Origin of the sequence: Pelosinus sp. sgz500959, assembly GCF_042610375.1 — a bacterium.
Taxonomy (GTDB): domain Bacteria; phylum Bacillota; class Negativicutes; order DSM-13327; family DSM-13327; genus CTSoil-075.
In genome coordinates, this window is sequence record NZ_JBGJZL010000013.1 from 57,672 (window position 1) to 103,394 (window position 45,723).

51 protein-coding genes and 1 riboswitch (1 of these 52 cut by a window edge) are annotated in these 45,723 nt (G+C 37.6%); of the genes, 4 read left to right on the forward strand and 47 right to left on the reverse strand.

The window, feature by feature from the left end; genetic code table 11:
* The 7 genes from ACAN52_RS17800 to ACAN52_RS17830 all read right to left on the reverse strand — a co-directional run.
* On the reverse strand, positions 1–1,232 hold the 5' portion of the coding sequence (locus ACAN52_RS17800; protein ID WP_378956306.1) for an efflux RND transporter periplasmic adaptor subunit. The gene continues 58 nt to the left of window position 1, outside the view; 1,232 of the gene's 1,290 nt are visible here — the first part of the coding sequence; its start codon is at positions 1,230–1,232; its stop codon lies beyond the left edge, outside the window.
* Between the two features lie 33 nt (positions 1,233–1,265).
* Positions 1,266–2,570 carry a TolC family protein gene (locus tag ACAN52_RS17805; RefSeq protein WP_378956307.1) on the reverse strand — a complete coding sequence of 435 codons (1,305 nt, stop codon included), beginning with the start codon at positions 2,568–2,570 and terminating at the stop codon, positions 1,266–1,268.
* A gap of 392 nt (positions 2,571–2,962) precedes the next feature.
* Positions 2,963–3,712, reverse strand: coding sequence for a nickel pincer cofactor biosynthesis protein LarB (larB, locus tag ACAN52_RS17810; RefSeq protein ID WP_378956308.1), 750 nt, complete (start codon positions 3,710–3,712; stop codon positions 2,963–2,965).
* A gap of 31 nt (positions 3,713–3,743) precedes the next feature.
* Positions 3,744–4,550 carry an ATP-dependent sacrificial sulfur transferase LarE gene (larE, locus tag ACAN52_RS17815; RefSeq protein WP_378956309.1) on the reverse strand — a complete coding sequence of 269 codons (807 nt, stop codon included), beginning with the start codon at positions 4,548–4,550 and terminating at the stop codon, positions 3,744–3,746.
* Between the two features lie 243 nt (positions 4,551–4,793).
* Positions 4,794–5,945 (reverse strand): aldo/keto reductase, encoded by a 1,152-nt coding sequence (locus ACAN52_RS17820; RefSeq protein WP_378956360.1) that lies wholly within the window; start codon positions 5,943–5,945, stop codon positions 4,794–4,796.
* A gap of 52 nt (positions 5,946–5,997) precedes the next feature.
* On the reverse strand, positions 5,998–6,201 hold the full coding sequence (locus ACAN52_RS17825) for a hypothetical protein (RefSeq protein ID WP_378956310.1): 204 nt from the start codon (positions 6,199–6,201) through the stop codon (positions 5,998–6,000).
* Positions 6,202–6,381: 180 nt separating this feature from the next.
* On the reverse strand, positions 6,382–6,954 hold the full coding sequence (locus tag ACAN52_RS17830; protein ID WP_378956311.1) for a TetR/AcrR family transcriptional regulator: 573 nt from the start codon (positions 6,952–6,954) through the stop codon (positions 6,382–6,384).
* A 387-nt stretch (positions 6,955–7,341) separates the two neighbouring features.
* Here ACAN52_RS17830 and ACAN52_RS17835 point away from each other — a divergent pair, with 387 nt between their 5' ends.
* A complete protein-coding gene (locus ACAN52_RS17835; protein ID WP_378956312.1) occupies positions 7,342–7,794 on the forward strand; it encodes a hypothetical protein in 453 nt (150 codons plus the stop codon).
* 315 nt (positions 7,795–8,109) lie between these two features.
* On the forward strand, positions 8,110–8,244 hold the full coding sequence (locus tag ACAN52_RS17840; RefSeq protein ID WP_378956313.1) for a hypothetical protein: 135 nt from the start codon (positions 8,110–8,112) through the stop codon (positions 8,242–8,244).
* 144 nt (positions 8,245–8,388) lie between these two features.
* Here the strand turns inward: ACAN52_RS17840 and ACAN52_RS17845 are convergent, their stop codons facing one another.
* A complete protein-coding gene (locus ACAN52_RS17845) occupies positions 8,389–9,711 on the reverse strand; it encodes a metallophosphoesterase (RefSeq protein WP_378956314.1) in 1,323 nt (440 codons plus the stop codon).
* A gap of 266 nt (positions 9,712–9,977) precedes the next feature.
* On the reverse strand, positions 9,978–10,445 hold the full coding sequence (locus tag ACAN52_RS17850) for an MATE family efflux transporter (protein ID WP_378956361.1): 468 nt from the start codon (positions 10,443–10,445) through the stop codon (positions 9,978–9,980).
* Positions 10,446–10,975: 530 nt separating this feature from the next.
* Here ACAN52_RS17850 and ACAN52_RS17855 point away from each other — a divergent pair.
* Positions 10,976–11,560 carry a glucosaminidase domain-containing protein gene (locus ACAN52_RS17855; RefSeq protein ID WP_378956315.1) on the forward strand — a complete coding sequence of 195 codons (585 nt, stop codon included), beginning with the start codon at positions 10,976–10,978 and terminating at the stop codon, positions 11,558–11,560.
* A gap of 58 nt (positions 11,561–11,618) precedes the next feature.
* On the opposite strand, the gene ACAN52_RS17860 is transcribed toward ACAN52_RS17855, so the two are convergent.
* The 36 genes from ACAN52_RS17860 to ACAN52_RS18035 all read right to left on the reverse strand — a co-directional run bounded on the left by ACAN52_RS17860 (position 11,619) and on the right by ACAN52_RS18035 (position 42,947).
* Positions 11,619–11,945 (reverse strand): hypothetical protein, encoded by a 327-nt coding sequence (locus ACAN52_RS17860; protein WP_378956316.1) that lies wholly within the window; start codon positions 11,943–11,945, stop codon positions 11,619–11,621.
* A 104-nt stretch (positions 11,946–12,049) separates the two neighbouring features.
* On the reverse strand, positions 12,050–13,159 hold the full coding sequence (locus tag ACAN52_RS17865; RefSeq protein WP_378956317.1) for a sensor histidine kinase: 1,110 nt from the start codon (positions 13,157–13,159) through the stop codon (positions 12,050–12,052).
* A complete protein-coding gene (locus ACAN52_RS17870) occupies positions 13,152–13,847 on the reverse strand; it encodes a response regulator transcription factor (protein WP_378956318.1) in 696 nt (231 codons plus the stop codon). The genes ACAN52_RS17865 and ACAN52_RS17870 overlap by 8 nt, the downstream gene beginning before the upstream one ends.
* A gap of 201 nt (positions 13,848–14,048) precedes the next feature.
* Positions 14,049–15,647: an ArnT family glycosyltransferase gene (locus ACAN52_RS17875; protein ID WP_378956319.1), complete on the reverse strand. Its 1,599-nt coding sequence runs from the start codon at positions 15,645–15,647 to the stop codon at positions 14,049–14,051.
* A gap of 11 nt (positions 15,648–15,658) precedes the next feature.
* On the reverse strand, positions 15,659–17,200 hold the full coding sequence (locus ACAN52_RS17880; protein WP_378956321.1) for an ArnT family glycosyltransferase: 1,542 nt from the start codon (positions 17,198–17,200) through the stop codon (positions 15,659–15,661).
* Between the two features lie 59 nt (positions 17,201–17,259).
* Positions 17,260–18,171, reverse strand: a complete 912-nt coding sequence (locus ACAN52_RS17885) for an NAD-dependent epimerase/dehydratase family protein (RefSeq protein ID WP_378956322.1) — start codon at positions 18,169–18,171, stop codon at positions 17,260–17,262.
* 14 nt (positions 18,172–18,185) lie between these two features.
* Complete coding sequence (locus ACAN52_RS17890; RefSeq protein ID WP_378956323.1) at positions 18,186–19,034, reverse strand: ChbG/HpnK family deacetylase; 849 nt, start codon at positions 19,032–19,034, stop codon at positions 18,186–18,188.
* A gap of 80 nt (positions 19,035–19,114) precedes the next feature.
* Entirely contained in the window at positions 19,115–19,900 is a 786-nt protein-coding gene (gene folE2 / locus ACAN52_RS17895; RefSeq protein ID WP_378956324.1) for a GTP cyclohydrolase FolE2, read from the reverse strand.
* Positions 19,901–19,903: 3 nt separating this feature from the next.
* Complete coding sequence (gene queC / locus ACAN52_RS17900; RefSeq protein ID WP_378956325.1) at positions 19,904–20,584, reverse strand: 7-cyano-7-deazaguanine synthase QueC; 681 nt, start codon at positions 20,582–20,584, stop codon at positions 19,904–19,906.
* A gap of 41 nt (positions 20,585–20,625) precedes the next feature.
* Complete coding sequence (locus tag ACAN52_RS17905; RefSeq protein ID WP_378956326.1) at positions 20,626–21,714, reverse strand: HD-GYP domain-containing protein; 1,089 nt, start codon at positions 21,712–21,714, stop codon at positions 20,626–20,628.
* Between the two features lie 60 nt (positions 21,715–21,774).
* On the reverse strand, positions 21,775–22,956 hold the full coding sequence (gene larC, locus ACAN52_RS17910; RefSeq protein ID WP_378956327.1) for a nickel pincer cofactor biosynthesis protein LarC: 1,182 nt from the start codon (positions 22,954–22,956) through the stop codon (positions 21,775–21,777).
* A gap of 4 nt (positions 22,957–22,960) precedes the next feature.
* Positions 22,961–23,713, reverse strand: a complete 753-nt coding sequence (gene larB, locus ACAN52_RS17915; RefSeq protein ID WP_378956328.1) for a nickel pincer cofactor biosynthesis protein LarB — start codon at positions 23,711–23,713, stop codon at positions 22,961–22,963.
* Complete coding sequence (gene larE, locus ACAN52_RS17920; protein ID WP_378956329.1) at positions 23,691–24,536, reverse strand: ATP-dependent sacrificial sulfur transferase LarE; 846 nt, start codon at positions 24,534–24,536, stop codon at positions 23,691–23,693. Before larE (ACAN52_RS17920) ends, larB (ACAN52_RS17915) begins: the two co-directional genes overlap by 23 nt.
* 158 nt (positions 24,537–24,694) lie before the next feature.
* Entirely contained in the window at positions 24,695–25,177 is a 483-nt protein-coding gene (locus ACAN52_RS17925; RefSeq protein WP_378956330.1) for a hypothetical protein, read from the reverse strand.
* 133 nt (positions 25,178–25,310) lie between these two features.
* On the reverse strand, positions 25,311–26,309 hold the full coding sequence (locus ACAN52_RS17930) for an HD-GYP domain-containing protein (protein WP_378956331.1): 999 nt from the start codon (positions 26,307–26,309) through the stop codon (positions 25,311–25,313).
* A gap of 209 nt (positions 26,310–26,518) precedes the next feature.
* A complete protein-coding gene (locus ACAN52_RS17935) occupies positions 26,519–27,049 on the reverse strand; it encodes a shikimate kinase (protein ID WP_378956332.1) in 531 nt (176 codons plus the stop codon).
* A gap of 244 nt (positions 27,050–27,293) precedes the next feature.
* Positions 27,294–27,887 carry a type 4a pilus biogenesis protein PilO gene (locus ACAN52_RS17940; protein ID WP_378956333.1) on the reverse strand — a complete coding sequence of 198 codons (594 nt, stop codon included), beginning with the start codon at positions 27,885–27,887 and terminating at the stop codon, positions 27,294–27,296.
* A gap of 2 nt (positions 27,888–27,889) precedes the next feature.
* On the reverse strand, positions 27,890–28,420 hold the full coding sequence (locus ACAN52_RS17945) for a PilN domain-containing protein (protein ID WP_378956334.1): 531 nt from the start codon (positions 28,418–28,420) through the stop codon (positions 27,890–27,892).
* Positions 28,417–29,484, reverse strand: coding sequence for a type IV pilus assembly protein PilM (pilM, locus tag ACAN52_RS17950; protein ID WP_378956335.1), 1,068 nt, complete (start codon positions 29,482–29,484; stop codon positions 28,417–28,419). Before pilM ends, ACAN52_RS17945 begins: the two co-directional genes overlap by 4 nt.
* Position 29,485: 1 nt before the next feature.
* Positions 29,486–29,773 (reverse strand): late competence development ComFB family protein, encoded by a 288-nt coding sequence (locus tag ACAN52_RS17955; protein WP_378956336.1) that lies wholly within the window; start codon positions 29,771–29,773, stop codon positions 29,486–29,488.
* A 6-nt stretch (positions 29,774–29,779) separates the two neighbouring features.
* The gene (locus ACAN52_RS17960) at positions 29,780–30,217 is read right to left on the reverse strand and encodes a hypothetical protein (RefSeq protein ID WP_378956337.1); all 438 of its coding nucleotides are present in this window, start codon (positions 30,215–30,217) and stop codon (positions 29,780–29,782) included.
* 24 nt (positions 30,218–30,241) lie between these two features.
* A complete protein-coding gene (locus ACAN52_RS17965; protein WP_378956338.1) occupies positions 30,242–30,793 on the reverse strand; it encodes a PilW family protein in 552 nt (183 codons plus the stop codon).
* Positions 30,754–31,149 carry a type II secretion system protein J gene (locus ACAN52_RS17970; RefSeq protein WP_378956339.1) on the reverse strand — a complete coding sequence of 132 codons (396 nt, stop codon included), beginning with the start codon at positions 31,147–31,149 and terminating at the stop codon, positions 30,754–30,756. The genes ACAN52_RS17965 and ACAN52_RS17970 overlap by 40 nt, the downstream gene beginning before the upstream one ends.
* Before the next feature lie 3 nt (positions 31,150–31,152).
* Entirely contained in the window at positions 31,153–31,617 is a 465-nt protein-coding gene (locus ACAN52_RS17975) for a Tfp pilus assembly protein FimT/FimU (RefSeq protein ID WP_378956340.1), read from the reverse strand.
* 9 nt (positions 31,618–31,626) lie between these two features.
* Positions 31,627–32,373 carry a prepilin peptidase gene (locus tag ACAN52_RS17980; protein WP_378956342.1) on the reverse strand — a complete coding sequence of 249 codons (747 nt, stop codon included), beginning with the start codon at positions 32,371–32,373 and terminating at the stop codon, positions 31,627–31,629.
* 100 nt (positions 32,374–32,473) lie between these two features.
* Entirely contained in the window at positions 32,474–32,899 is a 426-nt protein-coding gene (locus tag ACAN52_RS17985) for a type II secretion system protein (RefSeq protein ID WP_378956343.1), read from the reverse strand.
* A gap of 88 nt (positions 32,900–32,987) precedes the next feature.
* Positions 32,988–34,208 (reverse strand): type II secretion system F family protein, encoded by a 1,221-nt coding sequence (locus ACAN52_RS17990; RefSeq protein WP_378956344.1) that lies wholly within the window; start codon positions 34,206–34,208, stop codon positions 32,988–32,990.
* 23 nt (positions 34,209–34,231) lie between these two features.
* A complete protein-coding gene (locus ACAN52_RS17995) occupies positions 34,232–35,281 on the reverse strand; it encodes a type IV pilus twitching motility protein PilT (RefSeq protein WP_378956345.1) in 1,050 nt (349 codons plus the stop codon).
* Position 35,282: 1 nt separating this feature from the next.
* On the reverse strand, positions 35,283–36,962 hold the full coding sequence (locus ACAN52_RS18000; RefSeq protein WP_378956346.1) for a GspE/PulE family protein: 1,680 nt from the start codon (positions 36,960–36,962) through the stop codon (positions 35,283–35,285).
* A 33-nt stretch (positions 36,963–36,995) separates the two neighbouring features.
* The gene (locus ACAN52_RS18005) at positions 36,996–38,228 is read right to left on the reverse strand and encodes a secretin N-terminal domain-containing protein (RefSeq protein ID WP_378956347.1); all 1,233 of its coding nucleotides are present in this window, start codon (positions 38,226–38,228) and stop codon (positions 36,996–36,998) included.
* The gene (locus ACAN52_RS18010; protein ID WP_378956348.1) at positions 38,218–38,844 is read right to left on the reverse strand and encodes a type II secretion system protein N; all 627 of its coding nucleotides are present in this window, start codon (positions 38,842–38,844) and stop codon (positions 38,218–38,220) included. The genes ACAN52_RS18005 and ACAN52_RS18010 overlap by 11 nt, the downstream gene beginning before the upstream one ends.
* A gap of 131 nt (positions 38,845–38,975) precedes the next feature.
* Positions 38,976–39,824 (reverse strand): shikimate dehydrogenase, encoded by an 849-nt coding sequence (locus ACAN52_RS18015; protein WP_378956349.1) that lies wholly within the window; start codon positions 39,822–39,824, stop codon positions 38,976–38,978.
* A gap of 25 nt (positions 39,825–39,849) precedes the next feature.
* Positions 39,850–40,356 (reverse strand): YqeG family HAD IIIA-type phosphatase, encoded by a 507-nt coding sequence (locus ACAN52_RS18020; protein ID WP_378956350.1) that lies wholly within the window; start codon positions 40,354–40,356, stop codon positions 39,850–39,852.
* 115 nt (positions 40,357–40,471) lie between these two features.
* Positions 40,472–42,028 carry a pilus assembly PilX N-terminal domain-containing protein gene (locus ACAN52_RS18025; RefSeq protein ID WP_378956351.1) on the reverse strand — a complete coding sequence of 519 codons (1,557 nt, stop codon included), beginning with the start codon at positions 42,026–42,028 and terminating at the stop codon, positions 40,472–40,474.
* An 8-nt stretch (positions 42,029–42,036) separates the two neighbouring features.
* Positions 42,037–42,525: a type II secretion system protein J gene (locus tag ACAN52_RS18030; protein ID WP_378956352.1), complete on the reverse strand. Its 489-nt coding sequence runs from the start codon at positions 42,523–42,525 to the stop codon at positions 42,037–42,039.
* Positions 42,522–42,947, reverse strand: a complete 426-nt coding sequence (locus tag ACAN52_RS18035) for a hypothetical protein (RefSeq protein WP_378956353.1) — start codon at positions 42,945–42,947, stop codon at positions 42,522–42,524. The genes ACAN52_RS18030 and ACAN52_RS18035 overlap by 4 nt, the downstream gene beginning before the upstream one ends.
* A gap of 271 nt (positions 42,948–43,218) precedes the next feature.
* A riboswitch (cyclic di-GMP riboswitch) is annotated at positions 43,219–43,305 on the reverse strand.
* A gap of 240 nt (positions 43,306–43,545) precedes the next feature.
* Here ACAN52_RS18035 and ACAN52_RS18040 point away from each other — a divergent pair.
* The gene (locus ACAN52_RS18040; protein WP_378956354.1) at positions 43,546–43,947 is read left to right on the forward strand and encodes a hypothetical protein; all 402 of its coding nucleotides are present in this window, start codon (positions 43,546–43,548) and stop codon (positions 43,945–43,947) included.
* A 98-nt stretch (positions 43,948–44,045) separates the two neighbouring features.
* Here the strand turns inward: ACAN52_RS18040 and ACAN52_RS18045 are convergent, their stop codons facing one another.
* Positions 44,046–44,696 carry an HNH endonuclease gene (locus ACAN52_RS18045; RefSeq protein WP_378956355.1) on the reverse strand — a complete coding sequence of 217 codons (651 nt, stop codon included), beginning with the start codon at positions 44,694–44,696 and terminating at the stop codon, positions 44,046–44,048.
* Between the two features lie 430 nt (positions 44,697–45,126).
* The gene (locus tag ACAN52_RS18050; protein WP_378956356.1) at positions 45,127–45,648 is read right to left on the reverse strand and encodes an ATP-binding protein; all 522 of its coding nucleotides are present in this window, start codon (positions 45,646–45,648) and stop codon (positions 45,127–45,129) included.
* Positions 45,649–45,723 lie beyond the last annotated feature (75 nt).

A 45,723-nucleotide genomic window follows, 5' to 3' on the forward strand; every position in this document is an offset into this window, starting at 1 on the left:
GTCGGTGGCGCAGACGTAGCTGTATTATTGGAAGCTGGAAGCGCTGCATTACCACTAGCTTTTGAACTGCCATGACCAGCATGACTGCTGAATTGACCTAACTGAGTCTGCGAATCAATGAGAAACGCGGCGGCGGTCACAACAGTATCGCCTTCTTGTAAACCAGAAAGAACTTGAATATAGCCGTCGGCTTCCTGACCAGTTACAATATCTCGTTTAACGAAAGTTTCCCTATCTTGCGCCACAAATACGATTTTGCGAGTTCCAGTGTCAAGAAGGCTAGAAACTGGTACAACCAAATTTTCAGCCAGCGGCACATTAATTGCCACATTTACAAATAAGTTAGGTTTTAATTTTCCTTCTGGGTTGCCCATTTCTACCCGGACTTTTACAGTGCGCGTCGCATCATCAAGTACTGGGTTAATAAAGCTTACACGCCCAGTAAAATTCTCACCAGGATAAGCACCACTTGTTACATTGACTTCTTGGCCAATCCGTACACCAGCAATATCTTTTTCATACAAATCAGCATACATCCAAACAGTCGATAAATCAGATACTGTATATAATTTTTCTCCTGGCATAATATAAGCGCCAGGTAACAATAGTTTTTCCATCACCGTACCGCCAAATTGAGCATAAATGGTCATATAGTTATTGGCTTTCCGCGTATGTTCCAAATGAGTGATATCTTCATCAGGAATATTTAATAATTGAAGTTTGCGTCGCGCAGCTTGCAATAGACGATTATTGATTTGCACTACATCCTTGCTAGCTCCCTTTAGTTTTTGCACACTATCGAGAGCTAGAATATATTCTTCCTGAGCGGCAATGTAGGTCGGACTATACACAGAGGCAATGGCCTGCCCGGGAGAAATATACTGCCCCTCAGATGTCACGTACAATTCCTCTACCCGTCCTTCGACTCGGGACGTAATATAGGCTCGACTGCTATCATTCAGTGCCACTTTTCCTGTGGTCTTGATTTCCTTGTTCAATTCTTTTTTCATGACTTGAGCCGTTTGCACCCCAGCTAATTGCTGCGCTTTAGCATCAAGCTTCACCATTTCACCAGTCACAGCATTCCCCATACCTGCCATTTTTGAATGATCAACGGCAGTCACAGGTTGTTGTTTATGAACGTAAGTATAATAGCCCACTGAACCAACAGCTAAAACACCGGCAGTCACGCCAATCAGTATCTTTTTTTTAGTATCTAATTTTTCTAACATGCTGTCCTCTCCATTTCTTCCTGATTTTTGATCTTATGGCAATGCCACACTCGTAAACATCGGTTTACCGACAGCCTTTTCCAGATTGGCAGTTGCCTTTTCATAGGTTACTCTCGCTTTATAGTAATCCAGTTTTACATTGCGCATTGCATTGAGACTATCTAGGACAGCCATAAAGTCTACTTTTCCATTAGTGTACCCTACAACACCAGCCTGATAGGTTTGTTCTGCCTGTGGAATAATGGTGTTTTTATATAGATCAATCTGCCGCCAAGCTGACTGGGCTTCTACGAGCGACATTTGAATATCCAGTGTTGTCATGTTCTGCATGTTAGTTAAAGTCGCTTTTGTTGCCTCTATAGTAGAGACTGCGGATTTGATTTGCGCCTGATTTTTATCTTGCCAAATCGGTATCATAGCCATTACGCCAATTCTCCATGTATTGGATTTATCATTTTCCGGCATATCTGTTTTTTTGTAACGTTTATAGCCAAGTTGCAGTTCATAATCTGGTAATTGCTGTTTTTTTGCTAATTCCAGACCATTTTGCGCCATATCTACCTGATACTTCATTCCTAAAACAGATGGTTTAAGCTCGCTTGCCGTTTTTTGAAGTGCTGTGAGGTCGAAATTAGGCGGCGGAGCATTAAACTCTTCTTTTACTAATAAAGGAGAATCTGAGGCCCGCCCCATTAATGTATTTAACTTGGCTTTACTCACTGCCTCCATGGAAGCCATATTAAGCAAATCAATGGTCATTTTTGAAAACTCAGTTTGCGCTTTGAGTGCATCTTGTAAAGATACCATTCCCGTAGAATAATTTACCTGAGCAATTTGGGTCAGCTGCCCCATAATTTGTTGACTTTCCTTACCGATAGCCAGTGCCTGCCCAGCATATAGAAGATCATAGTAAGCTAGTTTGGTTGCTGTATAAACCTCGATTTGCTTATCTTGATAACCAGATTTGGTCATCAATGCATCATTCTCAGCCATTTTTCCCATACTTTTAAGTTTAACCGGATTCATAATTTCCTGTGTCAGACTAAAATCAGTCATCATGCCATCAAAGGGGTTTTTGGAACTTGTAGGGATATCATCTTTCATAATTCCAAATTTCGGATTCGGCTGAGCGGTGACTAAGGGTACGCGCCCCTTCTTTTCTTCCCAGCGTTTTTGTTGTTCCACGACTGTTGGATTGTTCTTCAAGGCAGTATCTACAATTTGCTGTAATGTAAGTGGTTCCTGGTTTTCAGCCGCCATGATCGGCGCCGATATACCAAAGACCATCAAAGCAGTCAATGCTAGTGTTTTATTTTTTAGCCATTTTCCTGTTCTCATATGTCCTCTCCTTCATCTCATGAATAAAGTATCTTTTTGAATGTTGTCAATTATTGTCCTTCCTCTTTGACAACTAGTTCCTCCGCTCTATTAGCAAGATAGCACCATAAGTATCCGGTCACCACTAATTGAATCATAAGTACACCCCACATTACTTTCACCTCAATTTCATCTTTGCTTTCAATTTCCATATCATATACAAAAGTTGTGAAGATCTTGTGAAGAAGATTTGAAGAACTTATGTTATTTATACTGATTTGATTAAATTAGAATGTAAAAAGCCCAAAAACCTTGTTTTTGAAGGTTTCTGGGCTTTTTTAATACTCGAATCGCTTTCTCTTTTATTTAATATAGCTTTCTTCTACTTTATTTTCCCCTTTGATATTGTTATCTTATAATTTATTAATGATACTGGCATTATAAGCTGCGCCGAAACCATTATCGATATTAACTACACTCACACCACTTGCACAACTATTGAGCATGGATAATAGAGCCGAAAGACCGCCAAAGTTTGCCCCATAGCCAACGCTTGTAGGGACGGCAATAATAGGTTTATCTACAAGTCCTCCCATAACGCTGGCAAGTGCTCCTTCCATGCCTGCAACTACGATCACTACTTTTGCACCCCGAATGATATTCATTTTTGCGAAAAGTCTATGAATGCCCGCAACTCCCACATCCACAATTTTTTCTACGCGATTGCCAAGAATCATTGCAGTCTCTGCAGCTTCCTCTACCACCGGCAGATCAGAAGTTCCCGCTGAAACGATGGCAATATAACTGTCGGTAAACTCTTCTTCTCGCTTTCGAATAGTGATTGTCCTCCCCAGCGGGTTATACTTAGCCTCTGCACAGATCATTTTTACTGCTTCGTACATTTTTTCGTTAGCTCGGGTTGCTAATATATTATTATCCTTAGTCAACATGAACTCAATGATGCTTTTCACTTGTTCTACTGTTTTCCCTTCACAATAGATCACTTCCGGATATCCTACTCGTATTTCGCGATGGTTATCAATCGTAGCAAATCCCAATTCCTTATAAGGTAAATCTTCAATAATTTCCAGGACGGCTTCGACTTCTATTTCATTGTTTTTTACTTGTTGCAGCAGTTTTCTTATATCCACCTTATTCATCATTTCCTCCCGGAATTTCAAGGTATAGACCTCACTATTTCTTTTCTATTGTTTCGTTAAAACTTCCGACCCGATATCCTTCCAAATCCAAAGTTACATACTGAAAGCCAAATTCTTTAAATTTGTCAGATATTTCTTCAAGAAGTTCTTCATTAAATAATTTGCTTTTATCCTTTTTATCCACTTCAATTCTTGCCAGATTGTCGTGGCAGCGCACTCGAATTGCCCGGAATCCTCTGTCCATCATGTATCTTTCTGCTTTTTCTATTTTGACAAAATCTTCTTCTTTCAGTTCATTGCCATAGGGTATTCTTGTCAGTAAACATGCATAGGATGGTTTATCCCAAGTACTAAGTCCTAATTCCTTAGATAAACTTCTAATTTCTTGCTTTGTCAATTGACAGTCTAATAAAGGGCTTTTTATATTTAGTTCCGTAAGCGCCTTTAATCCTGGTCTATAGTCACCGATATCGTCAAAATTGGTGCCATCGATAACATAATGATAGCCTTCTCTCTCTGCAATGGCTTTAATTTGACTAAATACTGCCTTTTTGCAAAGATAACATCTATTTTCCGGATTATTTCTAATTTCATCAATAATTGGTGCCTCTAGTATTTCAAAAGCTACACCAAGTTCTGCTACTAATTGTTTGGCCTCCGCGATTTCCCATTTAGGAATATAGGGAGATTGTATGGTCACGGCTTTAAAGTTATCGCCTAAGGCTTCCTTAGCTGCTTTAAGTAAAAAAGTACTGTCTACCCCTCCAGAGAAAGCCAAGATAACCTTCTCCATATTTTTTAAACAATTAAGCAAATTTATATATTTTTCATTATTGATCATAATTGATCTCCAATCTATATTATTATTCTTTTTTATATTTCAGAAAAAATCAATAAGTGATTAAGCCATGTCTGCGTATACAGGCACTTCCCTAAAATTAAGTTTATCACCTAGAGTTGACTTTAAATCAAGTGTTTTTTCATATAACCTAAATAAATGGAAAACCGGAATTTTTCTTTATCCAAACTATTACGACAGGCATATTAGAGTAACATTCTAATATGCCTGCAGCTTTCTTAATAATTATTCAAATAGGTCTGCAATCTTCTTTAACTCCTTACGAATTTCAATACCTTGTGGACAATGACTTTCGCATTTACCGCATTCCACGCACTTAGAGGCAGGAGCCCCCATTTTCGACCATGCTCCATACATATATTTTGCGTCAGGTGAACCATCAAAAATCCAATGATTATTATATGTAGAGAAGCACATAGGGATATTGATACCGATAGGACAAGGCATACAGTAGGCGCACCCTGTACAATTGACTTTTATTTTCTTTTTAAAAATCTCCTTCACGGCTTCAACTATAGCTACTTCTTTTACTGTTAAAGAATTGGCTTCCCCTTCTTCGGCTACTTTAATGTTCTCGGTAACCTGCTCTATGGCATTCATGCCGCTTAATATCACTGATACCTCAGGGTGATTCCATATCCATCTTAATGCCCATTCTGCTGGAGTTCTTCTACTGTCAGCTTGATCAATAATAGCTTTTGCTTCTTCGGGTAGCTTGGTCAGGTTACCGCCTCTTAAAGGTTCCATAATAACAACGCCTAACCCTTTTTGGGCCGCATATTCCAGACCAGCCTTTCCCGCTTGGTAATTTTCGTCTAAATAATTATACTGAATTTGACAAAATGACCAATCGTAGTAATCTACTATTTCCTTAAATGATTCTCCTTTTTCATGAAAGGAAAATCCCGCATATCTAATTTTGCCATCTTTAATAGCCTGATCCAAAAACTCTCTAAATCCTGCTTCTTTTAACTGGGACCAAACATGATCATTTAAATTATGAAGTAAATAAAAGTCAATTACATCTGTCTCAAGCCGTTCAAGTTGCTCATTTAAATATCGATCCATATCTGCTCTCGTTTTGATTAGCCAAGTTGGAAGTTTTGTTGCTATATTGACTTTATTCCGATAACCATCTTTCAATACCTTAGCAACAAAAGGCTCACTTTCTCCTCCTTGAGTAAAACCAGTTCCATGATAGGGATAAGCAGTATCAATATAATTTACTCCAGCATCAATCGCGTGTCGCACTAACTGTATTGCTTTTTCTTCATCAATTTTAGTTGGATCATTACCAATAATCGGCAGCCTCATACAGCCAAAACCTAAAGCAGAAATCATCTCATTTGTTTTTCCAAACTTTCTATATTGCAAAATAAACCCACCTTTTTTAAAATTTTAATGAAATAACTAATAAATAATGCTGTTTTCATTTTCTTAAAACGACTTTGACTATGGGTTTCTCGTAAGCACAGACATGAACGAATTGCCCGTCGCTAATCAGTTCCACCTTACCAAGTTGCCTCCCCTCCCAATCCCAGTCTTCAACAAGGTTTTTTACTATTTTCTCCATTTCAAAATAAGACAATTCTAAGTCTGCAGTAACCTGTACACCATAAATTGTGTTAACCACTTCAATTGTTCCTCCTGCCATATATTAATCCGTTCATTCGGAAACTTTCAAAGAAAACTTGGCTTGCACCAAGCCTTAGTTGCCCTTGTTTGTAATCGAGAAAGTGTTATACTTTCTGATTACGCAACAAAAGAATGAACGTTCATTCCAATATTCAAAAATAAATACTCAATTTTAATTTTAACGCTTAATTGCATCCCATATGGCTTCTACACCCTCTTCAAGAGTGGCGCTATCAGGCTTAACTTCACTAAATATATAAAGATTTGCAAGTGCCTTGGTCGCACCGAAAGCAAGAGTATTAATCATTTCCATCGGAAGATCTTTTAACAAAGTCTCTTCTTTAGCCCGAATAAATAATTTGTTCGCTGGTTCAAACATACGCAAACCTTCTTGACGAGTAGCAACCGTAATCAAAGGAGAGTTGGCATACTGCTCCATAAAAAGAAATTCCATCGGATTTTCAATAAAGTAATCGATAATCGTACGTAATAACATGATAAAACTTTTGCGGACAGGCATATTTTCTGAATAATTTTTAAAAACAAACTGCGCTAAACGAGACTTAACCTGAATATAGAGGCCATTAATCAAGTCCTCTTTACTAGGAAAGTAACGGTAAATCGTACCTACTCCTATATTTGCTTTTTGCGCTATTTGCGACATGGGCGTACCATGAAATCCCTGTTCGGAGATCAATTCAAGGGTAGCTTGCAACAGAGCTGCTTTCTTATCCTGTATTTTTTCTTGCATAATAGTCTCCAATTAAATAATAGTAGCAACAGAATGAACATTCATTTTTGTAAATATAGGTTACTCTAAAATAATCCAATTGTCAACCAATTTTTCCTTTAAGAAAAGAAAAAGACAATTGCAGCTACCGTGAATGCCAACTGGACTCATGTCACAGAATTAGCCCGGCAGAGCAGTATCGAATGATTAGTAATATTTTTAATAAATTTTCATTATATATTATATATCAATTCTTCTTCATGACCATATTAAAGTAACTCTGGTTTTTACATTGTTCCTTTTTCGCTCAAATCATCCAATTTTTACTTATTGTCACATTTTCGTCATAGTTTTGTCATAATTTTGTGATATAGTAATATCAAATAAAGATTGAGGAGATGAATACATATGAAAAAATTATCTTGTTTAGCACTGCTCACCTGCTTCCTTGTCACCTTTTCAGGAACGGCTTTTGCCTGGAGTGACCGTTCCGAGGGTCGTCCCCAACAAAATCCTCCTAGCGTGTCTGTATGGCATGATCGCAATGACGAATTCCATGTAAAATCAACTAGCTTCCGCAACCAACATGTATTTTCTGGTGTGATTGAAACTGATGGACGCTTTTACGACGTTGACGACAAAGATTTGGAAAATGGTGATTTCGTTAGAGTAGATCATGACCGTAACACAATCCGCTTTCACTTCACAGGTCGCGGGATCGATGAACTTGATTTCAAAGTAAGAGGAGGAGATACCTTAAGATTTGATCTCAATAAAGATGGCCATGACATGAAGAGCAAGGAAATATTCATTGGTCGTCACGGCTGGCATCCTAGGGATAATAGATTTACCTTAAGATAATAACTTCTCTTTTGCGGGCGTTTGAGACGTCCGCTTTTTGAGTTCATTTTTCTCTATCCAATGTATATTTACTCTGAAACTGGCAATACTAACCTTACTCCTAGTTTCTAGACTATCATTCCTCTCCCATTATTAGCCCTCCTGTGGAGGGCTCTTTTTTACGTAATCAGAAAGTGTAACACTTTCTGATTACAAGTAAGGGCAACTGAGCCTTGACCGAAGTCAAGTTTTCTTTATCTTTCATGCGTTTAATTGTTATAACATTTTTTACATTTAATTAAACACTTTGGAAAAACTAAATTATGAGGTGATTATATGAGCAGAAAACTTATCGATCGCACCGATGAGTGGCACAAATTGCAAGAAGCATTAAAAAAGCCGTATGTTGGTACCGTGTCTCCTCCCCAAAAAGAAGTTCCTACAAAACCTCCTGTAAAAGATAATCAATAGATAGTATGTGCCACCCATTACCGATCACACAGTCCTTATTTCTAAGGTAAAATCCCGCAATTGCTTGCGGGATAAGTCTTCATCTAGAGATTCTTTCCTTGCCTCAGATGTTTCATTGCCTTAATATATCTTTGCTTTCTATCTTTAGTTTTTAGTGATCTCCACCTGATCAATCCGTTCCCCGGATGGCAGAAATGATGCTAATTTCAGGGTATTTGCCCCTACTTCCAGTGTCATGTAATTATCAGTTTCCGGCTGTGGGGCTACTGCCTTGTCAAATGGATGATTTACCCAGAGATTCGGATAGCGAACATTTCCGGCGACGCCGGTAACGATATAGAGCGGGCCGCGTGTATCCGACTGGAAATTATATAAACGATCACGGCGGCGGTAGGTGTGAAGGTGCGCTGTGAGCACAACATCGATGCCATATTTATCAAATAAAGGCATCCAGTTTTTTCCGATATCGGAAATACCCGCCTGACGATCACTCCGGTTCCGGATTTCATATGTCAAAACATCTTTATGCATCAAAACAATTCTCCACTTTTTCCGAGTTTGCGCAATGTCATTTACGAACCATTCTTTTTCCGTTTCTAAAAGACCTGGCTGGAATTGCTCCATTTCATCGAACTGTGTATTTAAAACAATGAAATGAACGGATCCGTAGTCAAAAGAATAAAACTGGTTCCGACGCTCGGCGTTACCATTTGCTGGCAGAGAAAAGAGATGTAGATAAGCCTCTGGCATCCGCACTTTCCAGTCCTGATTGTAGGTTTCGTGGTTTCCTAAGACCGGCGCTATAGGAATGGTATCGATGATGCCTCGCATGGAATCAAACCACGCCCGCCACTGAGTGTGATCCTCACCGTTATCGACCAGATCACCCATATTAACAAAAAAGGCGGCATCCGGATTGTTCTTTCTGGCAAACTGTGCAAGTTTCTTCCAGTCACTGTAATCATTAGACTGGGAATCTGGAAAAATCAGTGCCTTAAAATCTCCCCCATCATCGGTATTCAAATCGTGCCAATCACTGCGTTTATCGTCATAGCCAACACGGTATTCATATTGCGCACCTGCTGTTAAATCCTTCAGCACTGTCGTATGTATATAGGTCATCCTTTTATCATCGGTGAATGCCTCATCAGTCGCCAGGCTGGATTTTATATCCTCCTTGCCTTTTCTCCTATATTCTACGACAGCGTCTTTTTCGGCAAGCTCTGACTGCCACATGATCGTCCGTGAATTAGAACTGTCCTCCGTGATAATCTGACGGACAGATAATGCATCTATGCCACCTATTGACAGATAGTGCCCAACAATCGCCTTTGCCGAGTCAACTGCCTGCTTCGGCCGTTCTCGCATACCTGGCAGGAACGTATATAGACTGGCAACACCTGCAGTGATTCCGCCAGCAATCTTTATAAACTTTCGCCGAGAAAACTTTTTATTTTCCATGTCCATTTCTGCCCACTCCATTTCTATCTTCTATTACTATCATATATATTTCAAATTTATTTTCAATAAATAAAATATTTTTCTGGATTCGATGCGCGTTTAGTTCCTTCTAAAATACATCTAACTTAGCTTGCATTCATCATATCATCTGGAGTTTACTCGAAGTCAAGGTTTAAATTTAAACTACCATTTTGAGTTTTTTTCCAAGTCAATAGCTTTTTTAATTTTCCCTAACTTTAGTAATTATCCTATTACTTAGAGTTCACTATAAATTATGAATGACTCATACATTCGATCAGGTAATCGTAATACAGAATACCAACACTCATTGGAAATTTGGCATCTCCTGATGAACGGAATGTCACAGGCAAGGTATAGGTAAGTGGCCAGATTACTACTGTAAATGCTGCATGCCACCAAACAATTTTTGTAGCCAACAACATTGCCGTCTCAGATAATCCATAGATATTTAATACAGCCGGGAGTAAGGCAAGTACCAATGCACAGCTTAGTACATTTACCGCATATACAATACTCATAATCTTTTTGGTGTAATATTTAGCTTGTTCATAATCTCCTGCGCCGACGCATCTTGATATAATTACAGTTAAACCAAGACCAATTGCTATACCCGGCAGCACTTCAAACATAACAATGGTACCTGACACCGCATTTGCTGCAATTGCTGCCGTACCAAAAGTAGCAACAAGACTGAGTACAATAATTCTTCCCAGATAGATTTGCCTCCGTACTCAGCATATCACTTGGAGTTCAGTCCAAGTCAATGATTTTTTATGTAATCAGAAAGCATAACACTTTCTAGGGTTACAAGTAAGAACGACTAAGACTCCTGCCTACGTCTGAGGACTTGGCACAAGCCAAGTCTTTTCTTACAAATAGCAACATAGTTCTCAATAGTAAGCTCACCTCTGGCACATAGGAATAGCCCGCCCATCATGTATTTGTAATTATTTTCCATAGTTTTAAATTATTCTGGCTTGATACCGTAAAATGCTCACAATAGACAACAAAAGTCCGGCACTTAAACGCACCGGACATCATTGCATTATTCATAATGATAAAGTAAAATATTGTATAGATTAGCATCGACTTTGTCTATAATTTTTTCACACCTAACAACTATACTTTTAAAAAAGAAAAGGAGTAATTGGATTTGAAAACTAAATCAATAATAAGTTTAGCGATTTGCTTAACACTCTTCAACGTTTCAGTTGGATTCTCTGCAACTTTAAAAGAGGAACTATTAAAGTTGCGTAATCCACAAGTTACTGTACAACAAGATAGCGCGATTAAATTAATACAACCTGCGGAAGTTTCCAAAGATCTAACTATTTTGGGTGAACCGATAGCCACAAAAAAACAATGTGTTGAGTACATAAAAAAGAATAATCCACTACCTCTAATCGCAACTACCATCGATGAACTTGTAGATACCTTTTACGAAGAAGGTATTAAAGAAGGTGTCCGTCCCGACGTTGCTCTTGCCCAATCTTTACACGAAACAGGGTATTTTCGATATGGCGGCGATGTACTACCATCCCAAAATAACTACGCAGGCATCGGTGCTACGGGCAATAAGGTGAAAGGGGCCATTTTCAGTACTCCTACTTTAGGAGTAAGGGGTCAAATTCAACATTTGCTTGCCTACTCTACTACCAAACTACCCGTTGAGCCTATCGTTGACCCACGCTATGAAATACTCACAAAATTACCTGCTAAATATGGAAAAATTAAGACATGGCAAGAATTAGGTGGTAATTGGGCTGTACCTGGAATTGGTTACGGAGATAACATTTTGAAAATTCACCGGGAAATTTTAAATATGCCAATATAGTAAAATACTCTCTGCCAAAAACAAAAACCAGGATTACTCCTGGTTTTCTTTATAGTCATTATTTATTATTGTTATTTACGTTGTCCATCATACAGCCACTCTGTGACATCCCATTATTACCCATCATGTTACCATTCATCATACCGCCGCTTTGCATCATTTTCTGCATGACGGGAGCCATCTGCTGCATATGTTCATTCATTTGAGCTGCTTGCTCAGCTGTCATAGTACCATTATCGACGGCTTTCTGCATCATTTGTTGATGATTGGCAAACATTTGATTGAACCCATCCTTTTGTGGCTGAACTTGATCAGTCGTCGCCGCGAATACTGGTACAGCCATTAAGGCTGCCAGCATGGTAGCAATTATAATTTTCTTTTTCATAGGATATCCCTCCTGTTTCTTATTTATTCTTATTGTATCCTATCATTGTGGAGAAATTATGGAGATTTTATGAAAATTTTGTGTGATTTTTATTCCGGTTCTTTTTACTGTGGATGAATCGGCAGTAACACGGTAAAGGTACTGCCCTGTCCCAATTTGCTTTCTGCCTTGACCTGCCCGCCATGAGCCAAAGCCATTTGCTTGACAAGAGCCAGGCCAAGACCGGTACCACCACTAACTTTCGTCCTCGCTGGATCAACGCGGTAAAAATAATCAAAAACATGCTCAAGATCTTCAACTGCAATGCCAATTCCAGTATCGATCACCTTGATTTTAACCATACTGCCTTCAGTGGTTGCCACTATGGTAATCTGTCCACTGCTAGGCGTATATTTAATCGAATTTAAAATGAGATTATACATCATTTGGTTCACCATATTCCCATCCGCCAAGATAAGTGGTAATCGTTCGTCTGTTTCACTGTGTAGATTAATGTTTTTTGCATTGGCTAAAGGCTTACTTTTTAATACAACCTGAGTCACAAGTTGCTTTATATCCATAGGAGCAATTTCTGGCTGTAGTTGTCCAACTTCTAATAAGGAGAGATTTCTCAGCTCTCCGACCATCTTTGTCAATCGGTCGACTTCCTCAGTCAATGAATTCATTTGTTCGGCATCAGGAATAATGACACCATCAGCAATTCCTTCCAGATTGGCTTTTAGTATCGTTAGCGGTGTTCTGAGTTCATGGGCCACCCCAGCCAGAAAGCGTTGCCGAAGTAAAGTATTGGATTTTAACTTGGTCGTCATTGTGTTAAACGCTATAGCCAATTGCCCTACTTCGTCTTGCCTTTCCACAGCAACGGCTACATCCAAGTTCCCCTCTGCTACTGCATTGACGGCCTGATTCAAGTCAATTACTGGAGTCGCAATATTGCGAGCCAAATAATAACTAATGCCAGCAACAATGAACAACATGGCACCTGCAGCCAATAATAAAGATTGTTTTAGAGACATAAAGAACTGTTTTTCTGGTGCCCCCATCATAGAGGCCATATTTCCATGGTTCATCATCATACCATGCATGCCACTCATGTATAAATAGGAATTAAAATTTTCTGAGACCTGATAGTTGACGACGAGCATGAGTCCAACAATAACAATGACTGTTGTAAAAAAGAACGTGGTCATCACCCGTATTAAAAGACTATGCATATTGATCACCTGCCAATTTATAACCTACCCCATAAACAGTTTTAATATAACGGGGTTCACCATAAGAATCACCGATTTTTTTGCGGAGATTTTTAATATGAGAATCAACGGTCCGTTCATAACCTTCAAAAGCATAACCTTGTACATTTTCAATCAACTGTAATCGTGATAAAACTTGATTGGGATGGGTTAAAAATAATTCTAGCAGTTTATACTCCGTAGGCGTCAATTCTATCTGGTTACCTTGAACCCTTAAGGTATGGTTATGCAGATGTAGAGCAATCTCTCCAACACGCAACACATTCTCTTCCTTATCGCGCCGCCCCTCAGGCTTAGTCCGCCTTAGGATAGCTCGTATCCGAGCAATCAGTTCCCTAGGACTAAAGGGCTTTGTTACATAATCATCAGCGCCAATTTCTAGCCCAATTACCCGGTCAGTCTCAGTATCTCGCGCAGTAAGCATAATAATTGGCACATCACTATCGCGTCGAATTTCCTTACATACTCCTAAGCCATCAAGCTCTGGCAGCATCACATCTAGCAATATAATATCAGGTCGCCATTGCCGCGCCGTTTCTACCGCACTCTTTCCATCCATAGCCGTTTCCGTTATATACCCTTCTTTTATCAGATAGGTTACCAATACTTTTACAATCTTCTCATCATCATCCACTACTAATACTTTCATTGATCATACCTCCGAATCGATGGCAACTATAGCACAAAACCAATTATCCTGTAAGATACAGTATTACGTATTATAAACGTAACTCTTTATCTCTAGTATACAATGCTATTATGAAGAAGTATTGAAGAAACTATGAACAACTTATGAAATTCTCATTAGCAAACTGAAAACAGCTGAACTCTTTCGAATTCAGCTGTTTTTTTATTGTACAAAAACTCGTTGGTACAATGTAATATTGCTAGATGTTGCCACTGGTTGAAAATTTTTAGAAAACGTTTCAGACATAAAAGCAGTTTTACTTTTATTATTGACTAACAGATAAGACATTTTATACTGAGCAGTCGCTTGATCAAATACTCCTATCTCTTGAGTTGGCATTGTATATTTTCCTGACCAAGTACCTTGCTCTGTATTTTGCTGCTCGCGAACGAGTCGTGGCATATTATAGCCACTATAAAACACTGATGACGTTGAATAATCACCATATGAAGCAACCATTGCACCTTGTGCAGGCAATAAGAGGGCTATATTCTTTGCAGAACGTGCTGCTGATAATGGGACCAAACCATTATGAACTAATAATAAACTCATGATCACAGTTACAATTCCAACCGTTTTAGGCAGATAATAAACATTGCCTTTTACTTGTAGCCACAAGATAAGACAAGTTGAGAAAATCCCACAACTATAGATCACTGTCCAATTCGTTGCTGGAAAAAGCTTTGAGGATAGACTGATTACACCAATCAGCAGCAAAATAGGTAGTGATAAACACCACCACACTTTTCGCCCTTCCATACCATACATTTTGTTCAAGGTATAACCAATCAATAAAGCTGTTGGAAAAGACGCAGGAAAAACATAAGTAGGATATTTAGTTGCCATCATGGTATAAAATCCAATCATGACGACTGGCCAAATTGTTAAGTACATCAAATGAGCAGATGTTCTTTCTTTTTTAAAAATACTCATGTACCGAAAGAGGATTCCCGTCCAAGGCAATAAACTAATGGGAAACAAGACTAAATAATAATAAAATACATTATCGTCAGGATGTTCGGAAACGGTGGCCCGTACATAATTATGTAGTCCTAGAAAGGTATTGATAAACTCACTTCCATGTAACTGGTACATTTTAAAATACCAAGGACCCGTCACAGCTAGAAAAATAAGTATCCCTGGTATGATAAACAACTCTTTGAATAACTGCCATTGGCGAGTTAAAACAATATAAATCATTACGATTAAACCTGGCAAGACAAGACCAACAGGACCTTTTGTCAATACTGCCATACCTGCTGCCCCATAGGCAAGGATATACCAAGTGGTTTTTCTATTTCGAAGCCCCAAATAAAAAGTTGCTAAGGAAACACTTGTGAAAAAAAATAACACAGCATCCGTAATGATCATTTTTGCCAATACCCAAAATTCTAAGGACGTTCCCAATGCTAAAGCACTGAGCAATGCTGTCCTTCGATGCTCAAATAGCTTTTGCCCAAACCAATAAACAAAAGCTACGCTCCCTGCACTAAACACCGCTGCTGGCAAACGTGCAGCGAACTCAGTAATACCAAATACTTTAAAGCTAAGGGCAATGAGCCAATAAATCATAATTGGTTTATCAAACCAATAGTGGCCATAAATACGCGGTGATAACCAATCACCGCTCATTACCATTTCTTTAGCCGTAAGGGCATAATTAGATTCTACAGGATCAGTAATAGGAATATCAGCATTAAATGACAGATAAAAAATAAGAGCTGCCAAAAAAACTAATAATGCTGTTACACGTTTTGTCATATCTTCCTCCCCTACTCCTTCAATAATAAGTATTTCTCATCAATATGAATCAAGATTGTCATTCGTTGGCGATCAGCATCGTCCAAACGTTTATAGTCAAGATCCCTAATGACAAAATAAGCATGCTGACTTTCTTGAATCCTTTGAGATAGTTCTTCATCTGTTTTTATCTCAGTCCCATAGAAATCAGTGTAAAAGGTAAAGCCAGGATGCAAGAATTTTATAATGTAAACTGCCGAAGTACCATCATAGTGCATCTTAAATTCTTTAGCCATATTTTTTGTTGTGAAATTAGGAGCTGCTAAAGGAAATAATACCGTCACCAATACTGTAGAGAATAAAATCATCCCAATAATTTGGCTCCAGAAAGCTCGCCCGATTGACTTATTCCATAAAAAATAGGCAACAGCTAGAGCCATCATCACAAAAATTCCTGAAGCCATATATATGCCGCTTTGTAATACTGGCATCGCCTTCATGCCCATCATCATACCAACTGTAAACAATATCGCTAATACACCAAGTACAATAGCCCAACTATGTGGACGTTTTTTAGGACTTGCTGTCCACAACTGATCAATGTACCACCCTGCAATCATAGCAAGAGGAGGGAACATCGGCAGAATATAGGATACTAATTTGGTTTGGGAAATAGAGAAGAATATGAAGATAACCATGGCCCAGCTATTTAAAAATACTAATACAGAAGAATCCTGTTTACCTTTCGTCAAGGATGCCCACATCGATTGTAACATAATCGATGTCCATGGAAAAAATCCCAGTATTAAAACAGGAATATAATAGTACCATAGTACACCCTCTGGATGTTCAGGTGAGGTAAATCTTGTCACATTATGAAAACCAAGGAATGTGTCAATAAAGTCACTCCCATGAAGCTGATACATTATGATATACCAAGGGAATGCAACAAGGGCATAAAGCAATAAGCCTGATGGGATTTTCATGGTTTTAAGCTCAGACCAATTACGCGTAGCGAGGAGGTAGAAAAACACAATCATACCAGGGAAAACAAGACCAATCGGTCCTTTGGTCAAGGTTGCCAAACCAGCAAAAAAATAGGCTAAATAATAACGTTTTTCAATAAAGGATAGTAAAGCGACAGTAAGACAAAATAATAACGTCATATCTGTTACAGCTGCTTTTCCCAAATAAAAAAACTCAATACTCGTTGTGAGCACTAAAGCTCCAGCTAGCCCTGCTCGTTCGTTAAATAAACGCCGACCAAATAAATAAACAGCTAAACTACAGGCTACAGCTAAGAGCGCTGAAGGAAACCTGGCTGCAAATTCAGTCATGCCAAATAGTTTATATGATCCTGCGACGAGCCAATAATACATGGGCGGCTTATCATACCAATACTCACCATAAATGCGAGGTGAGATAAATTCTTCAAAGGCAAACATTTCCTTAGGTGTCTCAGCATACACAGGTTCGTCAGGATCTAATAGTGGTATTCCGCCCAAATTTAAAAATACAACCACAATACTGATAATAGCTACCAACCAAAAACCCGATCTCACTCTTGAGAACATAGATACCCTCCAATATTTCGAAAATGAAAATTTATTTCAAGATTAATTTTTAATAAACGTTATATGAGTGACTGATAGGTTCTAGCTAACCCATCAAGAAGTGGCATGGAAGGTTGCCAATTTAATTGTTGCTTTGCTGCAGCATTTGATAATGACGATTTATAAATATCTCCGTCCCGAGGTTGGCTATAAATCTTAGTCACTGCTTTGCTAGAAACTTTTCCCATAGAATCAATTAAAGTGTTAACATCGATTTCTGTTTGCGTACTCACATTATAGATGTCCCCACTATGAACCGTGAGTAATGATTGATAATTAGCCGTTGCAATATCACCAACATAGATAAAATCCCGTGTTTGACTGCCATCACCAAAAATTGTGACTGGCTCACCTTGATGAATTTTGCGAGTAAAAATGCTAATTACACCACCCTCGCCACCATCTCCCTGGCGTTCACCATATACATTTGCATAACGCAATACAACATAATCAAGGCCATATACTTTTTTATAGAGAGCTAGATATTTTTCACAAGTCAATTTACTCAGCCCATAAAACGACGTAGGTACTGTGGGGGATGTTTCGAGAACTGGTAACATTGTCACATCACCGTATACAGCGGCTGTCGATGAAAAAACAATACGTTTTACCGTTGTTTTACGGCATGCTTCCAACAGATTAACAGTCCCTAAGACATTCACATCACAATCATAACCAGGCAATTCTAAAGATTTGTGAACCATGGTTTGAGCTGCTAAATGAATGACATAATCAAATTTTTCCTCAAGGAATAATTCCAATAACTCAGGACTACGAATGTCCATTTTAATAAAATTAGCTTCTTTATGGATATTTTCCATTAATCCAGTACTCAAATTGTCAACAATAACAACCTGACAATTTTCCTGTATTAATTTTTCTACCACATGTGAACCAATAAAACCAGCACCACCAGTGACGAGTACTTTCATCGTTCAGTCCCCTTCTATTTTAAATCTCGAAATGAGATTAAATTTATACGATTCTCATTTAAGCAGTGGCGTACCTTGGCACTTGTCACTGCCGCCAACTCTTCTTGACCATGATAATTCCAAGGATATATTGTATTTAACAATTCATTATCACTTCCTGGATGCATCATTATTTCAGAGATACCGTGAGGTAATGTTTTAAGAATTGTCAACAAAAATTCTTCTTGCATATTTCCGCCTGCCAGCATACCAAAAAAATGTTCAGGCATGGCAAGTTTATTTTTTTTAACTTTTCCTTTTGCTAATTGAGCGAGCATCGTTAAGCCAGACCGAGCAATTAAACGCATGGGTGGACAAGGATAGCCACCACGGAAAAAATGAGATTCAGCTGGAATTCGGACTGCCTTAATACCAAAATCTTTTGCAATATCAATAGTAATATCCATAATAGCAGGTACAATATGCATATGTTGGTGACTATCTAAATGGGTAATCTGTATACCACTATCGACTACTTTTTTTACTTGAGCAGTCAGTTCACGCCGTATATCAGATAATTGTATTTTTCCTAAGAGATAATTTTTTAAAAACTGAGGGTATTGGGGTGATAAGTAGCCATCCTGATCAACCAAAGATTTTACTTGATCAGGATGGCATACAGGTTTTTCCCCAACTAATGTTAAATGTACGCCAACTCCTAGCTTCTGATTTGTTTCAGCTAGTCCTACAGCATGTTCAAATGCTTTACCACTTGCCATGATTGTCGTACTCGTAATGATTCCTGTTGTATAACCTTGAATGATTCCTAAATTAACTGTTTCATGCAGACCAAAATCATCAGCATTTATGATTAAGTGTTTCATAAAAACAACTCCTCTATACTACACTTCAAACATATATGCTATCATGTATCATGATTTTTGGCAATTCATATGACCAGTACCTATTTTACATATTCTACGTGCCTAGCATATGCACTATGATTATGAATCGACTCGTAATTTTCACATTGTATTTCAAACCAATTGATATGAGGTTGCTCACGCAATGATAGTACCAAATCCCTTAGTACATCTTCAACAAATTTAGCATTTTCATAAGCGTATTCGGTGACATATTTCTCATCTTCACGTTTCAGCAGAGGATATACAGGGCAACTACCTTCATTTTCTAGCAATGTGACTAAATCTTCAATCCAAATAAATTTTCCATGTTGATATTTAATTTTAGCTTTCATGAGTCCTCGTTGATTATGGGCACCATAAGCTGAGATTTCCTTGCTGCAAGGGCATAAGGACGTAAAAGGAACCTGTACACCCAAGGTAAAATCTAAAGGATTATCTTTGCGTAGTGTGGCAGAAAAAGAACAATCAATATCAAGCATGCTTTTTAAGCCACTCACAGGTGCTGTTTTTTCAATGAAATATTTAAATTCAATATCCATTTGTGCATATTCAGCATCAAGTTTTTGAATGGTGTCTGCCAAAATAAATTCCATTTCACGGCTTGATACTGGTTTTTGGCTCCATTCACTCAAAATTTCAATAAACCGGCTCATATGAGTACCCTTATATTCTTTTGGCAAATCAACCGTCAGGTTAATTCTTGCTAATACGGATTGAAAAGAACCAGCTTTGGTCTTAATCAAGAATGGTAAATGTACCTCACTAACACCCACATTCTGAATGGCAATTCCTCTATTATCTGATCTATTTTGAACGTCTTTCAAATTTTATTCACTCCTAGTTTCATATAAAATTGGATCTTTTACACCTGCATCAGCAAAACCTTTTAAGCGGAGCAGACAACTATCACATTCTCCACAAGCAACTTCTCCTCCATTATAACAGCTTGTCGTTAATTCAAGAGGCGCCTTTAATTTTTCTCCGAGGAGGACAATATCCTTTTTAGTCAAATGCAGTAATGGGGTTTCAATTGTTATTTTTCGATGATCTTGAACCCCAGCCTTTGTACTATAATCAGCTACCTGCTGAAATAACTCAATAAATTCAGGACGACAATCAGGATACCCTGAATAGTCAAGGGCATTTACGCCAATAAAAATCCGATCTGCACCTGTCACTTCTGCATAACCTAAGGCATAGCTTAAGAAAATCAAATTTCGCGCAGGAACATAAGTAATGGGAATCTCCTCTTGATCAACTTGTCCTGTTGGCACAGCCATTTCTTCATCTGTTAATGCACTGCCACCAATAGCGTCCATATTGGTACGAATGACAATGTGTTTAGGGATTTTATAATGCTCAGCAACCTTACGAGCACTTTCTAGCTCGCGATCGTGCCGTTGATTATAGTTAAAACTGATTGGAAAAATTTCATAACCTTCACTATGAGCGACAGCCATGCATACTGTGGAATCCAAACCTCCAGATAGCAATACTACTGCTTTCATATTATCATACACATCCTCTATACTTTCTGATTTTATAAAACTCAAGTCTCTATAATATCAATAATACTAATGTTTTTATTTCTCTCCAAATCAATAAATTGTCCATCTTGCGTACAAACCGTAGGACGGCTTGCGATAAACTGGCCAAGATAAACAACTTCTGCTCTGCGTCCATCACTTAGTTGCACGAAATTACCAACGAAATAATTTCGAACATTATTTAAAAATACAGTGCAAATATGAGGGTCAAGTTTATTAAACATTTCATTATTCATACTTTCTACAACTGCAAAAGGCGTATCTTTGTCATGATATACCCTTTGGGCTGTCATAGCAGCATAAGTATCTGCAACGGCAACAATTCGCGCATATTCATGCCATTTATCCTTCGTTACCTTAAAGGGATATCCACTACCATCCATCCGCTCGTGATGCTGTAATACTGCATAGATAATGTTAGGTGAGAGATTTTTATTGTCTTTGATTAGTTTATAGCCTAACATAGAGTGATTTTTCATAATTTCTGTCTCTTGCGCTGATAAGGCACCTGGTTTATTCAGAATATCTAATGGAATTTGAGTTTTTCCAATATCATGTAAAAGACCTGCTAATACTAAATCTGTTAAGGCAGCTCCAGTATACCCCAACCATTTGCCAAGCATCCCACAGATAACGGCGACATTAACAGAATGCTGGAAAGTATAATCATCTTGTTGACCTATCATTTGCAAATGATTGATCACACCAACGGATTCGAGCATGGGAAAAATGGATTGATCCGCTAATTGTTTCAGCTCTTGAAATGGTGCTTCCTTCGAATCACGCATGGTAGCAAATGTTTTTTTGATTTGACTCATGGTTTCATCATATTGATTACAAAATTTTCTCTGTGATTTTGATAATGGAATCTCCTTCACAACAGGCACGTCAATTGATTTTGGTGTACTGATTTTTTCTTGAATAAAAACAGAAGGTACATCCCAACATTTTAATCCTTCAATGATGCTTTCTGTTAAAATTGTACCTACAGTTAACATAATTTGTCCACTATCTGTCAGTACATCTTTACCAACTTCCATTCCTGGCAATACATCGTCAATCCCGTAACGTTTTTGTATGTAATCAGTCACGTCTTATTCCTTCCTTTCAGTTCGATAAAACCTAATCAACAAGGCGATTACAAAAGGGTTTTATCGTTTCCTTTGAATCCGTGCTTGTTCTAATACAGTTTGTTGTATTTCTTTTAGAGGAATTTTAGATTTCACAGCCAATATTTTACAATCTTCATATTCAGGAGTAATACTGCAAATTTCGTCTTGATAGGAACTGATTTTTACACGAGACTGCCCCCATGGTACATCTACACTCACTACTTCACGGGCTGCTATTTTTCGTTCAGTAGCATAATAACGTAACCCAATCGTTGATGTTTCTTTAAATAAAATCTGAACGACCTTTTCAAATAAAGAATGGCTAACTAAAACTGATAGCATCGTTGCTGAACGATTTTTCTTCATAACAATTGGTGTTAACCAGACATCAAAGACACCTATTTCTAATAATGTATCCATTACATAGGGAAAAACTTGCGGATTTAAATCATCAATATTGGCCTCAATCACTATTGTTTCAGATGGTAGCTCTGCTGTAGTCATTTCACCCACATGCATGCGAAGTACATTAGGAATTTCTAAATCCCAGGTTCCTGCACCATAACTAATTTTTTTGCTTATAAACTGATCAGGCATCACTCCATAGCCACTCCCCAAAGCAGCAATCACAGCAGCCCCCGTTGGTGTTACCAGCTCTTTTGGTATATTTCCATTATAATAGGGAATGTTGGTTAATAATTCAGTTGTCGCTGGTGCTGGTATAGGCATTAACCCATGACAACACTGGACAAAGCCACTCCCCACCTGTAATTTAGAGGTATAAATAGCCTCAATTCCTAAATAATCCAGTCCAAAAGCTGTTCCTACAATATCAATAATGGCATCCACCGCACCCACTTCATGAAAGTGAATTTTTTCCATAGTCGTGCCATGTACTTTAGCTTCTGCTTGTGCCAACAACATAAAGATTTTTTTACTATTTTCTTTTACTTTGTCTTTCAATGAGGAATGGTCAATGATGTGAAGAATATCGGATAAATGTCGATGATGATGATCGTGATCATGGGTCAATTTTACATCCACATAGACAGCATGAATACCATTTTTAATCACTTTGCTAATTGTGAGCTCATAACCATGTATATGTAATGCCGCTAACTGCTGACGCAAAACGTCTTCAGGTAAACCTGCATCAAGTAACGCTCCCAGTAGCATATTACCACTAATTCCAGCAAAACAATCTAAATATAATGCTTTCATACGATTACCTCATTTTATTAATCATACTTGCCAAGCGTCCAGCACCAAAACCATTATCAATGTTGACGACAGATACTCCTGCTGCGCAACTATTGAGCATACTGAGCAGTGCTGCCAAACCACCAAAGCTAGCACCATAACCAACACTCGTCGGCAAGGCAATTACAGGTTTGGCAACCATACCGCCAACCACGCTCACTAAAGCACCTTCCATGCCAGCTGCAACAATAATAACGTTCGCCTTCTGGAGACTTTGCTGATGGGCAAATAAACGATGAATACCCGCAACGCCAACATCATAGATCCGCTCGACTTTATTACCCATGACTTCAGCCGTTACAGCGGCTTCTTCTGCGGCTGGAATATCACTTGTACCAGCCGTCATCACCAAAACAACTCGATCAGGATCGGGCTCAATGGTATCATCTTTCACAACAATCAGTTTAGCGATTTCAATATACTCAGCAGCAGGTACAACTGCTTTTACTGCCAGATACATCTCCATGGTAGCGCGTGTTCCTAAAATATTTGGATTACGCATTGATAAATGTTCCATAATAATGGCGACTTGCTCTACTGTTTTTCCTTGGCAAAAAACGACTTCGGGAAAACCTTGACGTATGGTTCGATGATGATCAATTTTCGCAAAATTCAACTCTTCATAAGGTAATATTTTTAATGTATCCATTGTCTCATCTAAAGACAAACGGTTCTCATAAAATTCTTGTAATACATTACGTAGATTGTCCATATCCATATTTTTGCTCCTCATCTAGAGTTTCATTCATACTACCAGTGCGATAACCAGATAAATCTAGAGTCACAAAGGTAAACCCTAATTTTTTTAAACCATTTGTAATACCCGTCGCATTTTCAGGTACGACCATCTTTTGAATCTGATCTGGGGCAACTTCAATTCGAGCTACTTTCCCATGATGCCTAACGCGAACTTGTCCACTGCAAAAAGTTTTAACTAAGGCCTCAGCCTGTTCGACTTGCCATAGTTTTTCTTTTGTAATTGTAAGGCCATACTCCAGGCGCGATACCATACAGGCAGCACTTGGCTTATTCCAAGTCGGCAATCCCCATTCTTTGGAAATTTCCCGAATTTCAGTTTTGGTTAGGCCAGCATCAAGAAGCGGACTGAGTACATCGCCAATTTCAGCGATAGCCTGCATCCCTGGTCGGTAATCTCGCAAATCATCAGCATTAGAACCTTCAATAATTGATGCAAAGCCATTGGATTTAGCCCATTTGACCAAACTTGTAAACCGTTCTTTTTTACAGAAATAACATCGCTGTGAAGTATTCGCAATAAATTGATCATTGTTAAATTCCTGAGTCGATAGAATGACATGTTTAATACCAATTAACTGGGCAAGTTTTCGACATTCATCTAATTCACTTGATGTAAAACTATCTGAAGTGGCTGTTACAGCAATGGCTTTATCACCTAAAATCTTTTTAGCAGCTGCTGCCAACAATGTGCTATCGACTCCACCAGAAAATGCGATAACGACACTCTTCATTTCAGTCAGTAAGCGATTTAAATGCTCTAGTTTTAACTTTTGTTCATCCATTATGTATCTCCCTTAACAACTACTCTTGTTAAATGTTATTGTTCCATCAATACAATATCAAAACTGGTAAGAAAAGACATATATTCTAGTTAGAAAATATGTCTTTATTACATATATGTACATATTTCACTTACATTACTAAAAATCCTTTTTATTTATTAATTTTCTAGATAAGTTTGACGAAAAATTAGCAATAAACCTTCTAAAAACTCGATTATTTTCAATTGAGTTTCTTCTAAATTACTGATATTTTGATTCAATAGTATAATTTGAGGGGCAGTTCTTATTAATAATTGACTGATAAGATCTTCTAAATAAATAATCGATCTTTCTAATTCTTCCGCAGCAACTAACACATTATTATTTAAGAGTTTATCCAACAAACTCCGATTATAGACTTGTATTGTCTCCATTGCAATACAAAAACCTTCGCTACGGGCATGGTATTGGATAAATAGCTTTAAATGTATCATAAACTCTTTAAATTCTACTTTATTTGAAACAAGAAAATCCGCAGATAGTGCATCAATGTGCTGATAAATTTGACTGATATATTGATCCTGCAGCTGCATTAGAATTAATACCTGGTTAAATTCAATGCCTCGAAAAGACATGAGGTGGAAGTTTTCTAATTCCACCATAAACCACCTCCCGTATCAACCTATTCTATACTATTCAATATCATTTAAATCTGTTTACATTTAAATGATATTGAATCGATAAAATCCAGGAAAAAATAATAAGGAAAACTCAGCAGTAGCCAAGTTTTCCTTATTATTTTATGGCTATAATTTTAATATCAGGTTCATGTAGCAAATTGAGTAAACCTTCACTGGTAGAAATTAATGGTCGTACTAAATTAGTAGAATTGAGTCCGACGACCTGACCTTTTACGCCACGATCCAGTATGACTTCACTACCAATATGATAGGGAATCACAACCTTATTAAAAGCTGCAATCACATCAGAATCAAAATGAATTCGATCTCCTTCATTAATGATTTGCATTGCTGCAAATGAACTGAGTCGAGAACGATACACGCGATCCGTCGTTAGAGCATCATAAACATCAGCTACAGCCACAATACGGGCTAAAGGATGTATTTTATCTTTTTCAATTCCCCATGGATACCCACTGCCATTACAACGTTCATGATGTTGTAATGCCATAAACATAATACGATAATCCAACTGATCATCGCTTTTTAGCATTCGATAACCGAGAGAAGCATGTTCTTTGATTTCATTAAATTCTGCAAGAGTTAATTTGCCTTGCTTATTAATAATTTCTGGAGTAATTGCTGTTTTACCAAAATCATGTAGGAATCCACCCATACCAAGTAAGCATAACTCGTCATGAGGTACATTCATTGCCATGCCAATTACAATTGAGAATAACCCTACATTAACACTGTGCATGAATAAGTAATCACTTGTATAATCAATATCATTCAAATAGAGTAATACATTTTTACGTTTTGCTAAAGTATCTACTACATCTTCGACTGAAGATTGTAAGTGTGCTAATTGTTCGCCTACACCATTTTTATTGGTAAAAGCATCTCTCACACTAGAAATTAACTTCAATCGAATCTCAGCACTAGCCACATCCTCAGTCATCTCAATCTGATCATTTACCGAACTGGGATCACTGATGAACACTGAAGTAATGTCATGTTTTTCAAGCAATCGTATTATTTCTAGCTTCAACGGCATCCCTGATACAATTAATATTCTATCATGTTTATCAACGACATCTTGTGCTAAAATCATACCTTCACTAACATTACTTAATAAGATCGACCTAATTGTCCTAACCTCCCATACAGGGTACCATTACCTTATTTATGGAAATAAAAGCCTTTTCATCACCATATTTCTACATTATTCTACAAAAAATTCTCGTTTCCTGCTCAACAAATTAATTTGTTACATTCATTAGTATAACCATTCTCAAAAAAGTTATACTTCATTCTGATATCTCATCCACGACCACGTAAATAACCCGCTTGTCGCAAAAACAGCATAATTTCGTTAATTACATGCTGTGGTGAATTACCATTTGTATCAATACTAAAATCGGCTTTTTGATAAAGTTCATACCGTTCACTCATGAGTTTGTCCACAATTTGCTCACGGGCAAAAAAATCTAAGAGTAAAGGTCTGGTATTTCGTCTGCTTGTACGCTCTAAAATCGTTTCAACGGAAGCGGTAAGAGCAATGATGACACCATTTTTCTTTAGACGCCTCATATTCTCACTTGATAGCACCACACCACCGCCAGTGGCAATCACAGCATTGTTATATCGTGATAACCGAGCAATCATATCTTTTTCCTTTTGACGAAAATAAGCTTCACCATGACGTTCAAATATTTCGCGGATGGTCATCCCATTCTCATGTTCAACCTTTTTGTCACTATCAACAAAAGGACGTCCTAAACGACTAGCTAGTAATCGACCGATCGTTGTTTTTCCCGTACCCATAAATCCTATCAATACAATATTTTTCATAATGACTACCAGCAATTATACTGGCGGTCATGATCAATTGCCATCGTAACATCTACGTTACTGTTATCGGCAATATTAAACCGAAACATACGTTCACCTCATTACGAAAATTATTACTCATCATGCCTAAAAAATAACAACACAAGCGGTGAGGTTACTTATAACATCACCGCTTGCAAAACGTTTCATAATCCACTCACTAATATTCTACTATATAATCTAAAATATCTAAAGATATTTCAGATTATTTTTTAATAGATGTATTTTTATCATTATTCGCCGTTGATACTGCAGGCACACCATAACTGTAAATCTTTGCTGTTAATTTGCTTTCCAACGTATTTTTTTCCATTCTTATTCCTATACTAGTTACATTGATAAAACGTAATCCATTCTCAGCTTTATTAAGAAAATTCATGGTTTGCATATAATTTCCACTAACCGAAAATTCTATATCAATTTCTTGATAGCCTTCTTTGGTTATTATCTTACCAGGTTTGAAGTAACCGAGCTGAACTCCACTTTCCTGAGATAATTGTTCAATGTCTAATAGAAAACGACTAATATCAGGAGTATCAGGTAACATCATATCCACTTGTGTAATTTTACGATCTAATTCAGTTAAATATTGCTCAGCATTTGGATGAGCCAATACAAAAGATTGAACCACTTGTACTTGTTGTTGTTCAAGATTTTGTTGAGTTTTTAGTTCATCTCTGCGTGTCCATTGAGGCAATAATAAAAAATCATAAAACAAATAAATCATAAGAACACTAGCAATAACAAAAAAACTAATTTTATGTTTAACTTGTATTTTTTTCCATGAAGTCCCACTCATTATTATATCCCCCTAGGTTTTACAAGGATCTCAAATGTAGCAGTCTGAGTCATTCCATTCCGCTCAACATTCGTTAACGTAGGTTCAATGAAAAATTGATCCTGCTCAATGGTCTGCATAAATTCGGCGACAAGGGGATATGTTGCTGTCCAGCCCTTAATTTGAATGGCCCCTTTATCTGATTTTGCCAACTCAGTAAACCAGATGTGAGGTGATGTATCTGCCGTGAGATGTTGAATAATGCCATACCAAGATCGACGTTCCTTAGTCAATAGAGTGACTATATTATTTTTCTTATCAAATTGTTGTTGTTTATTTTTGGCACTTGCCATCAATGTTCTTGTTGGCTGTAACAATTGGTATTGATTTCGAGTATTTTGTAGTTGTCTTTCTAGGCTCCATACATCATAAAGAGTATACGTATAGATGCTGCTTAGCACCATGATGACTAATAACCCAGTTGCTACCAGCAAACGATTAACTGGCCACTTAGGCTGACGTTCTGTTACTGGCAATAAATTAATGCGGATCATAAATCACCTCCGCGCAAGGCTAGGCCAATGGCTGTTCCTAGTTGAGGTGCAACTTGTTTCAAGTAATTTTCATCAAAAGAATGAGGAATGTTGAGTTTAACTAAAGGATCATGCATAACAGCAGGCATGCCCAGAGACGTAGCTAAGGATTCTACCAAATGATTAAGTTTGGCTCCACCACCAGTAATAAAGACTTTATTCAGTATGACATTTCTATGCTGTTGTTGAAAATATTCTGCGGTACGACGAATGTCTCTGGTAAATTCCTCGACAAGGAATTCGAACTGTTTTTTTACTTCAACATATTCAGGAGAGATCTCTTCTTGTCCTAAAATCTTATACTGTTGTTTCATATCTTCCGCTTCATTGAATTGAAGGCTTAATGCTTGCATAATGATATTCGTAAAGTTTCGGCCGCCAATTGGAATATTACGAATAACAGCTGGACTGCCATTATGAAATATAGTGACTTGTGATAATAAGGCTCCAATATCAATGACCATGCTTTGATCTGCATCATCAAAAATTCGATATAAGGCTAATGGCTCAACATCAATAGCAGCAAGTTTTAAGCCCACACTCTTAATCATTTCGATTAGATTATTAATATGATCTAAAGGAGATGCGACAAGTAATACCTTAATTTCTGTGTCCGTATCACCTTGCCCAACAATGGAAAAATCAAAATAATAAGTGCCAGGGGCATAAGGGATATATTTCTCTAAATCCCATTTAATAGCCTCTCCTAATTCTTCCATGGTCATAGCAGGAAAAATTAATTCACGAGCAAACATAATCCGACCACCAACTGCCATAACCACATTTTTACTATGAATGCGAGTCGTCGCCAGCAGTTGACGAAGAGTTTCAGTCAACTGCTGACGATCAATAATTAGCCCATCTTCGATGATCTTCTCAGGCAATTCTTTAATACTAAAATTTTTCAATACTGGTACGCCTTTTAGCCAAGCGATCTCAACAAGTTTTATTGCGCCAGTCCCAATATCAATACCAATAAAGTCAGATGACTTTTGCAATAAAAACTTCTCGATTTTTTTCCACATTTTAGACTCCTGTTTCCTTATGATGGGGGTATTTTTTGACAGTATTAATACCTTCTGTCAAGGCCATCATAATGTCAACAGAAAACTGTTGTTCAAGGGCTTTAATGCGTGTATACGTTTCTCCCCGAGGGGTTACAACATAACGAGCTGGTAAAATCGTAAGGGCCATCGCAGCAATATCATGGCGGCACTGTTCACAAGTACATACACCATGATTCGCAGCAATCACTGCATCCATCTGCTGCATTACTAAATCTTCCATATAATTCTTAAGTTCCAAAACATTCACTCCCTCTTAATTTTTCCATATAATCACAACAGCTGTCCCCTCATCTGTTGGTACGGCTAGTGTTACATTGGCGATCACTTGTCGAGTAGCTTGATTGACTACACCAATTGCCTTGATGATTCGATTGTTTTTGTTGCTTGTCGTAGAATCAGGTCCAGTTTCTACGATGTAACTGCCAGTAGTTGGCGTAATACCAAGAGATTGAGAGGTCGTCGTATAATTTTTCAAACTCGTTTGTGTCACAAAGTCTTGATCAGTTTTCAACTTACTCACCGCATCTTGTATGCCAGCTTCTGCTAAATATTGTGCTGCAATGCCATCCCGATGATTGATGGCAATTTGAATATCAGTTTTGCTAAGAGATAATAAAGTGGCCCCCATTGCGCTCAATAACATCATCATCATGATCGCGAATAAGGCAACTGAACCTCGTTCACGTCCCATAAGAGCCCTCCTTGAACCAAGAGTTTATTGTCGATTCCAAGGATAACCAACAGTATGAAGCATTTGCTTTTGGCCTGTGCTTTGTTCTGTAACTTCAATGGTAATACCAATGGCTTGGCGAGAACTTGAACTGGAATATGGTGTAAACACGAGACTTGTCACAACATTTTCTGTAATAGGATTGGTCCCCATGCCACCAGAAGGTATTGCATTCCTTTTGTCAATTGTCATATACAATGTCTTAGCATGAAGCCCTTCTCCAAGTTCAAAAGTATTAATTTCCCCATTTGGTTTAGTAATTCGTAAGGATTGAGTCCGAGGTACACTCAGCTCTTTTCCATAACGAACTTCCCTCATGATGGCATCGACGGCAATACGCACAACTTGTTGCATACTTGTACGATTTTTTTCAACAGTCCAACTTTTTAGCTGTGTACATAATAAACTTAGCATACCAGAAAGCAAGATAACAACTAATGTCATACCAATCAATAGTTCCAGCAAAGTAATTCCTTGCTCTGTATTAATTTTTTTCTTCATAAGGTCGGGTATAAAGTCATAAATTCCACTCGGCAATCAGTACCTCTTTCTTGCCATAGGGCAGTAACAGTGACTTTCACAAGATTGGCATTCACAGAAACTGCCTTTGTTGTAAATTTATATTTGTCCCCTGGTTCTTTCATTTCATCTTGCCAAGGTATGTTATAAGGCAAAGAAAGTCCAGCCCAATAAGTGGGAGAATGAATTTTTAATAACTCTAACTGCTTTTGTGCTAGATTAGCGACAATGGTATACTCTCTCGCCATCGTATTACTTTGAATGGCTTGTATCAACATTCCAGAGATGGGTATGAGAGCAACGCTAATAATAAAAATAGCCAAAGTCACTTCAGCTAAGATAAATCCTTGATTCGGCATCAATCTTTTTTTCATGATTTACCACTCTGATGGCGAAGGATTGGAATCACTAATCCTTACTCGCCCAGTTACTGGTGCTAGAATGACATATTTCCAAGTTTTGAGTTGGGTACTTTGCAGTCCAATGCTCTGCGCCCCAATGACAGGTGCCCCTGACTGAGCAAAACCAATGGGAGAATGAGAACCAGACAACTTCACTGTTGTAGGAAAGTTGACAGTTTTTATACTCTGGCCATTGGCTGTTATATAGTATCCATAAGGCTGAGCGTGATTGAAAAGCAATACATAGGAGATTGCACCTCTCCCCTCATTTATAGTTTGTTGTTGCAGCCAGCGAATATCAGCTACTAGCTGTAAACTACTACTGACAAGTTGTTGGTTTGCCAAGGAAGAACTGAAAGCTAATATCGCTACGTTAGCAAGGATACCCAGTACCCCGATACAAATCATTAGTTCGAGGAAAGTTGCGCCACGCTGCCTCATATGATCACCTCATGATATGATTTCCATATACCAAGTGATCATATTATTTCCATATAATAGAGTAAACAACGCTGCCAAAGCAATAAAAGGACCAAAAGGAATAAAATCTTTGCGGCTTTTCATCTTGAAAACCAATAACAATACGCCGCCTATACCGCCAAAAATGAAAGATAAAAACAATGTGAGGATTAAATATTCCCAGCCAAAACAAAGACCTAAAGCCGCAGCAAATTTGATATCGCCGCCCCCCATCCCGCCACCACTCACAAGAGCAATGATCAGTAAAAGTCCTCCGCCGAGTAGACTCCCTATCAGCATGTTAAATGGCTCCACACTATGAGTCCATAAATTTATAACAACACCAACAATCGATAGGCATGCTAATACTTTATCTAAAATAAGTTGGTGATCGTAGTCAATAAAAGTAATAACAATAAAAAAAGATGTCAAAATTAACGCTTTAATTAGTTCAGGAGATAATTCGAATACGTAGAAACACCAGACAAAAAGGCTGGCCGTAAGTAATTCCACGAAAGCATAACGTGGTGAAAAAGAAGTACTACAATAACGACAACGACCTCGGGATAAGAGATAACTAATTACTGGGATAAGATCCCAAGGCTTAAGATGTGTATTACAGACTGTACAATGAGACGGCGGAGTCACAATGGACTCATTTTTGGGTAAGCGGTAGATGCAGACATTGAGGAAACTGCCGATGAGGAGGCCAAAAATTATAGTGAGTAAAATCAACAATAGAATTACCCCTTTGTAAAAGAGTATAAAATATGTTACTTGATTTGTGATAGATACCAAGGTAACATACCTTGGTATCTATCATAAATTATAACTTAGCCTACTGTGCTGCTGCTATTGCTGCAGCAAGACTAGCAGCAGTATATGTTGTCGTACCTAAGGTAACTATTGCCTGTTTATTGGTATTCATATCATAGGTAGTTGCAGTTACATCAATAGGAGTGGCATTTCCAATTTTATATTTACCAGCGGCAACAGTGGGTCTAGCACCACCACTCATATAAGAGTCAATATTTCCAATTGCAGCTGGCATGGTACCACCATGATCAGCACCGTAAATTTGGATTGCAGAATCAATTGCACCTAGCTCAGCTTGAACTTTTGCTGTTCTTGCTGCTGCTGTAGTATCCATAAACTTAGGTACACCAATCGATGCCAAAACGCCTATTATAGAAATAACTACCAATAATTCAATTAACGTAAACCCTTTTTGATTTTTAATTTTCTTTCTTAATGTCATTAACATAAAAATCCCTCTTTTCATTTTTTATATAATACCATTTTAAATTCTATTTTTTCTTCAGACTAGGATTTTCACCTCCTTTTAATTTTACTTACATGCCAGAAGTGCTTGTTATAATATCAAACATCGGAATCATAATCGCGATGGTAATGATGCCAATGACAACGCCTAATACGCCAATAATTACAGGTTCTATAATGCTACTCAAACGAGTGACCACATCATCCACATCACTTTCATAAAAATCTGCAATTTTTTCAAGCATTTTATCGAGTGCACCACTTTCTTCCCCAATAGACACCATCTGAATCACCATTGGAGTAAAGGCTTTACTTCGAGAAAAAGTTGTCGCCAAACTAATCCCTTCTTTGATACCACTCTGCGCTTCTCCTAGGGCTCCCATCATACTCAAATTACCAATGGTTTTTTTTACAACATCCAAGGCTGTAATAATAGGAACGCCACCATGAAGCAAGGTACTCAATGTACGACTAAAGCGGGCAATAGCAACTTTGCGGGATAACATCCCGACAACTGGAATTCGCAATGTTAAATTATCAACAAATTTACGATATTTTTCCTCCCGATAGGCAATCTTCAATCCATAGATCGCCCCAATAAAAGCAATCAAGATAAATGGAGCGTAATTCCGTAGAAGACTGCTGACTGCTAGCAAGATTCGTGTTAACAGGGGTAACTCCATCTTCATATTTGCAAACATTTGCACGAAAGTCGGTAGAACAAATGTTAGAATAAATACTACGACTAATATAGCCATTACACTCACCACAGCAGGATAAGTTAGCGCTGATTTAATTTTTTCATTCATTTTATGTTCTTTTTCAAAATGACTCGCCAAACGCCCTAATACACTATCCAATACGCCGCCAACCTCTCCTGCTTCTACCAAATTAACCATAATACTAGGAAAAATTTTCGGATGATCACCAAGGGAGCGGGATAGACTTTCTCCTTCTTTGACCTTTTGGTATATATCCTGAAGAGCTTTTTTCATTCTTGGATTATCATTCTGTTCTATAAGGACAGTAAGACATGACATAAGAGGCAAACCCGCATCAATCATTGTGGAAAATAACCGGCACAAAATGGCTATTTCTTTTAAACTAATACTTCTAAACTCATCAAAAAAATCATTAATTGAACTATTTTTATTTTCTTCTTTGATTTGAGTAATAAAATAGCCTTTTTCGCGAACATGTGCAGCTACTGCATTTTCATTTTCAGCCAAAATACTGCCTACCAACACTTGTCCACTACGGTCTTTGGCTTTATAGGCAAAGGTTTTAGCCATGTCAATCTCCTACTTTCTTTATTTTAACCATAAATCAGACGGGTAAAGGCCTCGACATCACTTGCATGCATCATTGCTTCATCATAGGATATAGCGCCACGACGATATAAATCTCGTAAGGCAATATCCATAGGCTGCATGCCAAATTTGGCACCAGTTTGGATGACCGAAACAAGTTGATGGGTTTTGCCTTCGCGAATGATATTGCGCACGGCCGGCGTGGCAACCAATACTTCAATCGCCGCAATTCGCCCTTGCTGATCAACACGCGGCAAGAGTTGCTGAGCAATAATACCTTGAAGAGTCGCTGATAATTGAATCCTTATTTGCTGTTGCTGATGGGCAGGAAAGGAATCAATAATACGATCAATCGTTTGAGGTGCACTGCCCGTATGTAACGTAGCAAAGACTAAATGCCCCGTCTCAGCCGCTGTAATAGCCGTAGCAATGGTTTCAGGATCACGCATCTCACCTACTAAAATCACATCAGGATCTTCACGAAGAGCGGCACGAAGTCCAATGCTAAATGACTGAGTATCAGCATGCATTTCCCGTTGATTCACAATAGACTTCTTATGCTTATGCAAATATTCAATGGGATCTTCCAAGGTTAAAATATGACAACAACGCTCTTGATTGATCAAATTAATCATTGCCGCTAATGTTGTCGATTTACCACTGCCTGTGGGACCTGTCACAAGTACTAACCCTCTAGGCTGAGTAGCTAAGCTTTTTAGAACAAGCGGGTGGCCAAGTTCCTCTAAAGTCGGTACTTTCTCGTTGACAAGACGAATAACAACAGCCACAGAGCCACGCTGACGAAAGGCATTAACACGGAAACGACTTAACCCAAAAATAGCAAATGAAAAATCTATTTCACCATGTTGTTTAAATTTTACCTGTTGTTCTGGCTTACTAATGGTCATAAAAAAATTTTCTGTATCGTCTACTGTCAGTGACGGATGATCCGTGGGTACCAACCCCCCATTGATCCTCAGGATGGGAGGGACACCGACTGTGATATGTATATCAGATGCGCCCTTTTTTACAGCTTGTTCTAATAATTGATCCATTTTATCCCCCATCCTTTCCAGCGTAAGCTACACGCATGACCTCCCGTAAGTCAGTCAAACCTGCCAATGCTTTTTTAATACCGTCTTGCCGCATGGTGACCATGCCTTGCTCAATGGCAATTTTATTAATTTCATCGCTTGAAGCTCTACGATTGATGGCCGCCCGTAGTTGTGCCGTAATGGGCATGACCTCATGAATTGCCATTCGTCCACGATATCCACTGAGATTGCATCGAGAACATCCAACACCACGGTACAGTGTAAGAAATTGATCAGGTGTAAATCCAAGAAAATTTCGTTCTAAGGAATCGGGTAAGGGTGTATAAACTTCTTTACACTCAGGACATAAAATTCGCACCAACCTTTGAGCAACAACACCTAATACGGACGATGCCACTAGAAAGGGTTCAACATTCATATCCAGGAGACGGGTAATCGTACCTGCTGCATCATTGGTATGAAGAGTACTAAAGACCAGATGACCCGTCAATGAAGCTCTGATGGCAATATCAGCTGTTTCTCCATCGCGAATCTCACCTACTAATACAATATTAGGATCCTGGCGCAAAATTGAGCGCAAGCCACTGGTGAAAGTAAGCCCCGTCTTCGGGTTGACCTGCACTTGATTAATCCCAGGCAAACGATATTCTACAGGATCTTCGAGAGTAATAATATTTTGATTAGGAGAGTTGACTGTAACAAGTGTGGAATAAAGAGTCGTAGTTTTTCCTGAACCAGTTGGCCCCGTAACAAGAACCATACCATAAGATTGAGAATACAAATCATGATAGACGACTTTATTTTCAGGAGAAAAGCCAAGTTTATCAATATCTAAGATGACAGCTTTTTGATCTAAGAGTCGCATGACGACTTTCTCGCCCATGATGGTTGGCAAGGTTGAAACGCGCACATCTACATCACGACCAGCTTCCCTAATTTTGATACGTCCATCTTGAGGAATACGTTTTTCCGCAATGTCCATTTCACTGATAATTTTTATCCGTGCAACAATGGCCGCATGAATATCTCGAGGAAAGCTACCAATTTCTCTTAGCATTCCATCAATACGAAAACGTACGCGAAGTGTTTTTTCTTGGGGCTCAATGTGAATATCACTGGCAACATCTTTAATAGCTTGACTGATAAAGGAATTAACAAGACTGATAATCGGAGCATCATCAGCAGCCTGCATTGTGGATGTTAAGGCGAGTTCTTCAGGACGCATTTTATTAACAGCTTTATCAACTAAATCCTGCACTCCATAGGATTCACGAATGGCTTGCAACACATCTTTCTCTGTGGCAATGACGGCCTCCACATCAAAACCTGAAACCATACGGACATCATCAATGGCATAAAAATTTGTAGGATCAACCATTGCTAAGGTAATTTTCTTACCAATTCGTTTGATGGGAATGATTTGGTGTCGTTCCGCTAAGCTCACAGGGAGAAGAGCTGTCACTTCTGGTAAAATAGAAAGGTTAGATAAATCCACATGAGGTACACCCAATTGAAATTCTAAGACTTCAATGATGGCATGTTCTGATACATAATCAAGTTCAATCAGCACTTTACCAAGACGTTTACCACTTTTCTTTTGCACTTGGAGGGCTGTATCTAATTGGGAAGGGGTGATTAAACCCGTATCAATTAATAAATCGCCTAACCGTTTACGTTTCATTTTTTTTAATACCTATCCCCCAATATAACCTTGTTATTTAACAATTGTCGCAGTTAAGAAAACAACGACTTCCGTTTCAGTTTTAGAATTGTGATTACTTTTAAACAAGGATCCTAACAGTGGAAGATCGCCTAGAAAAGGAACTTTATTATTGGTCTTACTTTCTTCACTACCAATTAAACCTGCAATAATCATGGTCTCACCATTTTTCATGGAAACATTACTTTCGGCTTCACGAGTTGTAATTCGGTAATTTTTAATATCAGATACTAAGGTTGGCGTACTGACTTCTGTATGTACTTTTGCTGTAATCGTACCATCTGTATTAATGGTCGGTGTATAGGTTAACTTAATACCTGCATCAATATATTGAACGGTAGTAGAAGTTTTTCCATCGGAGACAGTTTCCGTCAATACAGGAATACGATCACCAATCAATACGCGAGCTTCTTTTCCATTGATCGTAGTCACCTTAGGGCTAGCTAAAATTTTAGCATTACCTTTACTAATTAGAGCACTTATTTTTGTTTGGTAATAAAATTCATAAGGATATCCTTCTGGATTGCGACCAAATTGAATGACTCCTTTATTTGCAGTACGAGTAACAGTTGTTTTTCCTGGTGTCGTGACAACTCCTGTAGTCCCATCAATGACTGGAAGTGTAACGTCATAAGTCGCAGATTGTGGTGTCGCTTCCCATGACCAATCCATTCCTAAATCTTTCATATTTGTTTTATTAATGGCCACAACCTTTGCTTCAAGTGTTACTTGTTGTTGAAGCACATCAATAGATTTCAATATTTTCTTGATACGATCACAACCTGTTGGAGAACCCGTGACAAGAAGAGAATTAGATATATCATCAATTTCAATTTTAAGTTTTAAATTGGTAGCGATAGGCTCAATGGTTTTTTTAATATCACTTGCTCTGGTATATTGTAATCTGATGACTTCTGTCATGCCCATATCTGCAGGTTCAATAATAATGGAATTACCTATTTTACGATAAGATAACCCCTTCCCTGCTGTAATTAAGTTTAATGCTGTATCAAAAGTAACATTAGTTAGTTTCATGGTCATATTACCCTTGATCGAATCATCAATCACCATATCAACATTACTAATTTTTGATAACGTATGTAATACAATACGGATATCTTCATCCATAAAATTAAAATTATAAGTTTTAGGGCTTGCAAGTCCAACCGTAGAAATTAGCATGGAGAGCACGAGCATCACAATGACGATATATGTTTTATTTTGCACTATTATTATCTCCCTTTTGCCCAGCTGCTTCTAATTGTAGTACTAGTTTATCATTTGAATTTTGTAAAACAACAGAATCATTATTGATCGCTATCAACTTGTATATACCAATCATCTCATTTACGCTATAGGATTGACTTTTACTGCCTGACATAATCACTGCAAGCCTCTGTTCAGTACTACCAACAATACCTGTCAGTTTCATATTTGTCTGCTGCATCGTCGTCGAGGTATTATTTTTAGGTATCATCGGAGGTGCGCTCCCCAGCATCTTGGGAGGTATGTTGTTTGGAATGAATGGTGAACTTGCGTTTGAATTGTTTTTTTGTTCTTGGACTTCAGGTGGTTTGGCGAAAGGATCACGAATTCCCTGTTCTACTTGAGTAACTTGCATCACTTGACTTGCTATTGGCAGTACAGGTTGAGTCGGTGCACTTACCATTTTTTGAGAATTTTCATTTGGAGCAGTAGGTTCAACTGCCACTTCTGAATTGCTGACATAAAGTGTTATAGCAATTCCAATAACACCAATTGCAACAATCACCAAAAGACGTTCTCTTGCTGTTAGGTGGTATTGTTTATTTGCGATTTTTTTTAAATCAGATGATAGGCTCACAGTTTCACCTCTACTATCTTATCTTTAGGCGGATAAGATCAATCTATTTCATAAAACCTATTATGTAGTATTCAAATATTCTTCGACTTTTCCTGCTTACTTATTGTAAAATTACCTAAATTTAACTATTTTTAAATAAATTTGTCTAATGTTTCTGACATAATCTTACGTGGAGCTTTTTCACCCGTCCATAGTTCAAAAGCTAAAGCCCCCTGTTCAACTAACATCCCTTTTCCATCCATGATGATATGCCCCCGCATCTCAGCTTGAACCAAAAAATCTGTAGGGGATGGATTATAGATTAAATCACATACGGCTGCGTCAGACTTAATGTGATGCCACTGAATCGGCAATTGTGTTTCTTTATTTGAGGACATTCCAATAGGTGTACAATTGATTAGAATATCACACTCTTGAAGAGCTTGGATAAAACTTTCTGTCTCCCAATTACACCCCTCTATCTTGCTACGGCTTTTAGGAAATAGTTTGACAAACTCTTGAGCCTTAGCTACATTGCGTGTACCGACTATGACTTTCTTAATACCATATTCGAGTAGACCATAGACAACAGCCCGTGCTGCCCCGCCCGCTCCCATAATAACGGCAGTTTTATCTTTTATTGTAATACTTTTTGCGGTTAAGGATTGGATAAAGCCTTGGCCATCTGTATTATAACCAATACATTTACCATTTTTTATAACAATGGTATTTACAGCCCCTGTTAACTGAGCACTTGGATGAATTTCATCCAAATAAGGCATGACGGTGACTTTATGTGGGATAGTGACATTCATTCCAACAAACCCCATAGCCTTTAAACCTGCTATAGCTTGACCTAAATGATCAGGTTCAACAGGTAGAGGAACATAAATATAATCAAGAGTTAATGCTGCAAAAGCCGCATTATGCATGAGTGGTGATAAAGAATGTCCCACTGGGCATCCTAAGATACCTAAAGTTTTTGTTTTTCCTGTAATCATATGACAACTCCATTTCATGTTTTAGCTACTTCATTAATCCTTTAGCACGCAACATGTCTACTGCCACTTTTTCTAAACGACGAGTAATGCGAGTACCAATGAATTCTTTAGCGCTTAAAGGTTTAACCCAAATTGTAAATAATCCTAAGCGATTGCCACCAAGAACATCTGTGAATAATTGATCTCCAACAACTGCCACTTCTTCTTCTCTTAGCTCCATACGAGTCAATGCCTGACGAAATCCTGATTTTGCAGGCTTATAAGCTCTAGAAACAAAGGGTATCCCAAAGATTCCAGCAATTGTTTTAACTCGCTTACCCATGTTATTTGATACTAAACAGATTTTAAATCCTCGAGTTAACAGTTCCTGCAACCATTGAATCATTTCGGGTGACATGGTAGGACTATCCCAAGGTATTATGGTATTGTCTAAATCAAAGATGATGCCTTTAATTCCTTGTTGGTGTAGAACCTGAGGTTCAATTTCATATAAAGATTTTATGATTAAACTTGGACATAAAAGATTGTACAACTATTTTGTACCTCCAAAAATTAGACTCTTGCAATCTTTCTTCTATTTCTACATTCTACATTCTACTAAAAATTTTATTAACATAGCTTTGTATTCATCAATACAAAGTTAACAACTAGTTACCCCAGTTATTAACTGTAATACTTGGAGTTGAACCCCCAGTAATAAGGCTAATCGCATTGGCGTTTGGTATGATCGTTGGAGTGTTTGATACACTGAGTGAGCCATTTGTATAGAGACAACCAATAGTCGGATTATTACTAATTTGCGTTTGACCTGAAGCTGAAACAAATAATGTATTTGGCGCATATACATTACTATTTATGTTAAATGGCCCTGTTGTTATAACTTGGGATGCAGCTCCGCCAATTACGACATCATTCGTAAATGTGGACCCATTAGCGTAAATAAAAGCAATCGCATTTGAATAAGTATTACTCTTATTTATAGAACTGCTATTTGCAAAGTTAACATTACTTTGTGCTTCTAGCGTTACAGTCCCTCCATTAATATAGCAACTATTACTAAGGTTTATAGAGTTTTTCAATGAATAAATCTCTGATTTCCCCTTAATCGCAGCTTGAATGTAATTATTATTGTCAGTCAAATTTATTTCTTGATTAGCAATTATCGTCACATTGCCGTTATCACTCTTGATGTATGATGCACCTGACATACTCAGACTACCAGATACATAAATTTCTATATTACCCTTGGAATTGATGTAACTACCGTTACTTAGATTTGCATCGCCATTTATATAGATTTTCAAATTTCCATTACTTGCAGTAATCCATCCTTTGTTATAGGATGATCCTTTATTTGTTAAATGTAAACCATTCGTAGCATATAGCGTTGTATCTGAGGATCCTGCGATTAAGCCGCCCCCAAAGTCTGAAAGAGCAGTACTATAATAGACTGAATTAGGCATAGATGCGGTATTCGGTCCAGTGATTATATCGGCACCAGTTGGTATCGATGTAGATATTACAGGTAACGTCGGCAAAGGAGGTATTACAACAGATAAGGTGCCAATATCAGGGTCAATAACATACATAGCACTCGTTAGCCAATCATGCCACCCTGTAGGAATACTCGTTACATGAAGCTTTCCTTGAAGAAAATTATATCCGCTGTCAATTTTCACCTTGTTGCCACCAGCGAGGCCCATATCTCCTTTTATATTCGGACCATTTCCACCCCATATATAAGTATCATTTTTACTATACAAGGCATATTTATTTAAAATACTTGCACCACTATTACCAGTCACTGTTACTGTTACTGTCACCTTTTTTATAGTTCCTCTAACCTTTCCTATAGACGTTATAGTATAAACTCCACCTACAGCAGGATTTACTGGAACAACTTGTGCACTAGCTAATTCAGTTTTAACATGGTAACTTTTATTTTGATCAGTACTTAAACTTTGCCAAATCGGTGTACTGTTAGCATCTAGCCATGTCCAATCTTGATTTTTTTGATAAAACATAGAGATAGCCCTTTTAGCCCCAGCTTCAGCCGCAAATTGAGCTTCGATAGCATCGCTGTTCGTCTTTGACATTCGCAGATCACTATTTACAAGCGTATTAGCCGTACTCGCCAAAATAGCTAAAAACATTACCATTATGATTGCCACCATTGTAACAGAACCTCTTTGCCTATTAATCATACTACACCTCACTGAGATAAATTTGTCATGAAAACACCAGTATCAATAACAACGTCTCCAAAGGAATTATTTTTAGGGCTATGTAATATGACAGTTACTTTGAGAATACGACCATCCGTAGCATCTCTTGTAAATGAGACTGTTTTTACAACATTAGGCGTAATTGCAGTTGTACCTTTCATTAATTTACCAGCATCCTGTCCACTACCGATTTGGATCGTATAGTCGATAGTGTTTATTTTATAATTTATACTACTTTGACTAACGCCTTTTTCTGGTGAGGTAACCTCTGTAGCATTTCTCAAATCATCGATGACGGTATTAATTGCAAGTCGAGATTGTTGAAACTCATAAACTTGTTTTTGGCTAAATTGATATGATTTTATTGCTACACTCAAAACATTAAACAATCCTGCCAATGTAATTGTCATGATTGCTATGCCAATTACCAGTTCGACTAATGTAAATCCTTTCCGATTAGATAAGAGCGTAGTCATTTTCTTTCTCCATAGTAATAATAGGTTATAAATTCCAATTGTTTCGTCCCTGTTGGTTCACTCCAGTTCACTGTGGCTCTTACAGGGATAGTATCGGCATGCAAATCAGCTGGTACATCTTCTGCAGGGACAACTTCAGTTATTACAGTAAATGTCATACCATTGCTCGTACCATTACTTTGAGATACAGTTTTAGTCGTTGCCCATACCGTGCTGTTGCGATCTTGTTTTTGACCGTCATGAACCTTTAGTCTAGATAATTGTTCATTCGCAATATAAGCTGCTTTATTTTGATTATCCGTTGCAACTGTGCCTTTTGTACTTTGCATAAAAATAGCCGCGAGACCAAGCAAAGCCATACTGAGCACGACCATACCAACTAGGGAGTCAATTAAGATAAAGCCTTTCTGATGATTACGCATATTGGATTATCCTTCTTTTATTTTGTTGCTGTATAATAACTAACTTAACCTTTCCCAGGGCATACATAATAATTATCCTTACGATTATAAAATATTTAGCTACTAAAAAATACATATTAAATCCCTCCAAATATTTCATCTCTTATAAAACATTCTTTCTCTTACAATAAATTCCTTCTTATTAACAGTGAAAGTCAAAGAGAACAATTTGAAAGTTACATATCAAGTAAATCAAAATAAAAAACTGCCTGTCTACATCATACAACCCCAATGATGCAACCTGGCAGTCATAGACTTAAACATCGTTAGACCCAAAGCTTTGCGTCCCAACTTTTCAGAAGGTTTGCCTATTATTTACTTATTAGTTTTCGACATTTTACCATAATATCCTTTTTTATCATATCTTTTTTTTCATAAAAGAAATTGTTCAACTTTTCACTAGGACTTTAAACAAGATTATATTTGAAGCGTGTAAACAACTTCTATTGCTTTGAGTAACATTTATTAAAAATAAAAATATAATATCTTAGATGTCGATTTTAAATGGGGATTCAATACCAATCAGGTACTATATCATTAAAATGGGGGACATAAAAATATGAACAAACAATTAAAGATTGTAGCAACAACATTAGTCATGTTACTCTTGTTTATTTCAGTGACATATGCTTCGGGACTGGAGGGTAAACTTACTTTCACTGCAGAAAATGTATATTACGAAGGTACTACAATCGTTATTTATGGCTATTGGTTTAACGATACTAACAAGTATATTCCTTACACAAATTGGGTCAATATGGACGTTTATGCAATAAATCGTAATTTTCAAGAACTGGTTGCAAGCGGGCAATTCACCCAACGTAATTACATTTACTTAGAGCCCGGCGAAGCAAAATATTGGACCTATCGCATACATGATTCTTCCGTTGCTCCCCTACGCTACTGGCGAGTTAACACTACGGTAAATTATCACTGGCAAAATAGTAACGTTGATATCTAAAATAATAAAAATCACGTTTTGAAACAAGGAGATGATTCTCTTGTTTCTTTTTTTCGACAGTTACAATTGTTTTTTTAATCTGCAAGATTCTTTTCTTCTTAAAAAAATCTACTTTGCGATATTGTTAAATTATTTTTTTTACGATGTTCCAACATAAATATCGGATCTGGAGCATCTTGTTTTGGACAAGTAAATCGTATATCTGTCGATATTCCTTGATCATTAAAATCAAAATTCGTTGAAAATATGACTTCATATTGATCTGATAATGATATAAATCCATTTTCAAAAAGTGCATCGTGAAGTTTGCATAAAAGGATAGCATTCTTAGGATTTATCCGTTCCTCTCTTGAAGATTCTATCCAAGTTTTTATGTGACGAGTCATTAGTAATTTGGGATTGGATATTTTACAAAGAGCGCAGGTGTGGTTGTAATTTTCTAATAGTTGTTTGCGTAATTTATTTTCACCTATCCGTATTTTTATATTTCTAAATACATCAGTAGCATCACTATCTATTAAATTTAAGTTAGACTCAATCATGATATCTTCTAAGGTTTTTTCAGATAAATAAAATTGTTCCATTTCATTTTCATTCAAAGTTCCTAATTCTTCAATCAACTTTTTTAAGGTTATATGTGTATAAAACCCTTTAGCATTTTTATTAAATCCATAAAAATGAATAATTGACCAAGAATTCCAACCATCTAGTTTGGTATGACGAGAAATCTTTATCCCTATATCACGCATACTTGTACCTTTTTTAAGAAATTCATATAATACTTTAGCTCNTAAAAATGAATAATTGACCAAGAATTCCAACCATCTAGTTTGGTATGACGAGAAATCTTTATCCCTATATCACGCATACTTGTACCTTTTTTAAGAAATTCATATAATACTTTAGCTCTTATTTCTAATGGAATAGTCTTAACATAGGTCATATTTCTTCCCTCTAAGCCCATTATATGTATCTCCTTTAACCAATATTTCAATCACTGGTATCTTGATGACGTAATGATGATGACAAAGTTATGCATAAAAAGCTATCTTAGACGTCTTATCATCTCATCAATAGATAAAAACTTTCATTTTTATATTCGCTAAAAAAAAAGTTTTTTCCTTCATATAGCAATATTTAATATCATTATAGTAAGATATATCATTTCGGTAAATCGCATTAGTAATTTTCTTGCATATTATTACGGAAATGTACGGCTTCAGCAATATGTAGTTCAGTTAATTCCTCGGCTTGAGCCAGATCGGCAATTGTTCTTGCAACTTTGAGGATTCTATCGTATCCTCTCGCACTGAGATTCATTTTGCTAAAAGCCTGCTCTAAGATCGTTTGTGCTCCATTCGTCATGCGACAAGCTGACTTTATATGTTTATGCCCCATATGAGCATTACAAAAAATATTATATTTGCTAAGACGAGCATATTGTATTTCCCGGGCCATAGCTACTCGTTGACTGATGATCGCTGAAGATTCTGAGGGGATAGTATTCGTCATTTCACTATAATCTAAACGAGATACATGTACATAAATATCGATCCGATCGAGAAGAGGACCAGATATTCGCTTACGATAACGTTTGATATCACTTGTGCTGCATGTACAATCTTGTTGATGATCCCCTAAAAATCCACAAGGACAAGCGTGTAGAGAACAACCTAGATGAAATTGTGGTTCATCGGACAATAAATCAAGATATAGAAATGATAATTGGCACTACACCTGGCGAACGTATTAGAATGGCCCGATTGCAAAAAGGGT

What these genes read in the sequence shown, in the direction of transcription:
- ACAN52_RS17805 (WP_378956307.1), bottom strand. Translation starts at nt 2,570, where the DNA reads ATGAGAACAGGAAAATGGCTAAAAAATAAAACACTAGCATTGACTGCT.
- larB (WP_378956308.1), bottom strand. Translation starts at nt 3,712, where the DNA reads ATGATGAATAAGGTGGATATAAGAAAACTGCTGCAACAAGTAAAAAAC.
- larE (WP_378956309.1), bottom strand. Translation starts at nt 4,550, where the DNA reads ATGATCAATAATGAAAAATATATAAATTTGCTTAATTGTTTAAAAAAT.
- ACAN52_RS17830 (WP_378956311.1), bottom strand. Translation starts at nt 6,954, where the DNA reads ATGCAAGAAAAAATACAGGATAAGAAAGCAGCTCTGTTGCAAGCTACC.
- ACAN52_RS17835 (WP_378956312.1), top strand. Translation starts at nt 7,342, where the DNA reads ATGAAAAAATTATCTTGTTTAGCACTGCTCACCTGCTTCCTTGTCACC.
- ACAN52_RS17840 (WP_378956313.1), top strand. Translation starts at nt 8,110, where the DNA reads ATGAGCAGAAAACTTATCGATCGCACCGATGAGTGGCACAAATTGCAA.
- ACAN52_RS17845 (WP_378956314.1), bottom strand. Translation starts at nt 9,711, where the DNA reads ATGGACATGGAAAATAAAAAGTTTTCTCGGCGAAAGTTTATAAAGATT.
- ACAN52_RS17860 (WP_378956316.1), bottom strand. Translation starts at nt 11,945, where the DNA reads ATGAAAAAGAAAATTATAATTGCTACCATGCTGGCAGCCTTAATGGCT.
- ACAN52_RS17865 (WP_378956317.1), bottom strand. Translation starts at nt 13,159, where the DNA reads ATGCATAGTCTTTTAATACGGGTGATGACCACGTTCTTTTTTACAACA.
- ACAN52_RS17870 (WP_378956318.1), bottom strand. Translation starts at nt 13,847, where the DNA reads ATGAAAGTATTAGTAGTGGATGATGATGAGAAGATTGTAAAAGTATTG.
- ACAN52_RS17875 (WP_378956319.1), bottom strand. Translation starts at nt 15,647, where the DNA reads ATGACAAAACGTGTAACAGCATTATTAGTTTTTTTGGCAGCTCTTATT.
- ACAN52_RS17880 (WP_378956321.1), bottom strand. Translation starts at nt 17,200, where the DNA reads ATGTTCTCAAGAGTGAGATCGGGTTTTTGGTTGGTAGCTATTATCAGT.
- ACAN52_RS17885 (WP_378956322.1), bottom strand. Translation starts at nt 18,171, where the DNA reads ATGAAAGTACTCGTCACTGGTGGTGCTGGTTTTATTGGTTCACATGTG.
- ACAN52_RS17890 (WP_378956323.1), bottom strand. Translation starts at nt 19,034, where the DNA reads ATGAAACACTTAATCATAAATGCTGATGATTTTGGTCTGCATGAAACA.
- queC (WP_378956325.1), bottom strand. Translation starts at nt 20,584, where the DNA reads ATGAAAGCAGTAGTATTGCTATCTGGAGGTTTGGATTCCACAGTATGC.
- larC (WP_378956327.1), bottom strand. Translation starts at nt 22,956, where the DNA reads ATGAAAGCATTATATTTAGATTGTTTTGCTGGAATTAGTGGTAATATG.
- larB (WP_378956328.1), bottom strand. Translation starts at nt 23,713, where the DNA reads ATGGATATGGACAATCTACGTAATGTATTACAAGAATTTTATGAGAAC.
- larE (WP_378956329.1), bottom strand. Translation starts at nt 24,536, where the DNA reads ATGGATGAACAAAAGTTAAAACTAGAGCATTTAAATCGCTTACTGACT.
- ACAN52_RS17925 (WP_378956330.1), bottom strand. Translation starts at nt 25,177, where the DNA reads ATGGTGGAATTAGAAAACTTCCACCTCATGTCTTTTCGAGGCATTGAA.
- ACAN52_RS17930 (WP_378956331.1), bottom strand. Translation starts at nt 26,309, where the DNA reads ATGATTTTAGCACAAGATGTCGTTGATAAACATGATAGAATATTAATT.
- ACAN52_RS17935 (WP_378956332.1), bottom strand. Translation starts at nt 27,049, where the DNA reads ATGAAAAATATTGTATTGATAGGATTTATGGGTACGGGAAAAACAACG.
- ACAN52_RS17940 (WP_378956333.1), bottom strand. Translation starts at nt 27,887, where the DNA reads ATGAGTGGGACTTCATGGAAAAAAATACAAGTTAAACATAAAATTAGT.
- ACAN52_RS17945 (WP_378956334.1), bottom strand. Translation starts at nt 28,420, where the DNA reads ATGATCCGCATTAATTTATTGCCAGTAACAGAACGTCAGCCTAAGTGG.
- pilM (WP_378956335.1), bottom strand. Translation starts at nt 29,484, where the DNA reads ATGTGGAAAAAAATCGAGAAGTTTTTATTGCAAAAGTCATCTGACTTT.
- ACAN52_RS17960 (WP_378956337.1), bottom strand. Translation starts at nt 30,217, where the DNA reads ATGGGACGTGAACGAGGTTCAGTTGCCTTATTCGCGATCATGATGATG.
- ACAN52_RS17970 (WP_378956339.1), bottom strand. Translation starts at nt 31,149, where the DNA reads ATGAAAAAAAGATTGATGCCGAATCAAGGATTTATCTTAGCTGAAGTG.
- ACAN52_RS17975 (WP_378956340.1), bottom strand. Translation starts at nt 31,617, where the DNA reads ATGAGGCAGCGTGGCGCAACTTTCCTCGAACTAATGATTTGTATCGGG.
- ACAN52_RS17985 (WP_378956343.1), bottom strand. Translation starts at nt 32,899, where the DNA reads ATGTTAATGACATTAAGAAAGAAAATTAAAAATCAAAAAGGGTTTACG.
- ACAN52_RS17990 (WP_378956344.1), bottom strand. Translation starts at nt 34,208, where the DNA reads ATGGCTAAAACCTTTGCCTATAAAGCCAAAGACCGTAGTGGACAAGTG.
- ACAN52_RS17995 (WP_378956345.1), bottom strand. Translation starts at nt 35,281, where the DNA reads ATGGATCAATTATTAGAACAAGCTGTAAAAAAGGGCGCATCTGATATA.
- ACAN52_RS18000 (WP_378956346.1), bottom strand. Translation starts at nt 36,962, where the DNA reads ATGAAACGTAAACGGTTAGGCGATTTATTAATTGATACGGGTTTAATC.
- ACAN52_RS18015 (WP_378956349.1), bottom strand. Translation starts at nt 39,824, where the DNA reads ATGATTACAGGAAAAACAAAAACTTTAGGTATCTTAGGATGCCCAGTG.
- ACAN52_RS18025 (WP_378956351.1), bottom strand. Translation starts at nt 42,028, where the DNA reads ATGATTAATAGGCAAAGAGGTTCTGTTACAATGGTGGCAATCATAATG.
- ACAN52_RS18030 (WP_378956352.1), bottom strand. Translation starts at nt 42,525, where the DNA reads ATGACTACGCTCTTATCTAATCGGAAAGGATTTACATTAGTCGAACTG.
- ACAN52_RS18035 (WP_378956353.1), bottom strand. Translation starts at nt 42,947, where the DNA reads ATGCGTAATCATCAGAAAGGCTTTATCTTAATTGACTCCCTAGTTGGT.
- ACAN52_RS18040 (WP_378956354.1), top strand. Translation starts at nt 43,546, where the DNA reads ATGAACAAACAATTAAAGATTGTAGCAACAACATTAGTCATGTTACTC.
- ACAN52_RS18045 (WP_378956355.1), bottom strand. Translation starts at nt 44,696, where the DNA reads ATGCGTGATATAGGGATAAAGATTTCTCGTCATACCAAACTAGATGGT.